Raw genomic sequence first — 55,031 nt, 5'->3', positions numbered from 1 at the left:
TTGCAGGTCGGGTGTCGCGCTCAGGCGACGTCGGAGCTCGAAGCGACCGCATCGGTCGCACCGGTGAATGCCGATTCGTCGATCGCGCCGACGGCAACGAGCGAGAACGGGCGGGCGATGAGGTCTGCGGCGAGACGTTGCACGTCGTCAACGGTGACGAGTGCGATGCGCCGCAGTGCCTCATCGAGGTCGGCGAACTCGCCGAGGGTCAATTCGGCCCGGCCGAGCCGGGACATCCGCGTGTCCGAGTCTTCGAGTGCGAGCGCCGAGGCACCCGCGAGCTGACCGGATGCGCGGCGGAGTTCATCGGCGGTCACCCCGTGCTCGGCGAGGCGTTCGAGCTCGGCGCGCATGAGCTCGGCGACGACGCCCGCCTTCGCGGGTGCGCAGCCGGCGTACATGCCGAAGAGCCCTGCGTCGGAGTAGCCGGGAGCGAAGGAGTAGACGGAGTACGCGAGGCCGCGGCGTTCGCGCACCTGCTGGAAGAGCCGGGACGACATGCCGGATCCGAAGATCGCGTTCAGCACGCTCATCGTGGGGCGTCGATCGTCGGTTGCGACGAGACCGGGCACCCCGAGCAGGAGGTTCACCTGCTCGGTGGGGCGTGCCACGACCGTCAGTGCCGAGCCGGCCTCGAGTACGACGGGCTCGACCGGCCGACGGTCGACCGGTGATGCCGTCACCGACAGGTCCCATCCGGCCGTGGCGAGTGCCCGGTCGAGCTCGGCGAGGAGCAAGTCGTGGTCAACAGCGCCGGCGACGGTGACGACGAGGTCTTGCGGCCTGTAGTTCGCCCGGTAGTGCTCCCACACTCCGTCGCGGGTGGCTCCGCGGATGGTCTCGGGGTGGCCGCCAATGGGTCGGCCGAGGGGATGGCGGCCGAGCACCGATTCGAAGAAGCGCTCGTTCGCGACATCGCCGGGGTCGTCGCCTGCCATCGACAACTCTTCGAGGATGACGCCGCGCTCGCTCTCAAACTCGACCGGGTCGAGGAGTGAGGAGGTGAACATGTCGGCGAGCACGGCGACGGCCATCGGCAAGTCGCGGTCTTGCACCTTCGCGTAGTAGCACGTGTACTCCTTCGCGGTGAGCGCATTGTGCTCGCCGCCGACGGCGTCGAAGGAGATGGCGATGTCGAGAGCCGACCGCGTCGTCGTGCCCTTGAAGAGGAGGTGTTCGAGGAAGTGCGTGGATCCGTACGTCCCGGGGTGCGCGGCATCCGATCGCTGCTCGTCTCGAGAGCCGACCGCGACCCAGAACCCGATCGTGACGCTGCGGCTGCCCGGCACCTGTTCGCTGAGCACCCGAACCCCCGAGGGGAGCACACTGCGCCGAATTCGCGCGTCTCCTGCTGCCGTGAAAGAGAGTTCGGCCTGGCCGAGTGGGAGGTCAACGGCGCCGTTCATCCCGCTCAGCCTATGCCACGCTCGGCGGAAGTGCTCGGGCGACATCCACTCGGTCGTCGGGCGACGTCGCACTTCGCCCCGATCGACGTCATCGACGTCATCGACGTCGTCAGGCCGAGGCGCGGTCGAGCTCGACGATCTCCGAACGCGCCAGTTCGACGGATGCCGCGGCCACGAGCGCATCTACCTGCTCTGGCCTGCTCGCACTGACGACCGGGGCGGCCACGGTGGGCTTGGCGAGCAGCCAGGCGAGGGCGATCGCCGCGGGCTGCACTCCGTGTGCGAACGCGACCTCGTCGACGGCGGCGAGCACCCGGTGCCCGCGTCGCCCGAGGTGGCGCGCCTGGCGTTCGCCGCGGGCGTCGTGGCGAACATCGGCACGACGGCGCAACTGGCCGCCGAGGAATCCGTTGGCAAGACCGAAGTAGGGCATCACCGCGAGCCCTTGCGCGTGCGCAACGAGCTCGGGAGCGCCCTCGAAGGGGCGGCGATCCATCAGGTTGTACTTCGTCGTGTACGCCTGGAACCGGGGCAGGCCGTTGGCGGCGAGCACTCTCGCCTCGATGAGGCGTTCCGGTGTGAAGTCGGCCGCGCCGATCGCGCCGACCTTGCCGGCCGAGATGAGGGCGTCGACGGCGCCGAGGCTCTCTTCGAGCGGCACGTCGCGGTCATCGCCGTGGAAGTAGAGCAGGTCGATGCGGTCGATGCCGAGGCGCAGGAGCGAGTCGTCGACGGCCGCGACGAGTTCGGCCGGCGCGAGCCCGCGGTGGTCGGGGTGATGGCCGACCTTCGTCATGACTGCCATGCGGTCGCGCGTGCCGCGGGCGGCCATCCACTTGCCGATGATCGACTCGCTGCGGCCCGCGGCGTAACTGTCGGCCGTGTCGAGGAGCGCGCCACCGACCCCTGCGAAGCGATCGAGCACCTCGAAGGCCTGCTCGGTGCTGAGGGTCCAGCCGAAGGTGCTGCCGCCGAGCGCCAGCGGGTGAACATTCAGCCCGGTATCGCCGATCGTGGCGCGCCGCGCCACCATGATGGGACCGGAGAGCGAGTTCGTCGCGACCGCCTCGACGTGGAGCCCCTCGAACGTCGTCGTGAACTCGTCGTGCGGCATCGTCTCAGCCGGCATCGTCTCGGCCAACGCGAGCGTTGCCTCTCCGGCGCTCGTCGCGTGCGCCCGGTATAGGTGTCGTCGTGCCACGCTCCCCTCCTCCCCAGGATTGACTCCGAGAATACGGGTGGATACGTGCTCGGGGTTTGCGATCCGTGGAACGGCGGGTGAACTGTTACCGAATTGTTCTTCACGCTCCTGCGCGGCGCACGAGCGCCTCGGCCTGCCGCAGCAGCGGCGCATCGACCATTCCGCCCCTGAAAGCGAACACCCCGGGCTCGTTCTCGGCTGCGGCGAGCACCGCGCGCGCCCACTCGAGTCGATCGGCGTCTGGCCGGTACGCCTCGCGCACGACGTCGACCTGCGAGGGGTGGATGCACGCCGTGGCGGCGAAGCCGACGGCAGCGGCATCCTCGGCCTCGGCCCGCAGGCCATCGAGGTCGGCGATCTCGAGGTGCACCGTATCGATCGCGGCGATGCCGTGCGCGGCCGCGGCGAGGCACACCTGGGACCTGGCATGCCTCGCCACGTCGCGGTAGCGGCCGTCGGCGAACCGGCTCGACGATCCGCCGAGCGAGGCGACGAGGTCTTCGGCGCCCCACATGAGCGCCGAGACGTTCGGGATCGCCGCGATGTCGTTCGCCGCGAGTACGCCTTTCGCCGTCTCGCACAGGGCGATGACCTCGAAGTCGGCGAGGTCGACGAGATCGGCAGTACCCTCGCACTTCGCGAGCATCACGGTGCGGTATCCGGTCTCGGCGAGGGCCGCGAGATCGTCGGCGAAGTGCGGGCCGGATGCGGGGTTCAGGCGCAGGATCACCCGCTCGGGATCGAGTGGTGTGCCCAGAAGCGCGAGCCGCGCGCTGTGCTTCGCCTCATCGGCGACGGCATCTTCGAGGTCGAGGATCACGGCGTCGGCGCGTCCGAGCGCCTTCACGTAGCGGTCGGGGCGGTCGGCCGGGCAGAAGAGCAGGGCCGGGCCGAAGCGGAACGGCGGATGCGTCATCCGCTCGTCTCCTCGTCGGCGGCATCGGCCACGCCGGCCGCCAGCCGCCCGCCGGCGATCGCCGCCTGACGCTCCCCCGAATCTCGGAACCACACGAGCGTCGAACGGGTCGCGTGTGCGACCTCGACGCCGTGCTGGTTGCGTCCGATGTGGCGCAGCGTCACGATGCCCTGCCCCGGCCGCGACGTCGACGGCCGCGTCGCGACGATGACGGTCTCGCTGTAGAGCGTGTCGCCGTGGAACAGCGGCGCAGGGAACGCGACCTCGGCGAAGCCCAGGTTCGCGACGATCGTGCCCTGCGTGAGCTGGGCGACGGATGCCCCGACGATCGTCGCGAGCGTGAACATCGAGTTGACGAGCCGCTGACCGAACGGCTGGGTCTCGGCCCACGCCGCATCGAGGTGGAGCGCCTGCGTGTTCATGGTGAGCGTCGTGAACAGCACGTTGTCGGCCTCGGTGACCGTGCGGCCCGGGCGGTGCAGGTAGCGGGTGCCCGGTTCGAACTCCTCGAACCAGAGCCCGCGCTCCACGACCTCACGCATCGGAACATCCGTCATGGTGACCTCCTAGTCGAGGCCCAGCTCACGCGCGATGACCATGAGCTGCACCTCGTTCGTGCCCTCGCCAATCTCGAGGATCTTCGAGTCACGGTAGTGCCTTGCCACGAGGCTCTCGTTCATGAAACCCATGCCGCCGAAGATCTGGGTGGCATCGCGTGAGTTGAGCATGGCGGCGTCGCTCGAGACGAGCTTCGCCATCGCGGCCTCCTTCTTGAACGGGAGACCCGCGTCGACACGCCGAGCGGCGTCGTGCCAGGCGAGGCGGGACGTGTACACGCGCGCCTGCATCTGAGCGATCATGAAGGCGATGTACTGATGCGAGGCGATGGGCACGCCGAAGACGTTGCGCGTCTTCGCGTACGCGAGCGCCTCGTCGAGGCAGCCCTGTGCGACGCCCGTCGAAAGGGCGGCGATCGCGACGCGGCCCTCGTCGAGCGTGCGCAGGAAGTTGGCGAAGCCGCGGCCCCGATCGCCGAGCAGGTTGGCGGAGGGCACCCTCACGTCGTCGAACGTCAGCGGGTGGGTGTCGGAGGCGCGCCAACCCGACTTGTCGTATCCCGGCCCTACGGTGAATCCGGGCGTGCCGTTCGGGACGATGATCGTCGACAGCTCTTTCGAGATCGAGCCGTCGGGCCGCGACCGCTCACCCGTCACGGCGGTGACGGTGACGAACTTGGTGATCGGCGTGCCCGAGTTGGTGATGAACTGCTTCGAGCCGTTGATGACCCATTCGTCTCCGTCGAGCACCGCCGTCGTGCGCGTGGCGCCGGCATCGGAACCGGCCTCGGATTCCGTGAGGCCGAACCCGGCGAGCGAGCGTCCGGCCACGAGGTCGGGCAGGTATTCGGCCTTCTGCTCATCGGTTCCGTGACGGAAGATCGGCATGGCCCCTAGCCCGACGGCGGCCTCGAGGGTGATCGCAATGGACTGGTCGACACGGGCGAGGGCCTCGATCGCGAGCCCCAGCGCCATGTAGTCGCCGCCCTGGCCACCATGCTCCTCGGGGAACGGCAGGCCGAAGAGGCCGAGTTCGCCCATCTGTGCGACAACGTCCATCGACAGCGTGTGGGTGCGGTCGGCCTCGTACGACTGGGGTGCGACCACAGTGTCGGCGAACTCGCAGACCATGTCGTACAGCTGCTGTTCCTCGGGGCTCAGGTCGTGCATGGTGCTCCTCATTCCTGGTGGGATGTGTGTGCGACGGCGCCCTCGTGAGGGCCGTCGGTCGACTCGGCGGATGCCATCGGGTGCGGCTCGATGCGTGCGACCGCTTGGTCACGACCCACGAGGTCGCCCACGGCGACGTTGAGTCGCACGGTGCCGCCGAGTGCGGCGACGACGCGGTGCTCCATCTTCATCGCCTCGATGGCGACGATGGCGTCGCCGGCCTCGACGGTGTCGCCATCCATGGCGAGCACCGCGGTGACCGTTCCCGGCATCGGTGCGCGCAGCTCGGGGTCGGCGGCGAGACTGCCTCCGCGTTCGATCCCGGCGCGGCGTTGTTCGGCGTGGGCACGACGATCGATGCGCACGAAGGCGGCCGACTCTCCATCGCGGTGCACCCAGACGGCACCATCGTCGTCGACCCGGACCACCGTTTCGCTGGGGCGGGCGGGGTCGGCGCCGTCGGGCTGCACCACGACCGGGCGCACGTCGTGCGGATGATCCCGCGGGGCGAGCAGCACCTCGGTTGGGTGCACGGATCCCGGACGCCAGCCCGTGGCTGACTGCCAGGCCCTCGGCCCTGCGGCGGTCGACGCGAGCCGGTCGGCGCCCTCGTCACGCGCGAACGCACGCGCAGCCGCGTCGACGAGTGCGGGCGACAGGTCGGCGTGGTCGAGCTCGGGCAGCCGGTCGATGAGTCCGGTGTCGAGGTCGCCCGAGCGCACCGCGGTGTCTGCGAGCAGGCGCCGGAGGAAGGCGATGTTCGTGTCGACGCCGAGCACGACGGTGTCGGCGAGTGCGCAGTCGAGTCGGTCGAGGGCCTGTGCGCGATCGGCGCCGTATGCGATCACCTTGGCGATCATCGGGTCGTAGTGGGCGGTGATCTCGACGCCTTCGTCGATGCCCGCGTCGACTCGCACGCCCTCGCCCGCCGGGGCTCGCCATGCGAGCACCGTGCCTGTGGACGGGAGAAAGCCGCGGTGCGGGGTCTCCGCATAGACGCGCGCCTCGATTGCGTGCCCGTGCAGCTGGATCTCCTCCTGCGTGAAGGCGAGCGGCTCGCCCGAGGCGATGCGAAGCTGCTGCTCCACGAGGTCGATACCGGTCACGAGCTCCGTGACGGGATGCTCGACTTGGAGCCGGGTGTTCATCTCGATGAAGAAGAACTCGTCGGGCGCGACATCCGACACCAGGAACTCGACCGTGCCCGCACCCAGGTAGTCGACGCTGCGGGCCGCATCGCACGCGGCCCGTCCGATACGTGACCGCGCCGCGGTGTCGAGCAGCGGCGAGGGCGACTCCTCGATGACCTTCTGGTGCCGGCGCTGCAGGGAGCATTCGCGCTCGCCGAGGTGCACCACGGTGCCGTGCGCGTCGGCGAGCACCTGAACCTCGATATGCCGGGGTCGCTCGATGAGCCGCTCGATGAGCAGCGTGTCGTCTCCGAAGGCGGCGAGCGCGATGCGGCGAGCCGCGGGCAGTGCGGCGGCGAGTTCCTCGGCATCGCGGGCGACCTGCATGCCCTTGCCGCCGCCGCCAGCCGACGGCTTCACGAGCACCGGGAATCCGACGGGCCCGGCAGCAGTGAGCAGCGCAGCGTCGTCGAGGGTCGGGTCGGCGACGCCCGGCACCGTCGGTACCCCCGACTCCTCGACGTGCTGCTTCGCACGGATCTTGTCGCCCATGACGTCGAGCGCCTCGATGCCCGGCCCCACGAATACCAACCCGGCGTCACGGCATGCCCGGGCGAAGCCGGCATGCTCTGAGAGGAACCCGTAACCCGGGTGCACCGCCTCGGCGCCGGTCTCGAGGGCGGCGGCGATGATGCGCTCGGGGTCGAGATAACTCTCGGTCGCAGGCGCCGGACCGATGCGCACGGCCTCGTCGGCGAGCCGCACGTGCGGCGCGTCGGCATCGGCATCGGAGTAGACGGCGATCGAGCGGATGCCGAGGCGGCGCAGCGTGCTGATGACGCGAACGGCGATCTCGCCGCGGTTTGCGACGAGCACTCGGGCGAAGGGGCGCGGCGCCGAGGAGTGCAGCTTCGGCTCCGATGCAGGATCGGGCGAGCTCATGAGCGTGACCATCCGCGCCTCTCTGCGACGTTGCCTGCGCGCTCATCCAGTTAGCGCGCACTAACTGGAATTGATGTTAGCGGTCGCTAACTGAAATGACAAGCGCCCAGCGCCGACTCAGCCCCGACCGACCTTGCCGAACATCCCCGCGATCGGGGCGAGCACGGTCGGGCGAGCCGCGACCCACGCCGCTGCGATCACCACGAGAGAGGCGACGAAGATCCAGAAGCCCAGCCAGTTGTCGGCATCCTGAGCCGCGTACATGTGGTTCAGGTTGCGCAGGGCCCCGGTCGTGAAGACCAAGACGACGTGCACCGCGATGAAGGCGACGAAGTACAGCATCACCGGGAAGTGCACGGCGCGCGCCCACTCGACGGGGTAGACGCGGCCCAGCGTTGTCGCGTTCTTCGGCCACAGCCCCGACATGCGCACGCCGGTCAGCGCGGCGAGCGGTGCCGCGATGAAGATCGTCGCGAAGTAGGCGAGCACCTGGAGGCTGTTGTAGTTGACCCACCCGTGCTCGAGCGGCCAGTTCAGCGACAGATACTGCAGGCCGGCCGAGATCGCATTCGGAATGACCTCCCAACTCGTCGGCACGACGCGCATCCACTGACCGGTCGCGAACAGGAGCACGACGAAGACGATGCCGTTGACCAGCCACAGGACGTCGAGCGCCTGGTGGAACCACAGGTTCAGGCTGATCTTGCCCTGCCCGGCCTTCGACCATCGCGGCGTCCAATAGGCGGCCGGTCGCTTCTCGGTGCGCACCTGGAGACCCGAGCGAATGATGAGCACGATGAGGAAGACGTTGAAGAAGTGCTGCCAGCCGAGCCACGCCGGCAGACCCACCGGCGCCCCGTCGGGCAGGTGCGTCTCGCCGGGGTAGGTCGCGAGGAAGTCCTGCATGAAGTCCAGCCCGATGAACCACCGCGTGAGCTGCACGACGACGGTCGCGGCGCCGATGATCGCGAGAATGCCGACAACGGATGCCCCGACCCACTGCTTTCGCGTGAGTGGGCCGTATCGATTCGGACCGGATGCCGCGGGGGTGCTCTCCTGCGTCGCGGGCTCGGTCGTGCGCGGCACGGCGGATCCCGGGGGCGCCGAAGCCGCTTCGGCAGCAGCAATTTCGGGAACGGTCGCGGCAACGGCAACGTCGGGCGCGGGTGCTGCTGCGGGAAGTGTTGGTTCTGGGGCGAGGGCAGCCGCGGGAAGCGGAGCGGCTGGTACCGAAGCCGCGACTGGCGCCGGGGCGGCAGCGGCTGCTGCGGCCGGCGCGAACGTCGACGACGGCCACGGGTCTCCCCCGGCGACCCGCGGCAGCCCGCGCCGGACTGCACGGGCGGACGCCGCCTCGGGCGCGGCGGCCGGGGCCGCCTCTCGTGTGGCTGGCTTCGGAACGGCGGGCGAATCCGTCGACTCGCCGACACCCGTGGGCGGTGCGACGGCTGCGGCCCCAGCATCGGTCACTTCGGAGGTCGCTGCGTTGGGAGCCTGGCGGGCCTCCGGCCACGGCCGGCCACCCGCCACGCGCGGAAGCCCGCTTCGAAGGCGAAGATCCTGTCCCGATCCCTGTCCCTGTCCCGGTGCCGGTGCCGGTCCCGGTGCGACGGCTGCAGGAGCTCCCGGCATCGACGCAACAGTTGCCGCCGCAACCGGCACCGCAGCAGCCGCGTGGGTGTCAGTCGGCGCAGGGACGAGGTCGCCGGGCGCGTCGCCGGGCGGAGGCCAGGCGTCACCGCCGCGCTGGCGGGGCAGTCCGCGGCGCAGATTCCGCGCGTGGGAGGCCACTGGTCACCGCTTCCGCTCGGCAAGTGCGCTCATGAGCTGCGGCACGATGGTGAAGACATCGCCGACGACGCCGAAATCGGCGACCTCGAAGATCGGCGCGTCGGGGTCTTTGTTCACGGCGACGATGTGCTTGGCGGTCTGCATGCCGGCGCGGTGCTGGATCGCACCCGAGATGCCGAGCGCGATGTATAGCTGCGGTGACACCGAGACTCCGGTCTGCCCCACCTGGTGGCTCACCGGGATGTAGCCGGCGTCGACAGCGGCGCGGGATGCGCCGATGGCGGCGCCGAGCGCGTCGGCGAGATCTTCGACGAGCGCGAACTTCTCGGCCGAGCCGAGGCCGCGACCGCCCGAGACGACCCTCGTCGCTCCCCGCAGTTCGGGCCGGCTCGACGCCTCGGTCACGGCCTCGACCGACTCGACGACCGCGAACGCTGCGCCCGAGGCCGGCACGTCGAGCGGCTCGAGCGCAACGGGCCGTGCCTCGGCACGCACGTCGATGGCGCCCTGGCGCACGGTGACGACGAGCGGTCCGAACGTCACCGCCGAGCCGACGCTGTACGCACCGCCGTAGACGGAGTGGCGAGCGACGATGCCCTCGTCGTCGCGCGAGACACCGATCGCGTCGACGGCGATCGGGGCTCTCGTGCGGGCGGCGAAGCGGCCCGCGATATCCCGGCCGTCGATCGAGTTCGAGATCAACACTGCGTCGGGCGCGACGGCCGCCGTGGCGGCCTCGAGCGCATCGACATGCGGGATCGTGAGCTGAGACTGCGTCGAGGTCTGCTCGACGACGAGCACCCGCTCGGCCCCGGCAGCAGCAGCCTGCTCGGCGAGCGCCTGCGCCTGACCGGGCGCGATGACCGCGAGCGCAACGGGCGTGCCGACGAGCGAGGCGGCGCCGAGAAGGCCGGCCGCACTGGTCGCGAGCTCACCGTTCGGCGAGGTCTCGAGGAGGACGAGGATCGAGTCTGCGGGGTAGTCGGGCATGGATTCCTCTCTCAGACGAGCCGGTTCTCGGTCAGGTACTCGGCGATCTTCGTGCCGCCATCGCCCTCATCGATGACCTTGACCCCCGCCGTACGCGGTGGCTTCTCGGCGATGGCGGTCATGATCGATACTGCGACCGAGAGATCGTGCGGCTCGATGCCGAGATCCGCCGCGCTCAGTGTCTCGAACGGCTTCTTCTTGGCCGCCATGATGCCCTTGAAGTTCGGGAAACGGGCGTTGGGGAGCGCCTCCGTGATCGAGACGACAGCGGGCAGTGTGGCGCTGACGCGCATGGCGGCATCATCGGTGGTGCGCGTACCCGACACCGAGTCGGCCGCGATCTCGATCGATGAGAGAGCGGTCGCGTTCGGCACGTCGAGCAGTTCGGCGAGCATCGCGGGAAGTACGCCGCCACTGCCGTCGGTCGAGAGGTTGCCGGTGATGACGAGGTCGAACCCCGTTCGGCGGATCGCGGCGGCGAGTACGCGGGCGGTCAGTCCGAGATCCGCTCCGGCGAAGGCGGGGTCCGCGACGTGCACTGCGGATGCCGCTCCCATCGCGAGACCCTTGCGGATCGTCGCGGCGGCACTCTCGGGAGCCATCGATATGACGACGACATCGGCGTCGTCGTGAGAGTCGGCGAACGACAGCGCCACCTCGAGGGCCCGCTCGCTGATCTCGTCGAGCACGGCTTCGCTCGCGGCACGGTCGGCGAGCCCCGTCTCGAGGTCGAGCTTGCGTTCCCCGTACGTGTCGGGGACCTCCTTGACGAGGACGATGATCTTCATCGGGCGCGGGTCCTTTCCTCTGCCGGTGGGCAGCGTCGCACACCGGAGCCAGTCGAGCCGACCGCGATGTTCATGATCCCGTTCGACGCAACGCCTCGCTGGAATGGAGACACGGCCGCTCTCCCGCCCGATCGGGCGTGCTCAAGAGCCTGGCCATCGGGGCCTCCCTGTGACGTTGCCTCGCGCGCTCACGGTTAGCGGGCATTAACTGGATCCGATGTTAGTGCCCGCTAACTGAAATGGCAAGAGTCGCGCATGACGTGGCTCACGCGCGCAAGGCCAGAGCGTCCGTGAGGCTCGCGATGCCGAACTCGAACGCGCGATCGACCTCGCCGCCGAGGCGGAACGCGCCCGAGAGCTCCATCGCGACGAACCCGTTCAGCCAGGCGGTCACCGTTCGCGCCGCATCGAGCGCGCGATCCTCGCCCGAGAGCTCCGCCGCGACGCGGATCACGGTGGCGCTCGCCCGCACGAGCGACTCGGGATCGAGGTCGAGATCGGCGCCCGGGCTGAACACGAGCCCGAATGCGACCGGCCGCTCGCGTGCGAAAGACCTCACCGCGCGCGCCAGTGCCGCCAACGCCCGTCGCGAGTCGGTCTCGACCGCGGCGACGGCATCGAGCCGGTCTCCGAGCTCGCGGATGGTCGCCTCGGCGACGCGTGAGACGAGTTCGCTTCGATTGCGGACCCGCTTGTAGAGCGAAGGCGCGCGCACCCCGACGCGAGCGGCGACGGCTTGCATCGTGAGACCCGAGAGACCGCCCGATTCGAGCAGGGAGCGTCCGGCGGCGACGATCTCGTCGAGCGAGGTGCGGTCGGGTGTCGGCATCGGAACTCCATCCGTCGTTCATCACGGCTATTGACCGTAGCCATCATAGCTATGTAACATAGCCATCGTCCCCCAGGCACACCCTGACTGCAAGGAATCACGATGAAGCTCGGCCCCTCCCTCCACCGCATCGGCTCCGATATCGTTGCCGTCTACCTCGTCGACACGCCCGAAGGCATCACCGTCATCGACGCCGGCCTCGCCGGGCAGTGGCGAGAACTCATCGCCGAGCTCGAAACGATGGGCCGCTCCCTCGACGACATCCGAGGCGTCGTACTCACCCACGGCGACACCGACCACATCGGCTTCGCCGAGCGCCTGCGCCGCGATCATGGCGTGCCCGTCTACGTGCATGAGGCCGACGCGGCTCGCGCTCGCGGCGAGGTCTCGACCAAGCCCGAGTGGGGTCATCTGAAGGTCGGGGCGACCGCGCGATTCCTCTGGTACGCGATCACGCACAACGGGCTTCGCACCACCCCCCTCACCGAGGTCGTCGCCATGCATGACGGCGACGTGCTCGACCTGCCGGGCGCACCGAAAGTGATCGCGATGCCCGGGCACTCCCCCGGCAGCATCGCGATCCACGTGCCCGTCGCCGACGCGGTCTTCGTCGGCGACGCGCTCACGACCCGCCACGTGCTCACCGGCGCGGTCGGCCCGCAACCGGCCCCGTTCACCGACGACCCCGCCGAGGCGCTCGCCTCGCTCCGACGCCTCGAGGGCCTCGGCGCCACTTGGGTGCTGCCCGGCCACGGCACGCCGTGGAACCGCGGCGTCGATGAGGCCGTGCGCGAGGTCGAGCGGGCGGCCGCGGCATCCGCTTCGTGACCGAGTGCACCTGACGCGCCGAACGTGCAGGTAGCGCCCCTCAAGAGGCACCAACTGCACTCTCGGCAGGCACACTGCGACTCACGACCCACGACCCACGACGCGGGAGCGGACTCCAACGCGGCCGCCGACGCGGACGCGCCCTACATGCGGAAGAGTCCGAACGCGGGCTCGGGCAGCGGAGTGCGACTCGCCAGTTCGAGAGCGAGGGAGAGCACCGTGCGCGTGTCCTCGGGTGCGATGATGCCGTCGTCCCACAGCCGAGCGGTCGAGTGGTACGGACTGCCCTGGTCATCGTACTGGGCCCGGATCGGATCCTTGAACGCCTGCTCAGCGGCATCCGGCCAGTCTTCGCCCTTCACGGCGAGCTGGTCGCGCTTGACGGTCGAGAGTACGGATGCCGCCTGCTCGCCACCCATCACGGAGATGCGTGCATTCGGCCACATCCAGAGGAACCGCGGCGAGTAGGCGCGCCCGCACATCGAGTAGTTGCCTGCGCCGAACGAACCGCCGATCACAACCGTGAACTTCGGCACCCGCGTCGTCGCGACCGCGGTGACCATCTTCGCGCCGTGCTTGGCGATACCGCCCGACTCTGCATCGCGACCGACCATGAAACCCGAGATGTTCTGCAGGAAGACGAGCGGGATGCCGCGCTGGTCGCAGAGCTCGATGAAGTGCGCACCCTTCATGGCCGACTCGCTGAAGAGCACACCATTGTTCGCGACGATGCCGATGGGGTGTCCGTCGATGTGAGCGAAACCTGTGACGAGCGTGTCGCCGTACTCGCGCTTGAACTCGGTGAACTCGCTGCCGTCGACGAGGCGGGCGATGACCTCGCGCACGTCGTAGGGCTGTTGCACGTCGAGCGGCACGGCCGCCGTGAGCGTCGATGGGTCGACAGCGGGCGGGCGAGACTCGCGCACTACCCACGCGCGAGGCGATTGCGCTGGAAGGGTCGCCACCATGTCGCGCACGAGTTCGAGGGCGTGCTCGTCGTCTTCGGCGAGATGATCGGTCACCCCTGAGACCCGCGAGTGCAGTTCGCCGCCGCCGAGCTCTTCTGGCGTCACTATCTCGCCGATCGCCGCCTTCACGAGCGGCGGGCCGCCGAGGAAGATCGTGCCCTGGTTCCGCACGATCACGGTCTCGTCGCTCATGGCCGGCACGTAGGCGCCACCGGCGGTGCATGAGCCGAGCACTGCGGCGAGTTGCGGGATGCGCATCGACGAGAGTTGCGCCTGGTTGAAGAAGATGCGACCGAAGTGCTCACGATCGGGGAAGACTTCGTCTTGCAGGGGCAGGAACGCCCCGCCCGAGTCGACCAGGTAGATGCACGGCAGCCGGTGCTCCTTCGCGACCTCCTGGGCGCGCAAATGCTTCTTCACGGTCATCGGGTAGTAGGTGCCGCCCTTGACCGTGGCATCGTTGCAGACGACGAGCACTGGGCGCCCGTGCACGAGTCCGATGCCGGTGATGATGCCCGCACCGGGCGAGTCTCCCCCGTACAGCCCGTCGGCCGCGAGCGGCGAGAGCTCGAGGAACGGGCTGCCCTCATCGAGCAGGCGATCGACGCGGTCACGAGGCAGCAGCTTGCCACGCGCGACGTGACGTTCACGGGATGCCGCGGGGCCGCCGGCGGCAGCTGTCGCGACCTTCTCACGGAGTTCGCGTTCGAGCACCGTGTGCCCGGCGGCGTTCGCGCGGGCCGCCTCACTGACGGGGTCGATGCCGCTGTGGAGAGTGCCCATTCCGCTTCGCCTTCGAGCTCGGCGCGGCCCCTTGTGCGGGTGCGCAATTTCGGTTAGTGTGCACTAACTCGATTCCCGATGTTAGCGAGCATTAACCGAGATGGCAACCACTTCGAGCGCGGTCGATCAGGCCGACACCGGCTTCACCACCGACGACGAGGTCGATGCGGCCGCAGCCGTCGTCACGACCGAGCGCAGCCGGCAGAAGGCCGACCGCCGCCAGGCGATCCTCACCGCAGCAGCCACGCTCTTCGCCGAACGAGGTTACGCGGGCGTCACGATCGAAGACCTCGGCGCCGCCGTGGGCGTGCGTGGCCCTGCGGTGTACCGCCACTTCCCCGGTAAGGCCGCCGTGCTCGCCGCGATCCTCCAAGGTGCGAGCCGCACACTCCTCGACGGCGCCGAGCGAGTGATCGGCGAGACGCCCGACGCAACATCCGCCCTGCACCGGCTGATCGCCTTCCACGTCGATTTCGCGCTCGGCGACGCCGACGTCATCCTCGTGCAAGACCGGGAGCTCGAGCAGCTCGATGTCGGCGCCCGGCACGAAGTGCGACTCCTCCAGCGTCAGTACGTCGAACACTGGGTCGACACCCTCGAAAGACTCCGGCCCGATCGGGCCGAGACGGAGCTCAGGTTCCGGGCACACGCCGCCTTCGGTCTCCTGAACTCCACTCCGCACAGCGCCCGCATCCCTGGGCGCAGACCTGCCGACGGCACCGTCCGCGGCATCCTGGAGGAAATGGCATGGGCGAGCCTCATGTCGTGACCCTGCGCGCGACCCGCGTGGGCGATCTCGACGCACTGTTCGGCTTCGAACAAGATCCTGTGGCCGTGCGCATGGCCGCGTTCACCCCGACCGACCCGAGAGATCGCGCCCTGTTCGACGCCCACTGGCAGCGGTTGTTCGACGACCCCACGGTCGATGCGCGCACCGTTCGAGCCGACGGAGACATCGTGGGCAGCGTCGCCCGCTGGCTCGAAGACGGTACCGCCGAGGTCACCTGCTGGATCGACCCCGGGCACTGGAACGAAGGCATTGCGACGCGCGCGATGCGGCTCTTCCTCGACTCGTTCTCCGAGCGGCCGGTGCGGGCGCGGGTCGCAGCTGACAATGCCGCGTCCATCGCCCTGCTCGAGACGCTCGGCTTCCGCCGCACGGGCGGCGACGTCGCGTTCGCGAACGCCCGCGGCACCGAGATCGAGAAGTTCACCCACATCCTCGAATAGAGCGGGCGGATGCCGCGGCGCGCTCAGTTGGCGGTGCGCGCGCCCTGCTCGGCCGCGAGCACGCCGATGCGTTGCGCGAGTGACACGTCACGCGGGGTGACACCGCCAACATCGTGCGAGGTCAGTTCGAACTCGACACGGCCCCAGCCCAGCCGCACATCGGGGTGATGGTTCAGCTCGTCGGCGACGACCGCCACGGCATCGAGGAGCCGCACCGCGCTCGCGAAATCGTCTGTCGCATATTCGGCAACCAAATGATCCTTGACGTGGATGAAGGCCGTTCCGGCGAGCCCGTCGGCAGTGTCGGCGGGCGAGAGGATGGTGCGTTCGTCCATGTGTCCATCCTCCCGCCGCCGCGTCGATTGCGCCAGAGGGTGCCGACGCCCACTCTCAGGCCATGGTCAGCGCGCGGCCCGGCTCACGAAGGATCGTGCCGATATCGGCGAGGAACCGGGACCCCTGCGCTCCGTCGACGAGACGATGGTCGAACGAGAGACTCAGCGTCATCAACTCGCGCAACGCGATCTCGCCGCGGTGCTCCCACGGCTGGCGGCGCACCGCCCCCATCGCGAGGATGGCCGCCTCGCCCGGGTTGAGGATGGGCGTGCCCGCGTCGATTCCGAACACCCCGATGTTCGTGATCGAGATCGTGCCGCCGGTGAGCTCAGCGGGGGTCGTGCGGCCCGCACGCGCGGTCTCGGCAAGCGCGGCGATCGCGTCAGCGAGCTCGATGAGCGTCATGCGCCCCGCGCCCTTGACGTTCGGCACCACGAGTCCCCGCTCGGTCGCCGCGGCGATGCCGAGGTTGACACCGTCGAAGCGAACGATCTCCTGCGCGTCCTCGTCCCATCGCGAGTTGACTTCGGGCGTGCGGCGGGCGGCGAGGCACACGGCCTTCGCGACGACCGTGAGCGGGGTCACCTTGTGCCTGGCGAGGTCGCGATCTTCACGGATGCCGCGGAGGAGCTCCATCGTCGCCGTCACATCGACGGTAAGGAACTCGGTCACGTGCGGCGCCGTGAACGCGCTTCGAACCATCGCCGCCGCGGTGTGCTTGCGCACGCCCTTGATCGGGATGCGGGTCTCCGCTGGCGCGTCGACCGAGCCCGCTGGAGTGAGCGACGAGACGTCGTCGGGCACCGGCATCGCGAGACCGGACGCCGCGCGTTCGACGTCGTCGCGCGTGATCAGTCCGCGCTCCCCGGTGCCCGTGATCGTCTCGAGGTCGATGCCGAGGTCGCGGGCGAGCTTGCGCACTGGCGGCGTCGAGCGTGGACGCTCGGCCTGACGGGCCGCATCGGCCGGCGACGCGGATGCGTCGGGGGCGGCATCAGCGGGCACCCCGGCCATCTCGGGCAGCGGCGGAACGAGATCGTCGACGAGCGCCGTGCGACGTGCGCGCCGCTTCGGTCCCGACTCCGCTGCGGCGCCGTAGCCCACGAGGTTCGGGCCGGGCGCGGGATCGGACGCAGCGCTTTCGGAGCTGGCCTCGGGCGACTTCGGCATCGACGTCTGCGTGGCGGTCGAGGCATCCGTCACCGCGGCAGCGTCGGACTCCCCCGTGTCGCACGAGAACAACGGCGCGCCCACCTCGACGGTCTCACCCTCTGCCGCGTGCAACGCCGTGACGACGCCAGCGAACGGCGACGGCAGCTCGACCACGGCCTTGGCGGTCTCGACGTCGGCGATGATCTGGTTGAGTTCGACGCGGTCGCCGACGGCGACCCGCCAGGCGACGACCTCGGACTCGGTGAGGCCCTCGCCGAGGTCGGGCAGTGCGAAGGCTCTGATCATCGTGCTCACGCCGTCGCCCCGCTCATCGAGTTCGGTCGCCCGAGGACCCGGTCGACGCCGTCGAGGATGCGATCGAGGTCGGGCAGGTGGTGGCGCTCGAGCTTCGCCGGCGGATACGGGATGTCATGGCCGGTGACCCGCACTGGCGCGGCCTCGAGGAACTCGAAGCAGCGCTCGGTGATCGAGGCCGCGAGCTCGGCGCCGACGCCGCCCTGCTGCCCCGCTTCGTGGGTGATGACGAGGCGGCCGGTGCGGCGCACCGAAGCCTCGACGGTCGCGTAGTCGACCGGCGCGAGCGAACGCAGGTCGATGACCTCGATCGAAACGCCGTCCTCGGCGGCAGCGATCGCTGCGTCGCGCGCGGTCTGCACGAGCGCGCCGTACGTCACGAGCGTGACGTCGGCGCCCGTGGTGACGGTGGTCGCGACGCCCATGGGTCGGGCGTCGGCGAGGCTCGCCGCCTCGTCGACCTCTCCCTTCACGTGGTAGCGCCGCTTCGGTTCGAAGAAGAGCACGGGGTCGTCACTCGCGATGGCCTGACGGATCATCACGTAGGCGTCGGCGGGATTCGAGCACGCGACGACGCGCAGGCCCGCGGTATGCGCGAAGTACGCCTCGGGCGACTCGGAGTGGTGCTCGGCCGCGCCGATGCCGCCGCCGAACGGCACGCGGATCGTGATCGGCATGCGCACGTTGCCGCGAGAGCGGTAGTGCAGCTTCGCGACCTGGGCGACGATCTGGTCGAAGCCCGGGTAGATGAAGCCGTCGAACTGGATCTCGACGACCGGGCGGAAGCCGCGATACGCGAGCCCCACCGCCGTGCCGACGATGCCTGCCTCGGAGAGCGGCGTGTCAACGACCCGCTTCGCCCCGAACTCGGACTTCAGGCCGTCGGTGACGCGGAAGACCCCGCCGAGCGTGCCGATGTCCTCGCCCATGAGCACGACCTTGTCGTCGTCGGCGAGCGCGCGACGAAGACCTGAGTTGAGCGCCTTTGCAAGCGTGAGTGTGGTCATCGTGTGTCTCCTTCGGCGGTGACGGATGCCGCGGCATCCCCACTGCCCTCCGTCGACGCAGCGTCGAACATCGCGAGGTAGCGCGTGTAGTGCTCGCGCTGCCGCTCGAGGTGGCTGTTGGGCTCTGCGTACACGTGGTCGAAGACCGTCAACGGCTCGGGATCGGTGATCGTCGTGATGGCGGCGCGAAGCTCGGCGGCGGCGCGGTCGGCCTCGGCCGTGACGTCGCGTTCGAGGCTCGCGATGTCGACGCCGGATGCCTCGAGCAGCGCGAGCACGCGCGACAGCGGATCGCGCCCGCTCCACTCGGCGAGCTCGTCGTCGGTGCGGTACCGCTTGGGGTCGTCGGCCGTCGTGTGCGGGCCCATGCGATAGGTCACCGCCTCGATGAACGTGGGCCCTTCGCCCCGTCGCGCGCGGTCGAGGGCGATGCGGGTCGCCGCGAGCACGGCCAGCACGTCGTTGCCGTCGACGCGCACGCCCGGCATGCCGAAGCCATCGGCTCGACGCGCGAGATGCTGCTTCGACTGCAGGCCGACGGGCTCGGAGATGGCCCACTGGTTGTTCTGGCAGAAGAACACGACCGGCGCGTCGAAGCTGGCGGCGAACACAAGGGCCTCGTTGACGTCGCCCTCGCTCGTGGCGCCGTCGCCGAAGTAGGCGACGGCTGCGGTGTCGGTGCCCTCCCAAGCCGCGCCCATGGCATAGCCGGTGGCGTGCAGCGCCTGCGCGCCGATGATGATCTGAGGCACGGCCATGCCGTGCTCGTACGGGTTCCAGCCCGAGGCCGCGGTTCCTCGCCACACCGAGAGGAGCTCGGCCGGCTGCACTCCGCGGCACCAGGCGAGCGCGTGCTCGCGATAGCTGGAGAAGATGAAGTCATCGTCGCGGAGTGCACGCCCGGAGCCGATCTGCGCCGCCTCCTGGCCGGCGAGCGGCGGCCAGAGTCCGAGCTCGCCCTGCCGTTGCAGCGCGGTCGCCTCGGTGTCGATGCGCCGCACGATCGCCATGTCACGGTAGAGGCGGCCGAGGGCCTCGAGGTCGACATCGGCGACCCACGGGTCGAAGTCCGCGTTCGAACGGCGCTCGCCGGTCGGGCTGACGAGCTGCACGAAGTCGTCTGGCCGGGTGAACTCGCGCTGCGTGAGGAGCCCGGTGGCGTCTCGGTCGGATGGGGTCATCGTCGATCCTCGCTGTCGGCGGGCTCGCTTCGTGGGCTGCCCGCGCCCGGCGGCTCTGCCGGATACCCAGATCGTACGTGGATCTGGCACACAGCTCAACCAGCCTGTGACATGTTGAGCATGTTGCACGGTTCATGCGCGCATCTGAGTGCTATCGTGTGGCATTATGACCGGTTACGACGCCGTTGACAAGGCGCTGCTCATCGCCCTCGCCCCCGACCCTCGCGCGACGGTGGTCGCACTCGCCGACGGGCTCGGCCTCTCGCGCAACACGGTGCAGGCGCGCATGGCGCGGCTCGAGGCATCCGGTGCCTTTCTGTCGTTCGAGCGCAGCATGGATCCGGCGCCGCTCGGCTACCCGATCGAGGCGTTCATCGCCGTGCACGTGCGCCAGAAGCTCCTTGGCGACGTCGTCGACGAGATCGGCCGCATCCCCGAGGTGATCCAGGCGCATGGCCTCTCGGGGTCGATCGACCTGCTGGTGCGCGTCGTCTGTCGTGACGCGCACGACCTCTTCCGCATCGACGGCGAGATCCTCGCGATCGACGGCGTCGAGCGCACCGAGACCTCGCTCGCGATGGGCGAGCTCATCCCCTACCGACTTGGGCCACTGCTCGAGCGGTGATCGACATGTTGCAAAGAAACCCTTGCAAAGGTTTCTTTGCAACGCTATCTTTGCAACATGGATGACACGAACGGCGACGACCTCGAAAGACAGCCGAGCAGCACGCGGCACCCGGGCGTCGACCATATGCTCACGAGCTCGAGCCTGAAGAGCCTCGCCCACCCGCTCCGTGTGCGCATCTACGACGAGCTCTCGGCGTACGGGCCGTTCACCGCCAGTGGCCTCGCCGCGCGTCTCGACGAGTCCAGCGGCGCAACGAGCTACCACTTGCGCCAGCTCGAGCGCGCGGGTCTCGTACGCGAAGACGAGACCCGGGGCAAGGGTCGCGAGCGCTGGTGGGAGCGCCGACCGGGGGCGATCACGGTCCCGGATGCCCGGAGGCTGCCGCCAGGCAGCGCCGAACGGCTCGCGGTGCGTATGTTGGAAGACGAGTGGTACCGCACCCGCGAACGGAACTTCCACGAGTACCTCGCCGAGGGAGAACACGTCTTCGGAGCCGAGTGGCTCGACGTCGCCACCTCGGACACGATCAACGTGCGCCTGACGGCCGAGCAACTGCATGCGCTCGTCGTCGATCTCGACGTCGTTCTCAAGAGGTACCTCGACGCCTACAAGCGCACACCGACACCGGGCGCGCGCCCGGTGCAGCTCCACATCAACGCGTTCCCACTCGTGCGGGGCGAGCTCACTCCCGCACCGACCGAGAAGGAAACATCATGAACACCGCAACGTTGGGAGGCCCCACCTCCCGCCCCGTCTTCCCCGCCGGGGTGCCCGGCCTCGCCGTCCGTGCTGGCCGCGCGCTCGAGAGCTGGGGCGCACGTCGCGCGTCCGCCCGCCCGACACGCGACGAACTCACGCAACTCATCGCGCTTCGAGGCGAGGCGCGCCGCGCCGTCGCCGACAACGCGGAGTCGATGCGGCGCGCCGGGCTACCCCCGGTGAGCTGACACTGAGATCGACATCGACCGGACGTTCTCCCCCGCCCTGCTGCGGGTGCGCGCAATTCAGGTCGGCCTGCGGCGTATCGGGTCCGAGCGCGGCGTCTCGCGACCGCGACACCTCCGCACCCCGGATTGTGCACATGTCGACGACTGCTGAGACGACGGATGCCCCGTAAACCGACGGATGCCCCGCCCGAACGTGTCGGGCGGGGCATCCGCGTGTCGTCGCTCAGGCGACGAACCGGCGCGAACTACGCGTCGACGTCGGCACCCTCGGCCGGAGCCTCGGCGTGCGTGCCGTCGGTCTCGCGACCGCTGGTGTCGGCATCTTCGGCCATCACCGGGGCGAGTGAGAGCTTGCCGCGGTCGTCGATCTTCGTGATCTCGACGAGGATCTTCTGTCCGACGGCGAGCACGTCGTCGACGTTCTCGACGCGCTTGCCACCGGCGAGCTTGCGCACCTCGGAGATGTGCAGCAGGCCGTCTTTGCCCGGGAGCAGCGAGACGAACGCACCGAACGCGGCGATCTTGACGACGGTTCCGAGGAACTGCTCGCCGGCCTCGGGGTTCGTCGGGTTCGCGATCGCGTTGACCTGGGCGCGGGCTGCCTCGGCCGACGGACCGTCGGTCGCGCCGATGTAGACGGTGCCGTCCTCCTCGATGGAGATGTCGGCGCCGGTCTCATCCTGGATCGCGTTGATCGTCTTGCCCTTCGGGCCGATCAGCTCACCGATCTTGTCGACGGGGATCTGCACCGAGATCACGCGGGGCGCGGTCGGGGCCATCTCGTCGGGACCGTCGATCGCCGCGTTCAGCACGGCGAGGATCGTCGTGCGGGCGTCCTTCGCCTGCGTCAGCGCGCCGGCGAGCACCGAGGCGGGGATGCCGTCGAGCTTCGTGTCGAGCTGGATCGCGGTGACGAACTCCGACGTGCCGGCGACCTTGAAGTCCATGTCGCCGAGGGCGTCTTCGGCGCCGAGGATGTCGGTGAGCGCCGCGTAGCGGGTCTCGCCGTTCACGGTGTCGGAGATGAGCCCCATCGCGATGCCGGCGACGGGAGCGCGCAGCGGCACACCCGCGTTCAGCAGTGCGAGGGTCGAGGCGCAGACCGAGCCCATCGATGTCGAGCCGTTGGAGCCGAGAGCCTCGGACACCTGGCGGATCGCGTAGGGGAACTCTTCACGCGTGGGCAGCACGGGCACGAGCGCGCGCTCGGCGAGTGCGCCGTGCCCGATCTCGCGACGCTTCGGCGACCCGACACGACCGGTCTCACCGGTCGAGTAGGGCGGGAAGTTGTAGTTGTGCATGTAGCGCTTCTTGGTGACCGGGCTCAGCGAGTCGATCGACTGCTCGAGCTTCAGCATGTTCAGCGTCGTGACGCCGAGGATCTGGGTCTCACCACGCTGGAAGATGGCCGAGCCGTGCACGCGAGGCACGACCTGCACCTCTGCGTCGAGCGGGCGGATGTCGGCGAGCCCGCGGCCGTCGATGCGCACACCCTCTTCGAGCACGCGCGAACGCACGACGTGCTTCGTGACCGACTTGTACGCGGCGGAAACCTCGGCGTTGGCCGACTCGGGCAGCTCGCCCGCTCCGACCTTCGCTGCGACGTGCTCCTTGGCGCGAGCCTTGAGCGCGTCGTCGGCGTCTTGACGAGCGACCTTCTCGGCGATCTTGTAGATGCCCTTGAGCTCTTCGAGTGCGAACGCCTCGACGACGCTCTTCGTCTCCGCCTGGTAGGGCGGGAACGTCGGGTAGTCGGCGGTGGGCTTCGCAGCGGTCTTCGCGACGTGCTGCTGCGCCTCGACGAGCTGCTTGATGAAGGGCTTCGACGCTTCGATGCCCTGCGCGATGACGGCCTCGTCGGGCTTGATCCCGCCTGCCTGAATGAGGTTCCACGCGTTGTCGGTGGCCTCGGCCTCGATCATCATGATCGCGACATCCTGCGAGCCGTCGGCCTCGGTGATCACGCGACCGGCGACGACCATGCTGAACACGGCGTCTTCGATCTGCGAGTACTTCGGGAAGGCGACCCACTGGCCGTCGATGAGGGCGACGCGAACGCCGCCGACCGGACCGGAGAACGGCAGGCCGGAGAGCTGGGTCGAGAGCGACGCCGCGTTGATCGCGAGCACGTCGTAGTATTCGTCGGGCTCGATGGCGAGCACGGTGATGACGACCTGCACCTCGTTGCGGAGGCCCTCGACGAACGAGGGACGCAGGGGGCGGTCGATCAGGCGGCAGGTGAGGATCGCCTCGGTCGAGGGGCGACCCTCGCGACGGAAGAACGAGCCCGGGATGCGCCCTGCGGCATACATACGCTCTTCGACGTCGATCGTGAGCGGGAAGAAGTCGAAGTGCTCCTTCGGCTGCTTGGAGACCGAGGTCGCCGAGAGCAGCATGGTCTCTTCGTCGATGTAGGCGACGGCGGAGCCCTGCGACTGCTGGGCGAGACGGCCGGTCTCGAAGCGGATGGTGCGGGTGCCGAACTTGCCATTGTCGATGACGGCTTCGGCGAACGTGATTTCTGGACCTTCCAAGAGGTCGTCTCCTTTGTTTACCGTCGCACCCCGTGTGGGCGCGACTCATACAGAGGAGCAGGAACAGGCAATACGAATCGCATCGATCGATGCGTTCACGCTGGCCACCAGTAGAAGTCCACCAAACCGGCCGGCTTGGTAATCCACCACAGGGGACCAGCTTCCTGCCGGCCTGCTCCAAGTGCTCGAGTGAGCACAGGGCCCATCGCGAACACAGTGCTCGATATTCGATTGTGCGTCTGCGCCCGTACAGGCAAGCGCCGGTTCACGGCACATCAGACGACGGCAACCCATCGAGCCACCGTTTCAATGCTAGCAGAGCGCGCGATTTCGACCGGCGAACAGCGGATGTCGCCTGCAGCGCGCCGTCGGCGCCGCTTCGCGTGGTGCGCGAGACCGCGGCATCCGTGGCAAACTCGAATGCATGAGTTCCGACGAGCAGAGCACACAGGGCCCCTCCGAGGAGACGAAGCGCAAGTTCCGCGAGGCGCTCGATCGCAAGAACAACGCGTCCAAGAAGCGTGAGGGCGAAGCGCACCTCGACGGCGGCGGCGGCGCGAACCACACGCAGGGTCCCGCCGAGCACAAGCGCGAGTTCCGACGCAAGAGCGGCTGAACGGGCCTCACTCCACCTCGGCAGCGGCATCGACGGCAGCAGCACGGCGCGGGCGCCGTCGAGCGAGTGGTCGATGGGCTGGATCGAGGGGCGATCACGAGCGCGTCGTGGCCACGCCGTTCGAGGTACAGCCGCCGGAGGCTTGCGAGTGGGCGCGAGTTTCGCCCGGCCGGAATCGGTGCGAGCCCTGAGGTCGCGCGTACTGCCGCGTCGGTACGATGTGGCCAGCCCGCAAGACCTCCGTCGAGGAGTCGCCGATGTCCGCACCGAACCCGCTGCTTCACGAGTACGTCACCCTCCGCCTCGATTCCGAGAGCGAGGCCGAGCGCGGCTACGGTGTCTTCCCCGCGCCGGCGGGAATCGACCTCGCACCGCCCGAACCCGGATGCGCGGTCGCGCCGGGCGGCCCCAGCGACCTGAACCAGCGTGTCTTCCTCCCCGAGGGGGCACGGCCCTACCACGCACGAGGCTTGAGGGCCGCACTGGCGATGAAGGGCGGAGTGAGCCTTGCGGTGTGGATCGGCGGGGCGATCGCCGAACTCGACATCCTCCGTCGCATCCGCATCTACCGCGATGACGGAGACCCGCGTCCGAAAGCGCTGCTCATCCACCCGAACGGGCACGAGGCCGACGCCCACCTGCTCGCGCGGGCGGACGCCTACGCACGACTCCTGTGCTCGAGGGGATACGACCGGGTCGAGTACGACGTGCTCGCCGGTGCCAGCGCGGGCGGCCTGAACGGCGTCATGTACGCCGTCGCCCAGCGAGCCGGCGTCGGACTCGAGGGAATTCTCGGCACGTGGCTCAGCACCGGCTCGGCCTGGGGTCTGCTGCAGACGGGGCGTCGTGCCGCATACGATTCGGTGCTTCGCGGCGACGAGTACTTCTGGGTCGAGCTCGATCGTGCCCTCGCCGACATCGCATCGGGCACGGTGAGTCCGGGCGGAGCCGGCCAGGCACCGAAGGCGGTCAATCCGCCGCATCCCGCCCTCGCTGTGCCCCACGTCGTCGTCGACCTCTCAGCGACACTCATCGACGCGAGGGACACGAACGAACGGAGTGCAGCAGAGGGCCGGGCGCACTTCCGGTTCGTCGGGGCCGACGTCGATCCGGTACCCGATCGCGGCATTCCCGGCCAGAGCGCCACCGACATCCGGCGGAAGCGGGACTTCGCGCGCCTCGCCTACGCGGCTCGCGCAACGTCGTCGTTCCCTGGGGCGTTCGAACCGGCCCTCATCTATTCCGACGAGGAGCCGCTCACCGGCCCCGACGCCATCACGAGTCCGCCCGACATGCGCAACGTCTTCAGCGCGCACCGGGAGCGAGGTCGAGCGCATCCGTTCCGGGTCGTCGACGGCGGCGTGCTCGACAACATCCCGATCGACCGCGCGCTTCGGGCTGTGCGCAACATCCCAGCGAACGAGCACGTGAACCGGGCGCTGATCTACCTGGATCCCTCACCGAAGGAGACCTCGCACTGGCTCATCCGTGCGACCGCATACAACGGGCCGGCACCCGAGCTGACGCCGGACTCGGCGACTGCGCGGAACGACCCGCTCTCACGATTCCTGTCGCCGATACTCACCGCGGTGCGCAAGCGCGCCGGGTCGGAGTCGAGTGAAGACGAGATCGACGCGGTCGATGCCGCACGCACCGCCGCGCTCGTCGTCAAGGGCCGCGACGAGATGCTCGCGGTGCGACTGGACGCCGGGCCGGTCGCGGCAGACGGCCCGGCCGCGCTGACGCATGACGCGGCGTTCGCACGGCTGCGATCCACGACCGACGCGGCGTTCCTGCGCTCGGTCTTCACTCGCCCCGGCGAGTGGACGCTCGGCACGAATCTCGTCGACCGTCCGGCCCGGCGGGCACTCGATCGCATCAGCATCGGCCGATTCGAGAAGGCGCTTCGCGCCGTGCTCGACGATCTGAGTCGTGGCACGCTCCCCGACGGCGTGCCGATCGACGCGATCCCGGCCGGCTCCCAGACGCTCGTCGACGCCTCGTACTGCGCGCTCACCTGGATCCGCGCCATCGAAGACCAGAGCTTTCGGACAGTCTCGCTGCATGCCTTCGACGCCGCGGTCGGCGATGAACCCGCCACCCGGGCGCGCCCGCGAGCTGCGATCCGCGAGTGCCTCTATGCCGTGATGAGCGAGGCCCGCGATCTCAGGGACTCGGCTGTCGAACGCACGCTCGATGCCGTCAATGGCATCCCACAGGTCGAGGGCACGCTCTCCGACGTCCGTGCGCGCCGGCTCGTGCTGACGTGGCTCACGGCGAACGCCGCAGCCCCCGAGCGGCGACGCGAGCTCTGGGAAGAACTCGATCGCATCGTGCGCTGGCTGCAGGACGCGAGCGCCGTGCTCGAACGATTTCCCGAACAGTCGGGATGGCTGGAGTCGCCCTGGAACCGCCTGCCCGCTTCGTCGGTGGACCTGCCTGCGAGAGATCTTCCGCTCATCTTCGCGGGCAGCGGCATGCCGACGGCAATGTCGACCGTGCGATTCCATCGCATCGGCTCCGACACCCAGCCTGCCTCGCCCCGGCTCTATCGAACCCTGTTCGACGCCCAGTTGCTCGAGGGCTATCGGGCGACGCTGGCCAAACCGATCGATCAACTCGACCGCGACAGCGTCGTGAAGCTGCTCGACGACGAAGCCGAGCTACGGTCGTCGTCGAAGCTGGCCGGACTCCGCATCGCGAACTTCGCCGGCTTCCTGAGTGCGGCGTGGCGTCGCAACGACTGGTGGTGGGGGCGCCTCGACGCATCGGCCGGCATGCTCGAACTGCTCGGCAGCATGGAGCGGGCTCCGGATGTCCCGGGCAACGCGATGCCCACCGCGATCGAAGCCGATGTCGAGCTGCACACCGTCCACGATGCGCTCCTCCTCGAACTGAACGCAGACGATGCACGCCCGTACGAGCACGCCATCGAATCGGCCGATGCCGACGCCGTGCGCGCGGAGCTCGTGCGCGGCACGCAGGACCTCGAGTCGTTGCATTCCGGGTATCGCGTGGCGCTCGCCTCCCGGGTGGTGCGTTCCGCATCCGCCGCGCTCGTGCGCGGCACCGGCACGCTTTCGCCGATGCGGGTGCTGCAGTGGATCATCCGACCCCTGCTCGCGCTCGTTCCCGCGGTGCTCTCGCCGCCGCGACTCATCCTCGCGATCGTGATCATCGCCTGCGGCATCCTGCTCGCCTGGCCCGAGCTCGAGGATCCGGCGCCACTGGCCTGGCCGTCGACGTCGAGGTGGGTGATGTTCGTCATCGTCGCCGCGTTCGCGGCGTTCCGGTTGACAAGCGCCGCCGCGTCGTGGCGGCGTCACTGGCTCGTCGTGGCCAATCACACGGAGGAGTCGAGCCGGGCGCGCCGGGTCATCGCCGCGGCCGAGCGACGGGCGACCATCCTGCGTTCCACCCTCGTCGGGATCACGATCGTGCTCTTCATCGTGTTCGCCGCGGCGTGCCTCGTCTACGGCCTCTGGGGCGTGCCCTTCTGGTTGTCGCTCATCGCAGTGCTGGCGGCGACGGAGGTGACGAGCCGGGCGCTTCAGACTGTGCCGGCCGCCCGGCGATCCCGACCCGGGCGCTGGGTCGCCCTCGCCGTGCTGGCGGCAGCGGCGTTCGCGGTCACGGCAGTGCTGCCCGCGAGCCTCGATGCGCTCACAGCGGGAATGTCGGAGCCCTGGAACCACGTCGTCTGGCGGTCGATCGCCGCGGCGATCGTCGCGGCTGCCCTCACCCTCACACTGTTCGCTCAGGCGCTGCGAGTGCGCCAGTTGCTCGCGGTGACCGCGACCACCGTCGTGACGACTGCGGTCGCCGTCATCATCACGACGCTGGCCCTCAGCCGATCGACGATCGAGACGCAGACCTGGGTCGGGTTCGTCGTCTGCGCGTGGGTGGCCGGCACGACGATCTGGTGGGCTCCGTGGTTTCGCGGGTGGGACACCGGCCAAGCCGGCATGCCGAAGGACTCGGTGCACGATCTGGAGCCCGGCTCGCTCGTCTCAGCCGACGAGGAGGTCACTCCCCCGCCAGACCCCCGATGAGGTGGCCGAACGGACGGTCGAGTGCGAACGGGTCACGCACCGTCGTCGAGCGATCGCTCGCCGCGACGAGCGCCGCGAGCTCACCTGCAGCCCGCTCGATGCGCGCCGGCAGTGTCTTCACGCTGTCGGCGGACTCGCCCCAGTCGCCGGTCGCGGCGAAGACGCCCGTCGGCGTGACGATCGCGTGCAGGTAGGTGAACATCGGCCGGAGCGCGTAGTCGAGCGCGAGCGAATGGCGCGGCGTACCGGCGGTGGCGCCGATCACGACGGGGAGGCCGGCGAGCGCGGCGCTGTCGACCACGTCGAAGAACGACTTGAAGAGCCCCGAATAGCTCGTCGTGAAGATCGGCGTAACGGCGATGAGTCCGTCGGCACCGGTCACGGCCTCGATGACCGCCTCGAGCTTCGGGCTCGGGAAGCCAGTCAGCATGTGGTTCATGATGTCGGTCGCGACATCCCGGAGCTCGAAGGTCTCGACGGTCGTGTCGATGCCCTGCTCGGTGAGCTTGGCGACGGTGGCCTCGGTGAGCTTGTCGGCGAGCATGCGCGTCGAGGAGGGCTGGCTCAGCCCTGCCGAGACGACGGCCAGGGTGCGAGTGGTCATCAGGCTCCCTTCGCCGCTGCGGCGCCGAACGCGGCGCCTTTCGGGGTCTCGATATGCTCGCTGGCGCTCGCTACTCGACCAGCGGTGGAGTTGCGCGCGGTGACGAGCGACGCGTGCGTCGGGGCATCCGGAACAGTCTCCGGGCGGTTCTTCGCGAACTCGCGGCGCAGCACCGGCACGACCTCTGAGCCCAGCAGGTCGAGCTGCTCGAGCACGGTCTTCAGTGGAAGGCCCGCGTGGTCCATGAGGAAGAGCTGGCGCTGGTAGTCGCCGACGTAGTCGCGGAAGCCGAGGGTCTTGTCGATGACCTCCTGAGGGCTGCCGACGGTGAGCGGAGTCTGCGAGGTGAATTCCTCGAGGCTCGGGCCGTGTCCGTAGACGGGTGCGTTGTCGAAGTACGGGCGGAACTCGCGCACGGCGTCTTGCGAGTTCTTGCGCATGAAGACCTGCCCGCCGAGTCCGACGATCGCCTGGGCGGCGGTGCCGTGCTCGTAGTGCTCGAAGCGCTGGCGGTAGAGCGCCACCATGCGCTGCGTGTGCGACGCTGGCCAGAAGATGTGGTTCGCGAAGAATCCGTCGCCGTAGTAGGCGGCCTGCTCGGCGATCTCGGGACTGCGGATGGAACCGTGCCAGACGAACGGCGGCACGTCGTCGAGCGGCCTCGGGGTCGATTGGAAGCCCTGCAGCGGGGTGCGGAACTGGCCGTCCCAGTCGACGGAGTCTTCACGCCACAGGCGATGCAGGAGGGCGTAGTTCTCGAGGGCGAGGTTGATGCCCTGGCGGATGTCCTTGCCGAACCACGGGTAGACCGGCCCGGTGTTGCCGCGGCCCAGCATGAGGTCGACGCGGCCGTCGGCCAGGTGCTGGAGCATCGCGAAGTCTTCGGCGATCTTGACAGGGTCGTTCGTCGTGATGAGGGTCGTCGAGGTCGTCAGCTGCAACGTGGAGGTCTTCGCCGCGATGTAGGCGAGCGTCGTCGTGGGCGAGGAGGAGAAGAACGGCGGGTTGTGGTGCTCACCGAGCGCGAAGACATCGAGGCCCACCTCTTCGGCATGCTGGGCGATCTTCACGACGTCGGTGATGCGCTCGTGCTCGCTCGGCGTGCGTCCCGTCGTGGGGTCTTGCGTGATGTCGCTGACGGTGAAGATTCCGAACTGCATGTTGCCCTCCTGGGCTCGTCCTCGCGAGGTATCCGTAATGCATACTTTTGCATACACTTTGAATAACGGATGCCCCTCGCCCACTATTCCCGATCGATCGGCTCCGCGCACGTCGAGGGCGGGGTTGCCGACTCGGCACCCCCGCCCTCGATCGCCAGCCTCAGTCGATGGGGCTGTGTTCGTGGCCTCCGCCACCGCCGGCCGTGCCCTGCGGGCCGGCCGGGAAGGAACTAGAAGGGCAGCTTCTTGCCCTTCACCCCGTTGACGTCTTCGGTGGAGTACGCGTACGTGAGCACCGGCGTCGCGATCGCAAACTCGTCCGAGCACGCACGATTCGTGCGTCACGACGCGACGCGATGGCTAGACTCGCCGAGATGGGCACGATTTCGGTCATCATTCCGAGCCTGAACGACGCGGGCTACCTCGCAGCCTGCCTCGAAGCGCTCGAAGGGCAGACGCGGCCCGCCGACGAGATCATCGTGGTCGACAACGGGTCGACGGATGCCACGGCCGACGTCGCTCGCGCGGCCGGCGCGCGTGTCGTCACCGAGCCGCTGCGCGGCATCTGGCCGGCGACTGCCGCAGGCTTCGACGCGGCATCCGGCGAACTGCTCGCTCGCCTCGATGCCGATTCGGTGCCCGCACCGGACTGGCTGGCCGAGGTGGAATGGCGCATGACGCAGCCCGACCGACCGACCGTGGTGACGAACGGCGGCACGTTCTACGGCGGCAATGCCGTCGTGCGCTGGATCGCCCGCAACATCTATATCGGCGGCTACTTCACCGTGATCGGTCCACTGCTCGGTCATCCGCCGATCTTCGGTTCGAACTACGCGATGCGCGCCGACGCCTGGCACGAGCTCCGAAGCATCGTGCACCGCGACCGCGCCGACGTGCACGACGATCTCGACCTCGCCTGGTCGATGAGGCCCGGCATGACGGTCGTGCGCGACCGACGTCTCCTGGTCGGGGTCTCCGCACGGCCGTTCGACAGCTTCGACGGTCTTGCCCGTCGCGCGCGGATGGCGTTCCACACGATGTCGGTCGGTTCACGAGAGTGGCCGCCGCTGACGCGCCGCGCTGAACGACGGCGTGCGCCCGCCTGGGTGTGGGAGTCCGAGGGTGCTGAGCCGCCGAGCCTCGACGTGGTCGAGCACGACGGTGACGGTGAGAAGCCGCTCCCTGCGTGACTCGCATCGCGGGCCCGTCGAAAGACAGCGCTGCCGCCGCACGGCCCCGCCGCCGCACGGGCCCACCCCGCCGCCCTGGAGCTACGGTGTGGCGTCGGTCGCGGCGAAGAGGGTGAGCATGTCGCGCACGAGCTGGTGCGGCGCGGTCTCGCATGGGCTGTGCCCTGTGGGGTACACCGCGATACGGGCGCCGATCTCGCGAGCGAATCGTTCGTGCAATGCGCGTGGCCAGAGGTCATGCTCGCCGACGGCGACGAGCTTGGGTACGGGCGCCGCGGTGAGGCTCGCGCGCACGTCGGGCGTCTGCATCATAAGCGCGATGATGTCGTCGACGCTCGCTCGCCGGGTCAGCGCGAATCGTTCGCGCACGAACGCGAGCCGTCGTGGCGGCACCCGGTTGAGGTTGTTTCGGATGCCCCACAACATGAGCGTTGCACCCTGCCGCGGCGACGTGAAGCCGCTGATCTGTCCGATGCGCTTGACGCCGCGGAACGCCTGGCCCGACTCTGGCGGCGCGCTCAGCAACGTGAGACTCGCGAATCGGTCTGGTCGTTCGAGCAGGGCGAGCTCTGCGAGCGTTCCGGCGAAGCTGTAGCCGAGCACATGGGCGCTGCCCGCCCCGTCGTCGAGCACCGCGAGCAGGTCGTCGAGGAAGAGCCGTTGGTCGTAGCGGGCGCGCGGCGGATCGAGGTTCCATGGACCCGCTCGCCACGATTCGTACTGCCCGGCGAGGTCGAACGCCTCGACTCGGTAGCCCGCCGCCGCGAGGAGCGGCATCATCAGCACGAAGTCTTCCTTCGAGCCCGTCGCCCCGGGCACGAGCACGATCCGCGGTGCAGACGCCGGCCCGAGCGCGACCCGTGCCAATGCCCCGCTCGGCGCAGCGAAGCTCGAGTGCTCCGTGCCGGCGGGGAATGCGCGCCAGTCGATATCGGGGATCGCCTCATCGAGCAGGCGGGCTTCGTCGACCGCGACTCCCGGATCCGACGACCCGTTGGGAACCGGCTCGCGCCGACGGAACGAACCGAGCGCTCCTCCGAATGCGACCACGACCTCACGATACCGGCGACGTCCGATCCTGCGCACGCAACCCGCTCGAGAGGCCCGCTTCAGCTCATGCGGCGCCGACGGCGTCTCGCGGTCGGATGCAGATGTCGCGCACAGGCCGCGCAGAGCGAACATCGAGCGCGGGCACAGCGAGCGCGTTTAGGCTGGAGGCATGGCAACCGTTGCACTCACCCTCGACGACTTCGAGAAGACGATCCTCGAGGGCGGCACCGTCTTCGTCGATTTCTGGGCGGGGTGGTGCGGCCCGTGCCTGCAGTTCGCGCCGCACTACGACGCGGCATCCGAGTCGAACCCCGACCTCACCTTCGCGAAGGTCGACACCGAAGAACAGCAGCAGCTCGCCGCGGCGATGAACATCACATCGATTCCGACGATCATGGCGTTCAAAGACGGCATCGGCGTGTTCGCGCAGGCCGGTGCACTGCCCCGGCCGATGCTCGACGAGCTCGTCTCGCAGGTGCGAGCACTCGACATGGAGCAGGTGCGCGCCGACCTCGCCAAGCAGGAGGCCGAGGAAGCCTCGGCCTGAACAGCTTTGGCAGGCTCAGTCCGTCGGGGCATCCCCGAAGTGCTCGAGCCCGCTGAGGTCGAGTTCGACTTTGTAGGGGCGCGAGTCCCCGATCACGAGCGCGGGCACTCGCACATACCGGCCGCGCACCAGCAGGCCGTCGACCCGGTCGCGCCACCGCTCATCGGCGGCCCCATCGAGGAACCCTGCGTGGCGGGGTCGGTCGCCGCCGACGAGCTGCACTCCGATGCGGTAGCGCCGCGAGAGCCAGCGGTTCGCTCGAGGCACGAGCACTGCGTGCTGCTCCGGACCACCATGCAGGCGTGCCAACTCGATCGCCGGTTGATGGCGGTGCGTGTCGGCGACGGGTGTGACGGCTCGCACCTCGCGCTCGACCCGCGGCGCGTCGACGAGTTCGATGCCATCGAGCGTCGTGAGGTCTCCCCACTGGTCGGGGTTCGTCCGCCGGGACCCGCGCACGAGACCGGCGACCAGCCACGCGACCGCCGCCACGATCAGCAGCACGAACGGCCAGAACAGCCACGGCGCGGCATCCGGTCGCACGAAGCCCGTTGCGAGGAGCAGCACGAGGACGACGAGATACGGGAGCGGCTCCCAAGCGAGCAACGGCTTCGAACGGGGCGCAGGCATGAGAATCAGGCTATCGCGACGGATGCCGCGGCGACACGCTCAGCGCAGGCTCGGCATGAGCTGCGCCACCTCGTCGAGCACCGACTCGTCGCCGACGTAGAGGCCCTGCTCGCGCGGCCAGTGGGCCACGACGTCGGTGAATCCGAGTTCGGCCGCTCGTCTCACGGCGTCTTCGAAGGCGGCCACGCTCGACAGGCTGTACAGCGACTCCGAGTCGAGTGAGAGAGTGCGGTCGAGGCTCGACGCGTCGCGCCCGACATTCGCGCAGGCTTCATCGAGACGTGAACTCAGCTCGGCGAGGCGCCGCCACCAGGCTTCGGTGTCGTCGACACTCCCGCCGGTCGTCACCCAGCCGTCACCGAGTCGCGCCGCGAACTCGAGCCCCTTCGGGCCTTCGGCCGCCAGGTGCAGCGGCATGCGCGGATGCTGCGCCGGCTCGCCGACCATGCGGGCGCCCGAAGCCGTGAACCACTCGCCCTCGAACGAGATGCCCTCCGATCCCGGCCGCTCGAAGCGCAGCAGCACGTCGAGCGCCTCGGTGAACTCGACGAACCGCTCGAAGCGCTGCCGCGGAGAGTACTCGGGCTGGCCGAGCACGTACGCGTCGAACCCGGTGCCGCCCGAGCCGACGCCGAGCAGCAGTCGGCCGCCCGAGATCTGGTCGAGTGTCGCGACATCCTTCGCGAACGGCACCGGGTGCCGGAAGTTCGGGCTCGCCACGAAGGTACCGAGCCGGATGCGCTCGGTGACCATCGCCGCCGCGGTGAGCGTCGGCACGGTCGCATGCCAGCGCTCTCCGGCGAGGCCACGCCACGAGAGGTGGTCGTAGGTCCAGGCGTGATCGAAGCCGAGTTCCTCGGCGCCGCGCCAGTAGCGGGCGGCCTCGGGCCAGTCGTGCTGCGGAAGGATGACGATGCCGAAACGCATGATCCGAGTCTAGGCAACGCCGCGGCACCGGCCAGGCCTCAGCCCGCGATCGGGCCCACTGCGGCGTCGAGCGCCTGCCGCAGATCGTCGATCAGATCGTCGGCATCCTCGAGCCCGATCGAGAATCGCAGGTGCCCGTAGCGCTTGAACCCCTCGGGGTAGAACGCGACTCGCGGCCCCGTCGTGCCGACGTGCACGATGAGCGACTCGTCGTGCCCGAGCGAGACCGCCGACGTCACGATGCGCAGGGCCGCGACGAACGCATTCTGCACCTCAGGGCCGCCGTCGACGGCGAACGACATCACGCCGCCGAAGGCTCCGCCGAACTGCGCGGTCGCCAGTTCGTGCTGCGGATGCCCCGACAGACCGGGATACGCGACGAACGCGATGCGCGAGTCCGCGTCGAGTGCCTCCGCCACGAGCAGGGCGGTCGTGAACGTCTGGCGCAGGCGCAGCGGCAGCGTCACGGATCCGCGCATGATGAGCCACGCGTTGAACGGGCTGATGACCCCGCCGACGTCGACCATCGCATCGGCCTTCAGCTCGGCGACGAGCTCGCGACGGCCGATGACCGCCCCGCCCATGGCATCGCCATGCCCGTTGATGTACTTCGTGAGCGAGTGCACCGAGAGGTCGGCGCCGTGGTCGAGCGGCCGGAAGAACGGCGGCGGGGTGAACGTCGAGTCGACGCTGAGCAGCGCACCGGCCTCGTGCGCGATGGCCGCGACGCTCGCGACATCCGTCACCTTCGTCGTCGGGTTCGCGATCGCCTCGATGTGCACGAGCCGGGTGTTCGGTCGCACGGCAGCGCGCACCGCTGAGAGGTCGCTCGTATCGACGAAATCGGCGTGGATGCCGTACTTGTCGGGCAGCAGCTCGGTGAACAGCCGGAAGGTCGCCTCGTACGAGACATCCGACACGACGACGTGGTCGCCCGACTTCAGGAATGTGAAGAACACCGCGTGCAGCGCCGCGACGCCGCTCGCGAGCACCACCGCGTCTTCACCGTGCTCGAGGATCGCGAGTTTGCGCTGCAGGCCGATCTGGTTCGCACCCGAATTGCGCGTGTAGAGCGGCGCCTCGGTGCCCGACCAGCTCATCGTCGACGGATCGTCGGGCAAGGCGTAGGAGTTCGCCATCACGATCGGGGTGCGGATGGCCCCGGAGCCGCCGTCGACGGCATTGCCGGCGTGCACCGCCTGGGTCGAGTCGGCGAGATGGGTCCAGTCCGCACGTGTCATGGCTCGACGCTACGCCTGCCGAACCGAGTGTTACGGCGCGCGGCAACTGCGGGTTGAGGAGGCACGCCAGCGCCGTCTCGAAACCCCAACGATTCAGCAAGCAGGTTTCGCGACACTCGCTGCGCTCCCTCCTCAACCCACGAGTACCTGTCTCTACTCATGGCGGCCTTCTGCCGGAACCGGCACGAGGTCGATGTCGAGGGCGGTCGCCGCGGCATCGCGCGGCCGCTCGAACCGCACCAGCACGATGCCGCCGAGGATGAGCAGCCCGCCGAGCCCCTGCAGCGGGCCGACCGCTTCGCCGAGCACGAACCACGCGACGATCGCGGCGAAGATCACCTCGGAGAGACCGAGGAACGACGAAAGCCGGGTGCCGAGCAGCCGGATCGCGCTGATGCCTGCGACGTAGGCGAAGGCGGTCGAGACGACGCCGACCGTGAGTACCGGCGCCCACCACGGTGCGATCGCGCCGAGGTACGGCACGTCGACGAAGGTCGCCGTGTACGGCACGATGCCGATCGCCCCGACCGCGCCGAGCGCGATGGCACCGACCACGAAGCCGCTCGCTGCGAGGGCGATCGGCGGCACCGAGGCATCCGCTCGCTCGCCCAGCACGTAGTAGACGCAGACGCCGACCATCGCGAGGCCCGCGAGCAGCAGGCCGACGACGTCGAGCCCGCCACCTCCCGGCCCGACGACGAGCACGAGGCCGGCGATCGCGAGCACCGACCCTGCGATCACGACGAGCTGCGGCGCACGGCGCTGCCGCGCCCAGGCGAAGAGCACGAGCGCGACGGGCGCGAGGTACTCGATGAGCAGGGCCGTGCTCACGGGAATGAGCGCGATCGACGCGTAGAACGCCACCTGGGTGCCGACGACGGCGATGAGCGAGTATGCGAGCACCGTCCAGCGGGCGCGCCACAGTGGCCGGAGGTCGAAGCGCAGGGCGATGAGGCCCGGAACGATGAGCACGAGCGCGGCGACGCTGATGCGCGCGAAGACCGCCGCGCCGGGCGACCAACCCGACTCGAGGAGCGGTTTCACCACCGCGCCGCCCGCGCCGAATGCGAGCCCGGCGCCGAGGCCGAGAACGATGCCGAGGATGCCCCGCGAACCGCGCATCACCGTCTCCTTGGTTTGTCGGGGCGTCGGGCCTCGTCATGACCGAACGACGTTATGCTCGTGACAATACCGGAGACGAATATCAGGAGTCAAATGATTTTCACCGATGACACGACGGCTGCGCTCAACTTCGTCGCCGCGCTCGCCGACACCGTGCCCGAGGCATCCGATTCGGGTACCGACGAGCTCTCCACGCCCGGACAATTGGCAGCGATCCTCGATGCGTGGGGGTACTCGGGCCGCCGCGACGGCGACGCCCGCGAGGTCGCCGACATCGCGGCGGCGCGCGATCGCCTGCGCACGCTCTGGCGCATCGACCGAGACGAGGCCGTGACCGAGGTGAACGCGATCCTCGCCGAGGCGAACGCCCTGCCCCGATTGGTTCGGCACGACGACCTCGACTGGCACATCCATGCGACCTCGCAAGACGCGCCGCTGACCGAACGCATCCTCGTCGAGGCCGCGATGGCGTTCGTCGACGTCATCCGTGCCGGCGAGACGAACCGCCTGCGCGGCTGCGACGCCGACGACTGCGCCGGGATCTTCGTCGACCTGTCGAAGAACGCGTCGCGCCGATTCTGCAGCACCCGCTGCGGCAACCGCATGGCCGCGCGGGCGCACCGCGCGCGCGTCGGCGTGTAGCCGCGACACGCGAAACGGGCCGCCACCCTGAGGTGACGACCCGTTCGAAGAAGTTCGCGGTATCAGCGAGAGCCGCAGAGACTACTCTGCTTAGCGGCGCAGACCGAGACGCTCGATGAGCTTGCGGTAGCGGTTGATGTCCACATCGGCGAGGTAGCCGAGCAGACGACGACGCTGACCGACGAGGAGGAGCAGGCCACGACGCGAGTGGTGGTCGTGCTTGTGCTCCTTCAGGTGCTCGGTGAGGTCTTTGATTCGCTTCGTGAGGAGCGCGATCTGAACCTCGGGGGATCCAGTGTCACCGGGGTGCGTCGCGTACTCTTCGATGATCGCCTTCTTGACATCAGCTTCAAGTGCCATAGATGGGATCCCCTTTCTCCTTGTTGCGCGCTGCCCGTGGCCGAATGCCTGGGCTCTCTTTCTGCGCGGCCGTCATGACGGCAACCTCAATACTCTACCAGAGCGGATGCGGCGTGGCCGCCCGTGCGGCTCGACGTGCTGGTGCTCCACTCATCGTGTTGTTCGTAGCAATCGTGGTCGGCGTCCTGCTGCTCATCTGGTGGGCGGTGAAGTCTGGCACGACAGCGGTGATCGAGGTCGCGGCGCCGCAGCAGTCGGCCGCGAGCGCGCGGCTCGGCGAGCTCGGCCGGCTGCGCGCGGAGGGCTTGATTTCGGAGTCCGAATACTCGTCGAAGCGCGCAGAGGTCCTGCGCGAGCTCTGATCCCCGCGGTTGGCGCCACCACGACGCGGGTTCGCGCCGACATCAGCCGAGCGCGATGACCACCTTGCCGAGCACCTCGCCGGCGCGGAGCCGCTCGAGGTGACGCGGTACCTGTTCGAGCGGGTGCGGGCCGTCAAGGATCGCCCGCAGCTCGCCGGCGACGGCCAGCGCGGCGAGTTCGGACAAGTCGCGGTTCGGGACCGCAGCAAGCAACCCGACATGGCCGGCGGCGGCATTCCGGCGGCCGCGCGCGCTCGCGAGGAGCACCTGCATGATGCGGCTAGGACTCCCACCGATGGCGACGGCACGCCCGCCGTCGGCGAGCAGCTCGCGCGACCGCGAGGGCGGCAATGCGCCCACCACGTCGAGCACGAGATCGTAGGGCTCGGGTGACGTCGCCGCGCCCTCGATGCCCGCTCCGTCGATACCCGTACCGACGACGTCCGCACCGAGTTCGACGAGCGCGTCGAACTTCCACGCCGCGCGCTCGACCGCCGTCACATGCGCCCCAGCGCGCGCCGCGAGCTGGATCGCGAACGTGCCGACTCCCCCGCCGGCGCCGACGATGAGCACGCGTCGCCCGCCCAGCGCGCCGTTCTGAGCGATCGCGCCTGCGCCGCCGAGCGCCTGCCATGCCATGCTCGCGGCCTGCGGAAGTGCGGCGGCGGTGAGATCGTCGAGTCTGGGCGGCCTCGAAACGAGGGCCTCCTCAGGCGCAACCACGAACTCGGCGAAGCCGCCCCAGCCCGACGCCGAGAGTTCGCCGAAGACGGCATCGCCCACCCGATGCCGGCTCGTGCCGGGGCCAACGGCGACGACCGCGCCCGAGACATCCGAGCCGATCACTCGATGCTTCGGACGGAACGGCGCCGCGAGGCGCACGAGCGTTGCGCCGATGGCGAGGTCGACATCCCAAGAGTTGAGCGACACCGCGGCGACCCGCACCGCGACCTCGCCGGCCGCCGGCACTGGCTCCGGGACATCGGCGAGCCGCATGACGCGCTCGGGCGGGCCGTACCGGTCGAGCACGATCGCACGCATCGGCACGGCGTCCCTCCCCTCGCACAACGGGTGCTCCGAGGAGAGCGAGACCCGACTCTGCGCGGCGGATGCTTGCGGCCGGACGCGAGGTGCGCGAAGCTGCCCGCATGCGGATCCTCCCCGTCGTCATCGGCGCGATCGTCGCCGTCATGGGCGTGGTCTTCATGCTGCAGGGGTTCGGCGTGATCGGCGGCAGCCAGATGACGGGCTCCACCGTGTGGGCAGTTCTCGGGCCGATCATTGCGCTCCTCGGCATCGGGCTCATCGCCTACGGGGTGCGCGGCCGCCGCAAGGGCTGACAGCGCGCACACCGACGCACGCCGAACGCGGGTGCTTGGCAGAACGGACGCCCCGGGGCAGACTGGCCCCATGGGGTTCGTCATCAAACGGGTCTACGACGCGGCGGAGGCATCCGACGGCTATCGAGTATTGGTCGATCGGCTCTGGCCGCGCGGCGTGAGCAAAGAGCGCGCCGAGCTCGACCTGTGGGACCAGGAGGTCGCGCCCTCCCCCGAACTCCGCGCCGAGTGGCATCACAACCGCGAACGGTTCGACGAGTTCGCCGAGCGCTATCGGCGCGAACTCGACGAGAACGAGGCGGCGCGGGAGCTCATCGCCCTGGGCGGCGAGCACGAGCGGGTGACTCTGCTTTTCGGGGCGCGCGACGAGGAGGTCAACCACGCGACCGTGCTGCTGGAGTGGCTCGCCGAGCACGGGGCATCGGTCGACCGCAGCGCATGAGCCATACGGCGCCAGTTCAGGACGCAGATCGCACACTGATCGTGCGCGTCGTGCCGGCGCCAACCGTGGTCCGTTCGAGGCTGCCGGACTCGGACATCATCCTGGTTCGAGGTGGGTCGAGCTGGCTCGTCGAGAGTGACGCATCCTCAGAAATTGTAGAATGATCAGCGCTTTCATGTAGATCTCGATGTCGGTGGGTGCTGGTTGAATGAAGACATGCCAGCCACCGCGATCGCACCGTCAGAGACGGCGTTGGCCTTCGAGCTTGCGGCGATCTCGGCGTTCGACGGCATGATCCGGCAGATCCAGGCCGACCAGTTCCGGCGCATCGGGCGCGCTCGTGAACTCGCTGCAGAGGTCGAGGGCGTGACCGCGGCGAGCAGCGCGTCGCAGCGCGACCTCGCCGAACGCTCGTTCGTCGCCGAACTCGCGACGACGCTCGGTCAGCACGAGGCATCCGCAGCCCGACTGGTCGACGAGGCCGACCGGCTGACCGGCCCGCGCTGGGCGACCCTCACTGCGCTCGAGCGCGGCGACCTCGGCCTGACGCAGGTGCGATCAGTACTCGAGCTCACCCGGGCACTGCCGCCTGACGTCGCCGACGCGGTCGAACAGGTGGCCCTCGATGCTGCCACCGCTGCGGCGGCCGACGGCACGGTCTCGACGAACGCCGATGTGCGTCGACGCATGCGCAGGGCGGCCGAGCGCTTGCACCCCGAGGCGTTGGCCGCACGGCGGGTGCGTGCCGTCGACGAACGGCGGGTGTGCGTCGACCCGGCGCCAGATGGCATGGCGTGGCTGAGCGTGCTCCTCGAAGCCGAGCGTGCGCTCGCGATCAAGCACCGGCTCGACGCGCTCGCGGCGCGCGATGCATCCGGCGATGTTCGCACGACCCGCTCCTGCACCGCCGACCTGCGAACGACGGCTCAGCGCGCCGCCGATCTCGCGGCCGATCTCCTGCTCGGCGGCACGCTGGCCGACGACGAGCGCACCCGTTCCGGCGCAGCTGCGACCGGCAGTGTGCAGCCGCGCATCAACGTCACGGTGCCGGTGCTGACGCTGCTCGGGCTCTCCGACGAGCCGGCCGACCTCGAGGGCTACGGTCCCATCGACGCCGATACTGCTCGGCGGCTCGCAGCGCACGCGCCCTCGATGCGACGCATCCTCGTGCACCCCGAGACCGGCGCGGTGCTCAGCTACGGCCGCGAACACTACCGGGCGCCCGCCGACCTCGACGGCTTCGTGCGTTCGCGTGACGGCGGCTGCCGGTTCCCGGGCTGCTCACGCCGCGCCGACCTCACCGACCTCGACCACACTCGTGCGTGGGCGCACGGCGGCAAGACCGAGGCGTCGAACCTCGCGGCGCTGTGTCGCCACCATCACCGCTTGAAGCATGAGAGTGAATGGCGCGTCGTGCACGAACCCGGCGGGGTCCTGCGCTGGACCTCGCCGGCCGGGCACCTCTTGCGCACGCAGCCCGAACGGCCGTTCATGTCGGTCGGGGCGGGCGAGGGGGTCGCACCGCCCGATCCACCGCCAGACCATCCGAAACCACTGAACCCACTGAACACTGCGGCGCAGCAGAGCGCCGATCCGCACGGAGGTATCGATCCGCACGGAGGTATCGATCCGCAGCGGAGCGCCGATCCGCAGCAGAGCTGTGATGAGGAGTTCGCAGCACTTGTGCTTCGATACTCGAACGAAGCACCGTTCTGATCATTTGTCGCGCTGTGCCTCATTCGCGCACGGTTCGATCGCGCAGCGTTCACTCATCGCGCAGCATTCACTCATCGAGCGCCGTTCACTCGTCGCGCCGTTCGTCGCGCAAAGTTCGCGGGTCACACCGCCCGTCGTTCGCGCGCCGTGACAGTGCGAACAGCAAGATCGCCGGACTCGTTGCCCTACGGCGCCAGCAGGAAGATCGCCGGCCACCCCGTGTGCGCGTAGACGATGACGGCGAAGACAACTGCGTCGAAGAGCATGTGCACGACGAACACGTACGTGAGCGACTTCGTGAGCTTGAACGTATAGCCCTGGATCAACGCGAACGGGATGGTGAGCAGCGGCCCCCACGACTGGTAGCCGAGCTCCCACAGGAACGACACGAACACGATCGACTGCAGCAGGTTCGCCTGCCACGACGGGAAGTGCCGTCGCAGCAGCACGAAGACCGTGCAAACGAAGAAGAGCTCGTCCCACGTGCCGACGGCGGCGACGCCGACGAACAGGCGCGCGATCGTGTCGGGCTCGGTCACGGTCGGCCAGTTCTCGTAGACACCCGAGGTGATGAAGTAGAACGGCAGAATGAGCCAGCCCGCGAGCGTCACGAAGATCAGGTAGAGCCACTGCGTGCGGTTCCAGCGCCGCCCGGTGCGCCACGGGAAGCGGATCACGTGCTCGCGATAGACGAATCGCGAGATGACGTACGGCACGAGCACGGCGAGCCCGAGCACGACCGCGAACCGCACCATTCCCTCATTGCTGAGGTCGGCCTTGAGCGAGACGGTCGAGATGATGACCTGTCCGACGGCGATGAGCGCGAGATCGGCGAGCAGCCGCTCGGTGCGGCCCGAGCGGTCGCAGAGCCACGCGGCGAGGAGGCCCGCTGCGAGCATCGCGTAACCCGCGATCGGCACCATGAAGCCGAAGAGCAACACCGCGGCACCGCACACGAGGAGCGCCGGAACGAGGGCGATCGGATGCGTTCGCAGTTCGGGCAGCCCATCGGATGCCGCGGCGCGGGCGTCGGGCGCCTGGTCCTCGTTCATGCGCGACATCCGCTGTCCCCTACTCGTCGTCGCCGAGCTCGCCGCGACGCGATGCCCGGGCCCAGCGGGTGAGGAAGACGGCTCCGGCTTCGTCGTGGATGAGGTCGCCCGCGGTGAGCACCGGATACCCCGTGGCCGGGATGCCCTCGGCTGGGCGCACGTCGACGTGCCGCACGCGCTCGCCGCGCCCGTGCAGCCAATCGGCCATGCGATAGTCGCCGCGCGAGTCGCCCATCGTGCGCCAGTGCTGCGGTCGGATGCCTCGTGCTTCGAGCAGTTCGACAGCGCGTGCAGCCCCGAGGTCCTTGCCGAGACGCACCGATTCGACGTCGGTCGAGATGATCGTCGGGTCGATGCGCCAGTGCACGCGCCCCGCGGCATCCGGTCGCTCGTCGCCCTCACGGATCGTGCCGAAGCCGCGGTCGGCGAGTGCGGCGCCGGCGTGCGCATCGAAGCGCGGTCGGGCTGCGAGGTAGTCATCGGATGCCACGTGCACGTGCTGCTCGACCGACACCATCGCGCGCTTGGTGTCGTCGAAGAACGCGAACTCTACGAAGTGCGCCTCGACGTACGCGCGCATATCGGCGGCGAAGTCGGCAGGCATCGCGAGGTCGAGGTCGACGAAGATCTCGCCGAGTCCGTCGAGGTCGATCGCGGCCCAGACCGCGCCTTTCTCGCAGATCGCCCAGACGGGCGCGCCCGGCTCGAGCCCCGCGGCGAGGAGCGGCGGCACGACCTGCTCGGCGATGAACGTGTCGGAGCGCCCTGTGTTGAATATCACTGGGTTGCCGGCGTTGGCGAGCGCCGCGAGATCGCGAGCGATCGACGGGATCGCGATCGAGCGCGTCACGGGACTCGCGATGGGCCCGTCGACGTCGAGCAGGAGGCCGAGGAGCGGGGCGGAGGTCACGCGTCCAGCCTACGGGCGCGGCGCCCCGCGGATGTCGCCGGCAGGTGCGAGCATCGAGCCATGCAGCAGATCGTGCCCCCTTACCTGCTCGACCGCATCGCCCAGGCGGCCGGCCCACGGTTCCCGCTCGCGGCCGAGGCCGCGAGGCGTGCCCTGCTGCGCGAGCCCTCGGCACGACTCGGCCCTGAGGCCATGCCCGACCTCCCGAGCGTGCTGCCAGACGCCCCGTCGATGCCCGACCGTCGCATCTCCGACGCCGAGGGTCGCGAGGTGCTGCCCGGTCGGCTCGTGCGCCGCGAAGGCGAACGTGCAACGGGCGACGAAGCCGTCGATGACGCCTACGACGGCCTGGGCGATACGCATCGCATGTTCGACCGGGTCTTCGGTCGCGACTCGATCGACGGCGCCGGCATGCCCCTCGAGGCGACCGTGCACTTCGGCGACCGCTACGACAACGCCTTCTGGGACGGCGAGCGCATGGTGTTCGGCGACGGCGACGGCGAGATCTTCCGCGGATTCACCGATTCGCTGAGCGTGATCGGCCACGAGCTCGCCCACGGGGTCACCGAGCACACGGCGAAGCTGCGCTATCAGGGGCAGTCGGGGGCGCTCAACGAGCACGTCTCCGACGCCTTCGGCGCGCTCGTCGAGCAGTACGCGCTCGGTCAAGACGCCGAAGCCGCGAGCTGGTTGATCGGCGAGGGCATCTTCACCGACGAAGTGCAAGGGCGGGCGCTGCGGTCGATGCTCGAACCGGGCACCGCGTACGACGACGACGTGCTGGGCCGCGACCCGCAGCCCGATCACATGCGCGACTACATCGAGACTTCCGACGACAATGGCGGCGTGCACCTGAACTCCGGCATCCCGAACCGAGCGTTCGCGCTCGCTGCGCTCGAGCTCGGCGGCTTCGCCTGGGAGCACGTCGGGCGCATCTGGTACGACGCACTCACCTCGGGCCGGCTGCCCGTCGACGTCGACTTCGCCACGTTCGCGGCCGAGACGGTGCGGTCGGCACGTGATCGGTACGGACGCGACAGTGCCGAAGAGCGCGCCGTCGCGGGCGGCTGGTCGGCGGTCGGCATCGAGGTACCCACGGAGTAGGTAGCGCGACGGCGAGAGTACGATCGGCCCATGGACGTCATCGTGTCCCGCAGCGGTGGCCTCGCCGGATTGAGGCTCACCTGGGAGGTTCGCGTCGACGAGCAGCCCGACCCCGACGAGTGGTACATCCTCATCGACGAGATCCCATGGGGCGACCCGCCCCCGCTGCCGCCCGAGCCCGACCGGTTCGTGTACCGCATCCGCTGCCCACCGCACGAGGCGACGCTCGCCGAGCGTCAGCTCACGGGGCCGTGGCGTCAGCTCGTCGACCGCGTGCAGGAGACGACGGATCCGCAGCGGCGCGGTCCGCGCGAATCGCCGCCACCACGCCCCACGCGATGAGGCCCTGAGCCGCCAGGTAGGTCGACATGACGACGAGGTCGTGAGCGGCGAACCCGTACCCGGGCAGGAACCTCCCGAGGGCGAGCACCGAATCCGAGACGACGAAGAACGCGCCGCCGAGGGCGATCCACTTCCCATGCATCGACGCGCAGGTCGCCATCATGCCGATGGCCGCCGCGTACAGCACGATCGGCGCGGCGAGTATGCCGGCATGCGGCAGCAGCAGGCCGAGCATGACGATCATCCACACCCAGTACACGTACGACCAGACCGGCGGGTGGCGACGGGCGCGGGGCATCCGCAGGAAGAGCACGATGTAGACCACGTGTGCGAACAGGAACGAAGCAAGCCCGGCCACGAACCAGCCGTCGCCCGGGAAGGAGAGCAGCACATCGCCGCCCCAGGAGAACGCGATGCCGGCCAACAGCATCGGCACGGCGCCTCGAATCGGGCGCACGAGGAGCACCACCGCCAAGGCGAGCAACGGCATCAGCAGCGCCTTGGTCGCCGTCACACTCCACGCCGGGCCGAGGTACAGCAGCACGAGGTGAGCCGCCGAGAACACCAGATACGGCACGAACGCGATGAGGGGCGATCGGAATCGGTTCACAAGTCGTACTCTTTCGATACGGGCCACTGATCTTCGATGCGGGCCATTGATCTTCGATGCGGGCCACTGATCGGCCGCATGCCAGACTACCGAAGTGCAGCTTCCGGCGATCGACACCGTCTCCCTCACCCGTCCGATATCGAGCGCGGATCTCGCGGCGCAACGGAAGCGGGATCTCGCGGCGGGCCGCGCCAATCCGCGGCCGGCGATCGGACTCGGGGTGTTCCTCGGGGTGGTCGGCGTCGGCTGCCTCGCGATGGCGGTGTACGGAATCGTCGCAGCGTTCGGCTGGGCATGGTTCGCTGCGCTCGCGATCGTCGTGGCGTGCGCGATATTCGGCGCGATCACGGTCGGCGTCGTCGCGATCTGGCGCCTGGTCACCGGCATGCCGGCGAAGGCCGGTGCCAGGCTGCATCGCTTCGCCGAGCTGAACGATCTCGACTACGAGCCGGATGCCGCACCAAGGCTGCCGGGCCATCTCTTCGAGCAGCTCCGCGGGAAACCGCGCAATTCGCGGTTCTCGACGAGATCGGGCCGCATGGTCGAGATCGGCAACCTGCTCTACGTGCAGACGAGGGCCGGCACGTCGGTGAGGATCTCGATCGGACCCGGCGGTTCGACGAGCACCTCTGCCGACCCCGCGTCGTATTGGAGATACGTCGCCGTACGCCTCGACGCTCCGCTGCCGCACATGGTGCTCGAACCTCAGGGGCGAACGACGGAGGGACGTGCGTTCCCCGTCGACTTCGACGGAGATCAGCACCTCTCACTCGAGGGCGACTTCGACCGGCACTTCCACCTGTTCGTACCGAAGGAGTACGAGCGCGATGCGCTCTACATTTTCACCCCCGACCTCATGGCGGCGATGATCGACGAAGCGCCCGGAATGCACATCGAGATCGTCGACGACTGGGTGATCTTCAGCCGCAACGGCCGGGCCGACTTCGCGGCACCGTCGACGTGGGCGGCGATCGATCAGATCGCGAACCGCGCGGCATCCAGAATCGTCAAACGCGGTGGCCGCTATCGCGACGAGCGCGTGGTCAGCGGAACGTCGACGGCCGGGAGGGACGCGGTGCTGCGCACCGTGGCCCCTGCCGGCCGTCGACTTGAAAGCTGAGCGGTCAGCTGACGCCGAGCAGTCGATCACGAAGATGAGCGTCTTGCCGGACAGCTGGTGGCCGCCGCCTGCCGGGCCATAGGCCTGCTGCGGGGGCACGGTGAGCTTGCGCCGGCCGCCGACCTTCATGCCAGGGATGCCCGCTTGCCAGCCGCTGATGAGCGAGCTGAGCGGGAAGTTGATCGACTGGCCACGACCCCACGAGGAGTCGAACTCCTCGCCGCTGTCGTACTCGACGCCGAGGTAGTGCACGTCGACCGTCGAGCCGGGCTGCGCCTCGGCGCCGTCGCCCACGACGATGTCTTCGATCACCAGGTCGACGGGAGCCGGACCCTCGGGGGCGTCGATCTCAGGCTTGCTGTTCGTATCGGTCATGCATCAACCCAAACAGGTTCGCGGCTTCGTCGCAATCGCGGACAACCGTCCACTCCCCTCTTGCGCTGACTGCGAACACGTTGCATTCTGGAATTCAAGGACTCGTCGCCTGGTAGAGATGTCGGCAATGCCACACCACAGGGAGGCGAGTTTCTTTGTGCGGGCGAGGTGGAGCAGTTGGGCACACCGGCTGGCGATCACTCCGAAGAGCCGGCTCCGCCCGGACCCCGGAGCCCGGACCTGAGACCTGAGACCTGAGACCCGTGAGCAGAGAGCAGAGAGCAGAGAGCAGAGAGCCTCAGCTCACGAGTATGCGGCGCTCCTCGACGACTGCCGCGAGGAGCGCCCGTTCGTCGACCAGCGTGCGCTCGCTCGCGAGCCCCGTCGCGATGCGCTGCCGAGTGAAGGCCAGGTGCGTGGCATCCGTGATCAGCTGCTTCATCACGCCGATGCGCGGCGGCGTCTGCGACTTCGCCCAAGCTTTCGCCTGGCGCCTGCCCGCGGGCGTTGCGAGCATCTCCACTTCGGCCGGGCTGAACCAGCCGGCAGCGCCGTACTCGGCGAGTCGATGTCTGGTGACCCGCACCTCTTGCCTGCGAAGGAAGAACGTGAGCAGCACGGCGGCGATGAAGATCGGCACCTGCACTGTGAAGTAGAGCCCGATGGCATCGTCGGCGAAGGCGAGCGAACCGTTCCAGAGGGCGTGCAGAAGTACCGCGCCGAGGAGGCCGAGCAGGAACCAGCCGATCACGCCCGCTCCCCCGCCCCGACGCGCGCCGATGCCGATCGCAAGGCCGGTGCACACCGTGAAGAGCACGTGCGCGAACGGCGAGAAGAGACCGCGCACGACGAACGTCGCACCGAGGGTCTGCGCGCCTCCCTCCGCGAGTGCGGTGCCGAAGTACAGCACGTTCTCGGTGAACGCGAAACCCGCCGCGACCGTGGCCGCATAGACGAGCCCGTCGACCGGTCCGTCGAAGTGCGAGCGCGAGAACGCGAAGATGAGGAGCACCCCGATGCCCTTGGCGAGCTCTTCGACGATGGGCGCCTGCACGACCGCCTGCAGGGCCTCGTCGCGCGCACCACCCGGTTCGGCGAACGCGAGCGCGAGCTGCACCCCGAGATCGACGAGCAGTGCGATTGCGACCGACACCGCGGCGCCCCACAGGAACGCGAACCAGAGCGCCCAGCGCGGCTCGGGCTCCCAGCGGTCGACCCAGCGCACGGCGAGCAGCACGAGCGCGAGCGGCACGAGTGCAAGGAGCGAGCCGATGGCGAGCGTGGACAGGCCGAATCCGATCGCGATGTAGGCGAGGACGAGCAGCCCGACGATGCCGCCGATGATGATGCCGACGATCGCGAAGACCAGGCCGCCGCTTCTCGCCTTCGGCGGTGCCGTCCAGATCGGCGGTGCGGGCGACGGATTCTGGGCGGGGTCGGGGGCCACGGTGGTCACCCGGGCAGCCTATCGAGCGGGCGGCGCGGATGCCTCGAACATGACCCCCGGGTTCAGGATGCTTGTGGGGTCGAAGAGCGCTTTGATGCCGCGCTGCAGCTCGAACGAGTCGTCGCCGAGCTCGTCGGCCAGCCACCGCCGCTTCAGGATGCCGACGCCGTGCTCTCCGGTGAGCGTGCCGCCGAGCGCGACCGCCGTGCGGAACATGGCGTCGGCCGCGGCCCACACGTCTTCGGGCACCTCATCGCCCGTGAATACGAAATTGGGATGCAGGTTGCCGTCGCCGGCGTGCGCGATCGTCGGAATCTCGATGCCGTAGCGCTCGCCGATCTCCTCGATGGCGCGGAACATCTCGGGCAGACGCGAGCGCGGCACTGCCACGTCTTCGATGAGCACGTTGCCCGATGCGGCGAGCGCGGGGTGCATGGCGCGGCGAATGCCGAGCAGACGCTCGCCCGTCGCGGCATCCGTCGACAGGGTCGCCCGTCCGCCCGACGCGACGAACAGGCGGGCGATCTCAGCGGCCTCGTCGGCTGAGCCGGCACCGTCGGTCTGCGCCAATAGGAAGGTCTCGGCGGGTGCCATCGATTCGAGCGGCGTGCCCGCGAGCCCGGCCGGGCCGATGTAGGCGGCAACGCGGGCGAGGCCGGCGGCGTCGATGAGTTCGAGCACGGCCGGCCGCAGGCGGGCTGCGGTGACGGCAGCGGATGCCGCGGCCGCCGCCTCGATGTCGGGGAACACTGCGGCGACGGTGACGGTGACGCCACGTGTGACCGGTTGGAGGCGCACCGTCGCTTCGACGATGACGCCCAGCGTGCCCTCGGAGCCCGTGAAGAGTGCAGTGAGGTCGTAGCCGGTGACGCCCTTCACCGTGCGGTGGCCGGTGCGGAGGAGCCTCCCGTCGGCGAGCACGACGGCGAGGCCCAGCACGGCCTCGCGGGTGACGCCGTACTTCGCGCAGAGGAGACCGCCGGCATTGGTCGCGATGTTGCCGCCGATCGAGGAGATCGCCCGGCTCGCCGGGTCGGGCGCGAACCAGAGCCCGCGCGGGGCGATGGCGTCGTTGAGGTCGCCGTTGAGCACGCCGGGCTCGACCACTGCGAGCTCGTCGGCCTCGGAGATCTCGAGCACGCGGTTCATGCGTGAGAGGTCGAGCATGATCGCACCGGGACTCGCGATGCCGCCACCCGCGAGGCCCGTGCCGGCGCCGCGGGGTACCACGGGCGTGCCGGTCTCGTGCGCGATGCGCATCACGGTCTGCACCTCGGCGACGGATGCCGCGTGAACGACGGCGATCGGCGGCGTGGCGCTTCTCCACCCGGATCGGTCTTCCCGACTGGACTCGAGGTCGGCCGATTCCGTCGACACGGATGCCCCGAGGGCGTCTTGCAGGAGGGTCACGGCGACGTGCGGCATCCCTCCACCATACGTTGGACCGCTCGTGTCCGATTTCCGCCGGTCGATGTCGGCTGGGCATGCGATGCTGGGGGCATGACCACCGCAACGGGCACGCGCCGGCTCGCCACCGATCCGCTCGACGACCCCGAGTTCGCCGAGCGTTACCGTGCGATGCAGGCGCGCGACTCGCGCTTCGACGGGCAGTTCATCACGGGCGTGCACTCCACCGGCATCTACTGCCGGCCGAGCTGCCCGGCCGTGGCTCCGAAGGCGTCGAACGTGAGCTTCTACCTCACTGCCGCTGCCGCACACGAGGCGGGGCTGCGCGCGTGCAAGCGGTGCCTGCCCGATGCCGTGCCGGGTTCACCCCAATGGGACCTGCGCGACGACCTCGCGGCGCGCGCCATGCGACTCATCGCAGACGGTGTCGTCGAGCGCGATGGCGTGCCGGGCCTCGCGGCCCGACTGGGCTACACACCCCGTCACCTCACGCGCGTGCTCACCGCCGAGCTGGGCGCCGGGCCGCTGGCGCTCGCCCGTGCCCATCGCGCCCAGACGGCGAGAGTTCTGCTCACCTCGACGATGCTGCCCGCGGCCGACGTCGCCTTCGCCTCGGGGTTCGGCAGCATCCGCCAGTTCAACGACACGATCCGCGAGGTCTACGAGCGCAGCCCGCTCGAGCTTCGTGCGGCCGCCAGAGTGCGCGAGCGCGAGCGACGATCAGCACCCCGTCGATCAACGACCCGAGGCGCCGGCGAACCCGCCGTGGCGGGCGAACGTTCTCAGTTCTCCGTGCCCGCCTCGTTCTCTGCTCCCGCATCGTCCTCCGTGCCTGCGGCGCCCGTCGAGGGCGGCGTGGTGCGCCTGCGCCTGCCGGCGAGGCCGCCGTTCGACTCCGCCGGAGTGTTCGACTGGCTCGCGGCGCGCGCTCTCGACGGGGTCGAGCGGGTTCACGCCGGCCGGTACGAACGCACACTCTTGCTGCCGAGCGGTGCGGCGAGCATCTCACTGGCACCGGCGGGCGACACGAGCGCCCCCGCCATCGACGTCGAGGCGCGGCTCACGACCCTCGCCGATCTCCCGCCGCTCGTCGCCCGCGTGCGGCGGCTCTTCGATCTCGACGCCGACGCGCTCGCCATCGACGCGGCACTTTCGAGCGACGATGCGCTCGCGGCATCCGTTGCAGAGACGCCGGGAATTCGGGTACCCGGATGCCTCGATCCGCACGAACTCGTCTTCCGCGCGCTCATCGGGCAACAGGTGTCGGTGAAGTCGGCACGCACGTCGCTCGCGCGTCTCGCGTCCGAACTCGGCGAGCACATCGCGCCGCGCGATGACGGAGCGCCGACGGTGCTCTTCCCCTCGGCAGCGGCGATCGCCGAGCATGGTCACACAGTGCTCAGAGGCCCTGCCGCGCGGGTACGCACGATCATCGACGTTGCGGTCCGTCTCGACTCGGGCGCTCTCGTCGTCGCCGCCGAGTGCGAACGCCACGAGCTTGCGGCCGAATTGCTCTCGGTGCCGGGCATCGGCCCATGGACGGCCGGGTACGTCTCCATGCGGGTGACCCGCGCACCCGATGTGCTGCTCACGGGCGACCTGGCACTCCGCAACGGAGCCGAGCGACTGGGGCTGCCCGCCGGTGCCGCCGAGCTCGGGCGTGTAGGGCTTCGCTGGGCACCTTGGCGCAGCTACGCATCGATGCATCTCTGGCGCGCCGCCGGCACAAAGATCTGATGTCTGTACTCGTGCGTGCGCCCCGACGCGGTACGATCTCGGCATGGCGGTCACCGATGAAGCAATTCTGCGCATCAAAGAGATGATCATCGCGGGTGAGCTCTCGCCCGGGGATCGGCTGCCCCCCGAGAAGGAGCTGAGCGAACGGCTCGGCCTCTCGCGCTCCTCACTGCGAGAAGCCGTCAAGGCACTCGAAGTGATCCGAGTGCTCGATGTGCGCCGCGGCGACGGCACCTACGTCACGAGCCTCGAACCGCGACTGCTGCTCGAGGCGATGTCGTTCGTCGTCGACCTGCACGACGATCATTCGGTGCTCGAGATCTTCGCGGTTCGCCGCATCCTCGAACCTGCGGCCACGGCCCTCGCGGCCCGCAACGCCGATGCCGCCGACATGCAACGCCTCCGTGAGATCGTCGCGAGCGTCGACCATGCCGCCGATGTCGAGGGGCTCGTCGAACACGACCTCGAGTTCCACCGTGGCATCGCCGACGCCGCTGGCAACACCTACCTCGCAAGCCTCATCGACTCGCTGTCGAGTCACACGGTGCGGGCCCGCATCTGGCGCGGAATCACGCAGGAGAACGCCGTCGAGCGCACCCTCTCCGAGCACCATGCGATCCTCGACGCGATCGTCGCGGGCGATGCCGATCTCGCTTCGGCGCTCACCGTGGTGCACGTGAGCGGTGTCGAGCAGTGGCTCCGCGCCGCACTCTGAGCACGGTGTTCTGAGCGCGTTCCGGGAAGGGCGCTCTGCGCACGCGAAAGGGCGCCGGCCGAAGCCGACGCCCCGAGACTTCCGGAACCTACTCGTAGAGCACGGCCTGGATCTCGTCGTCGTCGATGTTCGACGCGTCGTACCAGTAGTAGCCCGTATCGATCGTCTTCGGCAGTTCCTTGCCGTCGAGCGCCTCGACCGCGGCTTTGACCGTCTCGTAGCCGATGCCGACCGGGTTCTGCGTGATCGCGCCGGTCATCAGGCCGTCGCGGATCGCATCCATCTGCGCCTTGCCGGAGTCGAACCCGACCACGACGAGCTGGCTCGGGTCGATACCGAGTTCCTTCACGGCCTGCACGACGCCGATCGCAGAACCCTCATTCGAGCCGTAGATGCCCTTGAGGTCGGGGTTGGCCGCGAGTATCGCCTTTGCGAGGTCAGCGGACTTCGCCTGGTCGCCGCCGCCGTACTGCACGTCGACGATCTCGATGTTCGGCTCGTTCTCCTCCATGTAGTCGACGAAGCCGTCGCGACGCTCCTGGCCGGTGACCGAGGTCTGGTCGTGCACGACGAGGGCGACCTTGCCCTCGTGGTCGACGGCCTCGGCCATGTGTTTGGCAGCCTCAGCGGCAGCGGCGAGGTTGTCGGTCGCTGCGGTTGTGAGCGGGACGTCGCTGTCGACGCCCGAGTCGAACGCGATGACCGGGATGTTCGAGTCCTTCGCCTGCTGCAGCAGTGGACCGGCCGCCTGGCTGTCGAGGGCCGCGAACCCGATCGCCGCGGGGTTCTTGTCGAGCGCGGTCTGCAGCTGCTGGATCTGCTGGTCGACGTCGGCCTCGGTGTCGGGACCCTCGAAGGTGATCTCGACGTCGAATTCCTCCGCCGCCTGCTCGGCGCCCGACTTCACGGCCTGCCAGAACTGGTGCTGGAAGCCCTTCGAGACGAGCGCGATGTACGGCTTGTCACCGTCGCCTCCTCCCGAGCCCGAACCTCCGCCGTCGCTCGCGCAACCGGCGAGCACGAGGGCTGCGGCAACGGCGCCGACGATCACGCCCATCCTTCGCTTCTTGAACATGTCACTCCTTGGTGTTGTGGGTATTCGTGGTGGTGCGGGTTGTGCCGGGCGCGCCGGCGGGTCAGGACCGCCGGCGTCGCAGCATGTCGAGGTAGACGGCGACGAGGATGACGATGCCGACGGCGACCGACTGCCACTCCTGCGGCACGGAGATGATGCGAAGCCCGTTCGTGAGCACCGCCATGATGAGCGCGCCGATCACGGTGCCGATGATGGAGCCCTTGCCACCCTGCAACGAGGTGCCGCCGATGACGACGGCGGCGATCGCCTCGAGCTCGAGCCCCATGCCGCCGGTGGGCTGTGCCGACGAGAGACGTGAGGCACTCAGCACGCCGGCGAGGCCCACGAACAGGCCCGCGAGCGTGTAGATGACGATCTTCCACCGGCGCACGTTGACGCCGGAAAGCGCCGTGGCCGCCTCGTTCGATCCGATCGAGAAGGTATAGCGGCCGACGATCGTCTTCGACAGCAGCACTGCGGCCACGATGATCATGACGATGAAGATCGCGACACCGAGCGGGAACCGGATTCCGGGGACGATCGACAGGTTCATGATCGACTGGAACTCGGGGGTGTCGTTGAAGTAGATCGGCTTGGTGCCCGAGATCACGAGCGACAGGCCCGCCGCGATCAGCATCATGCCGAGGGTCGCGATGAACGGCGGGATGCCGAGCACTGAGACGTTCACGCCGTTGATGAGGCCGATCAGTCCACCGAACAGGATGGTGGCCCCGACGCCGGCCCAGAGCGGCCAGCCGAGGTAGGTGAGGAAGACGCCGGCCATCACGCCGCAGAGCACCATTCCGGTGCCGATCGAGAGGTCGATGCCGCCGGTGATGATCACGAAGGTCGTGCCGAGCGCCAGGATGCCCGTGACGGTCGCGGCGGTCAGGATCGAGACGAGATTGTTCGTCGTGAAGAAGTGCGGGCTCGCGAACGAGAACACCGCGACGATCACGATGAGGCTCGCGAATGCGAGCAATTGCTGCAGTGAACCGCGCAGCCACGCGAATCTGGGGGTACCGGCCTCGACCGCGGCGAATGCCGTCGTCGACGGGGTCGGTGCTGGCGGTTGCGTCGTCGTCGGGCTCATCGTGCGATCGTTCCTTCGCTCGTGAATCGGGTGGCGTAGTCCATGAGGTTCTCTTGCGTCGCCTCGACGTTGTCGAGCACCGCTGTGAGGCGTCCCTCGGCCATGACGGCGATCCGGTCGGAGAGCCGGAGCACCTCTGGCAGCTCGGAGGAGATCATGATGATCGCCTTGCCCTGGTCGGCGAGCTGGCGCAGCAGGGCATAGATCTCCTCCTTGGCACCGACGTCGATGCCGCGGGTGGGTTCGTCGAAGATGAGCACTTCGCAGTCCTTCGCGAGCCACTTCGCGATGACGACCTTCTGCTGGTTGCCGCCCGAGAGGTTCTTCACGAGCTGCGCTGTCGACGGCGTCTTGATGCGGAGCTTCTCGACGTACTCGCGTCCGGTGGCCTCGATGCGGGAGCCGTTCACGAAT

At 69.1% G+C, this 55,031-nt stretch carries 53 protein-coding genes and 1 pseudogene (1 of these 54 only partly in view); 20 read left to right on the top strand and 34 right to left on the bottom strand.

Annotated elements, in window-relative coordinates; all coding sequences use genetic code 11:
• Window positions 1-20: 20 nt before the first annotated feature.
• The 10 genes from AC1C2T_RS11420 to AC1C2T_RS11375 all read right to left on the bottom strand — a co-directional run bounded on the left by AC1C2T_RS11420 (window position 21) and on the right by AC1C2T_RS11375 (window position 11,720).
• Window positions 21-1,406 (bottom strand): M16 family metallopeptidase, encoded by a 1,386-nt coding sequence (locus AC1C2T_RS11420; RefSeq protein WP_495362676.1) that lies wholly within the window; start codon window positions 1,404-1,406, stop codon window positions 21-23.
• Window positions 1,407-1,515: 109 nt separating this feature from the next.
• Window positions 1,516-2,607 carry an aldo/keto reductase gene (locus AC1C2T_RS11415; protein WP_495385326.1) on the bottom strand — a complete coding sequence of 364 codons (1,092 nt, stop codon included), beginning with the start codon at window positions 2,605-2,607 and terminating at the stop codon, window positions 1,516-1,518.
• A 100-nt stretch (window positions 2,608-2,707) separates the two neighbouring features.
• Window positions 2,708-3,523 (bottom strand): HpcH/HpaI aldolase/citrate lyase family protein, encoded by an 816-nt coding sequence (locus AC1C2T_RS11410; protein WP_495385325.1) that lies wholly within the window; start codon window positions 3,521-3,523, stop codon window positions 2,708-2,710.
• Entirely contained in the window at window positions 3,520-4,080 is a 561-nt protein-coding gene (locus AC1C2T_RS11405) for a MaoC family dehydratase (RefSeq protein ID WP_495385324.1), read from the bottom strand. The genes AC1C2T_RS11410 and AC1C2T_RS11405 overlap by 4 nt, the downstream gene beginning before the upstream one ends.
• Window positions 4,081-4,089: 9 nt before the next feature.
• Window positions 4,090-5,250, bottom strand: coding sequence for an acyl-CoA dehydrogenase family protein (locus AC1C2T_RS11400; protein ID WP_495362672.1), 1,161 nt, complete (start codon window positions 5,248-5,250; stop codon window positions 4,090-4,092).
• 8 nt (window positions 5,251-5,258) lie between these two features.
• The gene (locus AC1C2T_RS11395) at window positions 5,259-7,322 is read right to left on the bottom strand and encodes an acetyl/propionyl/methylcrotonyl-CoA carboxylase subunit alpha (RefSeq protein ID WP_495385419.1); all 2,064 of its coding nucleotides are present in this window, start codon (window positions 7,320-7,322) and stop codon (window positions 5,259-5,261) included.
• Window positions 7,323-7,439: 117 nt separating this feature from the next.
• The gene (locus AC1C2T_RS11390) at window positions 7,440-8,792 is read right to left on the bottom strand and encodes a cytochrome b/b6 domain-containing protein (RefSeq protein WP_495385323.1); all 1,353 of its coding nucleotides are present in this window, start codon (window positions 8,790-8,792) and stop codon (window positions 7,440-7,442) included.
• 324 nt (window positions 8,793-9,116) lie between these two features.
• The gene (locus AC1C2T_RS11385) at window positions 9,117-10,103 is read right to left on the bottom strand and encodes an electron transfer flavoprotein subunit alpha/FixB family protein (RefSeq protein WP_495385322.1); all 987 of its coding nucleotides are present in this window, start codon (window positions 10,101-10,103) and stop codon (window positions 9,117-9,119) included.
• Window positions 10,104-10,114: 11 nt separating this feature from the next.
• Window positions 10,115-10,891 carry an electron transfer flavoprotein subunit beta/FixA family protein gene (locus AC1C2T_RS11380; protein WP_495385321.1) on the bottom strand — a complete coding sequence of 259 codons (777 nt, stop codon included), beginning with the start codon at window positions 10,889-10,891 and terminating at the stop codon, window positions 10,115-10,117.
• A 265-nt stretch (window positions 10,892-11,156) separates the two neighbouring features.
• Window positions 11,157-11,720 carry a TetR/AcrR family transcriptional regulator gene (locus AC1C2T_RS11375; protein WP_495385320.1) on the bottom strand — a complete coding sequence of 188 codons (564 nt, stop codon included), beginning with the start codon at window positions 11,718-11,720 and terminating at the stop codon, window positions 11,157-11,159.
• A gap of 102 nt (window positions 11,721-11,822) precedes the next feature.
• On the opposite strand from AC1C2T_RS11375, the gene AC1C2T_RS11370 reads away from it, so the two are divergent.
• On the top strand, window positions 11,823-12,548 hold the full coding sequence (locus AC1C2T_RS11370; RefSeq protein ID WP_495385319.1) for an MBL fold metallo-hydrolase: 726 nt from the start codon (window positions 11,823-11,825) through the stop codon (window positions 12,546-12,548).
• 143 nt (window positions 12,549-12,691) lie between these two features.
• Here AC1C2T_RS11370 and AC1C2T_RS11365 read toward each other — a convergent pair whose 3' ends face one another.
• A complete protein-coding gene (locus tag AC1C2T_RS11365) occupies window positions 12,692-14,299 on the bottom strand; it encodes a carboxyl transferase domain-containing protein (protein WP_495385318.1) in 1,608 nt (535 codons plus the stop codon).
• A 100-nt stretch (window positions 14,300-14,399) separates the two neighbouring features.
• On the opposite strand from AC1C2T_RS11365, the gene AC1C2T_RS11360 reads away from it, so the two are divergent.
• Both AC1C2T_RS11360 and AC1C2T_RS11355 read left to right on the top strand, forming a co-directional pair.
• Window positions 14,400-15,068 carry a TetR/AcrR family transcriptional regulator gene (locus AC1C2T_RS11360; RefSeq protein ID WP_495385317.1) on the top strand — a complete coding sequence of 223 codons (669 nt, stop codon included), beginning with the start codon at window positions 14,400-14,402 and terminating at the stop codon, window positions 15,066-15,068.
• On the top strand, window positions 15,047-15,529 hold the full coding sequence (locus AC1C2T_RS11355; protein ID WP_495385316.1) for a GNAT family N-acetyltransferase: 483 nt from the start codon (window positions 15,047-15,049) through the stop codon (window positions 15,527-15,529). Before AC1C2T_RS11360 ends, AC1C2T_RS11355 begins: the two co-directional genes overlap by 22 nt.
• 23 nt (window positions 15,530-15,552) lie before the next feature.
• Here AC1C2T_RS11355 and AC1C2T_RS11350 read toward each other — a convergent pair whose 3' ends face one another.
• Genes AC1C2T_RS11350 through pdhA form a run of 4 tightly spaced genes read right to left on the bottom strand, consistent with a single transcriptional unit; the run spans window position 15,553 to window position 19,520 of the window.
• Window positions 15,553-15,864: a 4a-hydroxytetrahydrobiopterin dehydratase gene (locus AC1C2T_RS11350; RefSeq protein ID WP_495362662.1), complete on the bottom strand. Its 312-nt coding sequence runs from the start codon at window positions 15,862-15,864 to the stop codon at window positions 15,553-15,555.
• A 55-nt stretch (window positions 15,865-15,919) separates the two neighbouring features.
• Entirely contained in the window at window positions 15,920-17,323 is a 1,404-nt protein-coding gene (locus tag AC1C2T_RS11345) for a dihydrolipoamide acetyltransferase family protein (protein WP_495385418.1), read from the bottom strand.
• Window positions 17,324-17,328: 5 nt separating this feature from the next.
• Window positions 17,329-18,339, bottom strand: a complete 1,011-nt coding sequence (locus tag AC1C2T_RS11340; RefSeq protein WP_495362661.1) for an alpha-ketoacid dehydrogenase subunit beta — start codon at window positions 18,337-18,339, stop codon at window positions 17,329-17,331.
• The gene (gene pdhA, locus AC1C2T_RS11335) at window positions 18,336-19,520 is read right to left on the bottom strand and encodes a pyruvate dehydrogenase (acetyl-transferring) E1 component subunit alpha (RefSeq protein ID WP_495385315.1); all 1,185 of its coding nucleotides are present in this window, start codon (window positions 19,518-19,520) and stop codon (window positions 18,336-18,338) included. The genes AC1C2T_RS11340 and pdhA overlap by 4 nt, the downstream gene beginning before the upstream one ends.
• A 166-nt stretch (window positions 19,521-19,686) precedes the next feature.
• On the opposite strand from pdhA, the gene AC1C2T_RS11330 reads away from it, so the two are divergent.
• The 3 genes from AC1C2T_RS11330 to AC1C2T_RS11320 are packed head-to-tail and all read left to right on the top strand — an operon-like array spanning window position 19,687 to window position 21,095.
• Window positions 19,687-20,145, top strand: a complete 459-nt coding sequence (locus AC1C2T_RS11330) for an Lrp/AsnC family transcriptional regulator (RefSeq protein WP_495362659.1) — start codon at window positions 19,687-19,689, stop codon at window positions 20,143-20,145.
• Between the two features lie 57 nt (window positions 20,146-20,202).
• Complete coding sequence (locus AC1C2T_RS11325) at window positions 20,203-20,865, top strand: ArsR/SmtB family transcription factor (RefSeq protein ID WP_495385314.1); 663 nt, start codon at window positions 20,203-20,205, stop codon at window positions 20,863-20,865.
• Entirely contained in the window at window positions 20,862-21,095 is a 234-nt protein-coding gene (locus tag AC1C2T_RS11320) for a hypothetical protein (protein WP_495385313.1), read from the top strand. Before AC1C2T_RS11325 ends, AC1C2T_RS11320 begins: the two co-directional genes overlap by 4 nt.
• Window positions 21,096-21,340: 245 nt before the next feature.
• Here AC1C2T_RS11320 and AC1C2T_RS11315 read toward each other — a convergent pair whose 3' ends face one another.
• Window positions 21,341-23,629, bottom strand: a complete 2,289-nt coding sequence (locus tag AC1C2T_RS11315; protein ID WP_495362656.1) for a polyribonucleotide nucleotidyltransferase — start codon at window positions 23,627-23,629, stop codon at window positions 21,341-21,343.
• A 424-nt stretch (window positions 23,630-24,053) separates the two neighbouring features.
• Here AC1C2T_RS11315 and AC1C2T_RS11310 point away from each other — a divergent pair, with 424 nt between their 5' ends.
• Both AC1C2T_RS11310 and AC1C2T_RS11305 read left to right on the top strand, forming a co-directional pair.
• Window positions 24,054-24,245, top strand: a complete 192-nt coding sequence (locus AC1C2T_RS11310; RefSeq protein ID WP_495362655.1) for a DUF5302 domain-containing protein — start codon at window positions 24,054-24,056, stop codon at window positions 24,243-24,245.
• Window positions 24,246-24,502: 257 nt separating this feature from the next.
• Window positions 24,503-28,297, top strand: a complete 3,795-nt coding sequence (locus AC1C2T_RS11305) for a DUF3376 domain-containing protein (protein ID WP_495385312.1) — start codon at window positions 24,503-24,505, stop codon at window positions 28,295-28,297.
• Here the strand turns inward: AC1C2T_RS11305 and AC1C2T_RS11300 are convergent.
• Both AC1C2T_RS11300 and AC1C2T_RS11295 read right to left on the bottom strand, forming a co-directional pair.
• Window positions 28,272-28,901 (bottom strand): FMN reductase, encoded by a 630-nt coding sequence (locus tag AC1C2T_RS11300; RefSeq protein ID WP_495385311.1) that lies wholly within the window; start codon window positions 28,899-28,901, stop codon window positions 28,272-28,274. The genes AC1C2T_RS11305 and AC1C2T_RS11300 overlap by 26 nt on opposite strands.
• On the bottom strand, window positions 28,901-30,061 hold the full coding sequence (locus AC1C2T_RS11295) for an LLM class flavin-dependent oxidoreductase (protein WP_495385310.1): 1,161 nt from the start codon (window positions 30,059-30,061) through the stop codon (window positions 28,901-28,903). Before AC1C2T_RS11295 ends, AC1C2T_RS11300 begins: the two co-directional genes overlap by 1 nt.
• A gap of 374 nt (window positions 30,062-30,435) precedes the next feature.
• Between AC1C2T_RS11295 and AC1C2T_RS11290 the strand changes: the two genes are divergently transcribed.
• The gene (locus AC1C2T_RS11290) at window positions 30,436-31,251 is read left to right on the top strand and encodes a glycosyltransferase family 2 protein (RefSeq protein ID WP_495385309.1); all 816 of its coding nucleotides are present in this window, start codon (window positions 30,436-30,438) and stop codon (window positions 31,249-31,251) included.
• Between the two features lie 81 nt (window positions 31,252-31,332).
• Here AC1C2T_RS11290 and AC1C2T_RS11285 read toward each other — a convergent pair whose 3' ends face one another.
• Window positions 31,333-32,301, bottom strand: coding sequence for an alpha/beta fold hydrolase (locus AC1C2T_RS11285; RefSeq protein WP_495362650.1), 969 nt, complete (start codon window positions 32,299-32,301; stop codon window positions 31,333-31,335).
• 169 nt (window positions 32,302-32,470) lie between these two features.
• Here AC1C2T_RS11285 and AC1C2T_RS11280 point away from each other — a divergent pair, with 169 nt between their 5' ends.
• Window positions 32,471-32,848, top strand: coding sequence for a thioredoxin family protein (locus AC1C2T_RS11280; RefSeq protein ID WP_495362649.1), 378 nt, complete (start codon window positions 32,471-32,473; stop codon window positions 32,846-32,848).
• Window positions 32,849-32,863: 15 nt separating this feature from the next.
• On the opposite strand, the gene AC1C2T_RS11275 is transcribed toward AC1C2T_RS11280, so the two are convergent.
• The 4 genes from AC1C2T_RS11275 to AC1C2T_RS11260 form a co-directional block, all read right to left on the bottom strand.
• A complete protein-coding gene (locus tag AC1C2T_RS11275; protein ID WP_495385308.1) occupies window positions 32,864-33,478 on the bottom strand; it encodes a hypothetical protein in 615 nt (204 codons plus the stop codon).
• 39 nt (window positions 33,479-33,517) lie between these two features.
• Window positions 33,518-34,405 (bottom strand): LLM class flavin-dependent oxidoreductase, encoded by an 888-nt coding sequence (locus AC1C2T_RS11270; RefSeq protein WP_495385307.1) that lies wholly within the window; start codon window positions 34,403-34,405, stop codon window positions 33,518-33,520.
• A 38-nt stretch (window positions 34,406-34,443) separates the two neighbouring features.
• A complete protein-coding gene (locus tag AC1C2T_RS11265) occupies window positions 34,444-35,646 on the bottom strand; it encodes a trans-sulfuration enzyme family protein (RefSeq protein ID WP_495385306.1) in 1,203 nt (400 codons plus the stop codon).
• Between the two features lie 153 nt (window positions 35,647-35,799).
• Window positions 35,800-36,768, bottom strand: a complete 969-nt coding sequence (locus AC1C2T_RS11260) for an EamA family transporter (RefSeq protein ID WP_495362645.1) — start codon at window positions 36,766-36,768, stop codon at window positions 35,800-35,802.
• A gap of 93 nt (window positions 36,769-36,861) precedes the next feature.
• Between AC1C2T_RS11260 and AC1C2T_RS11255 the strand changes: the two genes are divergently transcribed.
• The gene (locus AC1C2T_RS11255; RefSeq protein WP_495385305.1) at window positions 36,862-37,410 is read left to right on the top strand and encodes a CGNR zinc finger domain-containing protein; all 549 of its coding nucleotides are present in this window, start codon (window positions 36,862-36,864) and stop codon (window positions 37,408-37,410) included.
• A 90-nt stretch (window positions 37,411-37,500) separates the two neighbouring features.
• On the opposite strand, the gene rpsO is transcribed toward AC1C2T_RS11255, so the two are convergent.
• Window positions 37,501-37,770, bottom strand: a complete 270-nt coding sequence (gene rpsO, locus AC1C2T_RS11250) for a 30S ribosomal protein S15 (protein ID WP_056658110.1) — start codon at window positions 37,768-37,770, stop codon at window positions 37,501-37,503.
• A gap of 158 nt (window positions 37,771-37,928) precedes the next feature.
• On the opposite strand from rpsO, the gene AC1C2T_RS11245 reads away from it, so the two are divergent.
• Window positions 37,929-38,132, top strand: a complete 204-nt coding sequence (locus AC1C2T_RS11245; RefSeq protein WP_495385304.1) for an SHOCT domain-containing protein — start codon at window positions 37,929-37,931, stop codon at window positions 38,130-38,132.
• Window positions 38,133-38,174: 42 nt separating this feature from the next.
• Here AC1C2T_RS11245 and AC1C2T_RS11240 read toward each other — a convergent pair whose 3' ends face one another.
• Window positions 38,175-39,173, bottom strand: coding sequence for an NAD(P)-dependent alcohol dehydrogenase (locus AC1C2T_RS11240; RefSeq protein WP_495385417.1), 999 nt, complete (start codon window positions 39,171-39,173; stop codon window positions 38,175-38,177).
• A 107-nt stretch (window positions 39,174-39,280) separates the two neighbouring features.
• Here AC1C2T_RS11240 and AC1C2T_RS11235 point away from each other — a divergent pair, with 107 nt between their 5' ends.
• The 3 genes from AC1C2T_RS11235 to AC1C2T_RS11225 all read left to right on the top strand — a co-directional run bounded on the left by AC1C2T_RS11235 (window position 39,281) and on the right by AC1C2T_RS11225 (window position 41,630).
• The gene (locus AC1C2T_RS11235; RefSeq protein WP_495362642.1) at window positions 39,281-39,472 is read left to right on the top strand and encodes a hypothetical protein; all 192 of its coding nucleotides are present in this window, start codon (window positions 39,281-39,283) and stop codon (window positions 39,470-39,472) included.
• 70 nt (window positions 39,473-39,542) lie between these two features.
• Entirely contained in the window at window positions 39,543-39,914 is a 372-nt protein-coding gene (locus AC1C2T_RS11230) for a DUF488 domain-containing protein (RefSeq protein WP_495385303.1), read from the top strand.
• A 216-nt stretch (window positions 39,915-40,130) separates the two neighbouring features.
• Complete coding sequence (locus AC1C2T_RS11225; protein WP_495385302.1) at window positions 40,131-41,630, top strand: HNH endonuclease signature motif containing protein; 1,500 nt, start codon at window positions 40,131-40,133, stop codon at window positions 41,628-41,630.
• A 185-nt stretch (window positions 41,631-41,815) separates the two neighbouring features.
• Here the strand turns inward: AC1C2T_RS11225 and AC1C2T_RS11220 are convergent, their stop codons facing one another.
• A complete protein-coding gene (locus AC1C2T_RS11220) occupies window positions 41,816-42,682 on the bottom strand; it encodes a CPBP family intramembrane glutamic endopeptidase (RefSeq protein ID WP_495385301.1) in 867 nt (288 codons plus the stop codon).
• A gap of 19 nt (window positions 42,683-42,701) precedes the next feature.
• Entirely contained in the window at window positions 42,702-43,592 is an 891-nt protein-coding gene (locus AC1C2T_RS11215; protein ID WP_495385300.1) for a hypothetical protein, read from the bottom strand.
• A 60-nt stretch (window positions 43,593-43,652) separates the two neighbouring features.
• Here AC1C2T_RS11215 and AC1C2T_RS11210 point away from each other — a divergent pair, with 60 nt between their 5' ends.
• On the top strand, window positions 43,653-44,696 hold the full coding sequence (locus AC1C2T_RS11210; RefSeq protein ID WP_495362636.1) for a M4 family metallopeptidase: 1,044 nt from the start codon (window positions 43,653-43,655) through the stop codon (window positions 44,694-44,696).
• A gap of 30 nt (window positions 44,697-44,726) precedes the next feature.
• Window positions 44,727-45,038: a protealysin inhibitor emfourin gene (locus AC1C2T_RS11205; protein ID WP_495350591.1), complete on the top strand. Its 312-nt coding sequence runs from the start codon at window positions 44,727-44,729 to the stop codon at window positions 45,036-45,038.
• Here AC1C2T_RS11205 and AC1C2T_RS11200 read toward each other — a convergent pair.
• Window positions 44,938-45,648 (bottom strand): lysoplasmalogenase, encoded by a 711-nt coding sequence (locus AC1C2T_RS11200; protein WP_495385299.1) that lies wholly within the window; start codon window positions 45,646-45,648, stop codon window positions 44,938-44,940. The two genes, AC1C2T_RS11205 and AC1C2T_RS11200, sit on opposite strands and share 101 nt — an antisense overlap.
• A gap of 94 nt (window positions 45,649-45,742) precedes the next feature.
• On the opposite strand from AC1C2T_RS11200, the gene AC1C2T_RS11195 reads away from it, so the two are divergent.
• On the top strand, window positions 45,743-46,768 hold the full coding sequence (locus tag AC1C2T_RS11195; protein WP_495385425.1) for a hypothetical protein: 1,026 nt from the start codon (window positions 45,743-45,745) through the stop codon (window positions 46,766-46,768).
• A 21-nt stretch (window positions 46,769-46,789) separates the two neighbouring features.
• Here AC1C2T_RS11195 and AC1C2T_RS11190 read toward each other — a convergent pair.
• From AC1C2T_RS11190 to AC1C2T_RS11180, 3 genes and pseudogenes are all read right to left on the bottom strand, one after another.
• Window positions 46,790-47,143 (bottom strand): annotated as a pseudogene (locus AC1C2T_RS11190) (FKBP-type peptidyl-prolyl cis-trans isomerase); the annotation flags it as partial.
• 298 nt (window positions 47,144-47,441) lie between these two features.
• Complete coding sequence (locus tag AC1C2T_RS11185) at window positions 47,442-48,599, bottom strand: PrsW family intramembrane metalloprotease (protein ID WP_495362633.1); 1,158 nt, start codon at window positions 48,597-48,599, stop codon at window positions 47,442-47,444.
• 9 nt (window positions 48,600-48,608) lie between these two features.
• Complete coding sequence (locus tag AC1C2T_RS11180) at window positions 48,609-50,015, bottom strand: FAD-binding oxidoreductase (protein ID WP_495362632.1); 1,407 nt, start codon at window positions 50,013-50,015, stop codon at window positions 48,609-48,611.
• Between the two features lie 75 nt (window positions 50,016-50,090).
• On the opposite strand from AC1C2T_RS11180, the gene AC1C2T_RS11175 reads away from it, so the two are divergent.
• Window positions 50,091-51,734: a DNA-3-methyladenine glycosylase 2 family protein gene (locus AC1C2T_RS11175; RefSeq protein WP_495385298.1), complete on the top strand. Its 1,644-nt coding sequence runs from the start codon at window positions 50,091-50,093 to the stop codon at window positions 51,732-51,734.
• 43 nt (window positions 51,735-51,777) lie between these two features.
• Entirely contained in the window at window positions 51,778-52,449 is a 672-nt protein-coding gene (locus AC1C2T_RS11170; protein WP_495362630.1) for a FadR/GntR family transcriptional regulator, read from the top strand.
• An 88-nt stretch (window positions 52,450-52,537) separates the two neighbouring features.
• Here the strand turns inward: AC1C2T_RS11170 and AC1C2T_RS11165 are convergent, their stop codons facing one another.
• The 3 genes from AC1C2T_RS11165 to AC1C2T_RS11155 form a co-directional block, all read right to left on the bottom strand.
• Entirely contained in the window at window positions 52,538-53,524 is a 987-nt protein-coding gene (locus AC1C2T_RS11165; RefSeq protein ID WP_495385297.1) for an ABC transporter substrate-binding protein, read from the bottom strand.
• Window positions 53,525-53,585: 61 nt separating this feature from the next.
• Complete coding sequence (locus AC1C2T_RS11160) at window positions 53,586-54,617, bottom strand: ABC transporter permease (RefSeq protein WP_495362628.1); 1,032 nt, start codon at window positions 54,615-54,617, stop codon at window positions 53,586-53,588.
• Window positions 54,614-55,031 carry the 3' end of a sugar ABC transporter ATP-binding protein gene (locus AC1C2T_RS11155; protein WP_495362627.1) on the bottom strand. It continues 1,118 nt past the right edge of the window, so 418 of the gene's 1,536 nt are visible here — the last part of the coding sequence; its start codon lies off the right edge, out of view; its stop codon occupies window positions 54,614-54,616. Before AC1C2T_RS11155 ends, AC1C2T_RS11160 begins: the two co-directional genes overlap by 4 nt.

Source organism: Agromyces sp. Y558, from assembly GCF_059445415.1.
This window is presented reverse-complemented; position numbering and strand designations above follow the sequence as displayed.

Coding starts and splice junctions, on each gene's coding strand:
- AC1C2T_RS11420 (WP_495362676.1), bottom strand. CDS start 1,406: ATGAACGGCGCCGTTGACCTCCCACTCGGCCAGGCCGAACTCTCTTTC.
- AC1C2T_RS11410 (WP_495385325.1), bottom strand. CDS start 3,523: ATGACGCATCCGCCGTTCCGCTTCGGCCCGGCCCTGCTCTTCTGCCCG.
- AC1C2T_RS11405 (WP_495385324.1), bottom strand. CDS start 4,080: ATGACGGATGTTCCGATGCGTGAGGTCGTGGAGCGCGGGCTCTGGTTC.
- AC1C2T_RS11400 (WP_495362672.1), bottom strand. CDS start 5,250: ATGCACGACCTGAGCCCCGAGGAACAGCAGCTGTACGACATGGTCTGC.
- AC1C2T_RS11395 (WP_495385419.1), bottom strand. CDS start 7,322: ATGAGCTCGCCCGATCCTGCATCGGAGCCGAAGCTGCACTCCTCGGCG.
- AC1C2T_RS11385 (WP_495385322.1), bottom strand. CDS start 10,103: ATGCCCGACTACCCCGCAGACTCGATCCTCGTCCTCCTCGAGACCTCG.
- AC1C2T_RS11380 (WP_495385321.1), bottom strand. CDS start 10,891: ATGAAGATCATCGTCCTCGTCAAGGAGGTCCCCGACACGTACGGGGAA.
- AC1C2T_RS11375 (WP_495385320.1), bottom strand. CDS start 11,720: ATGCCGACACCCGACCGCACCTCGCTCGACGAGATCGTCGCCGCCGGA.
- AC1C2T_RS11370 (WP_495385319.1), top strand. CDS start 11,823: ATGAAGCTCGGCCCCTCCCTCCACCGCATCGGCTCCGATATCGTTGCC.
- AC1C2T_RS11365 (WP_495385318.1), bottom strand. CDS start 14,299: ATGGGCACTCTCCACAGCGGCATCGACCCCGTCAGTGAGGCGGCCCGC.
- AC1C2T_RS11360 (WP_495385317.1), top strand. CDS start 14,400: ATGGCAACCACTTCGAGCGCGGTCGATCAGGCCGACACCGGCTTCACC.
- AC1C2T_RS11355 (WP_495385316.1), top strand. CDS start 15,047: ATGGGCGAGCCTCATGTCGTGACCCTGCGCGCGACCCGCGTGGGCGAT.
- AC1C2T_RS11350 (WP_495362662.1), bottom strand. CDS start 15,864: ATGGACGAACGCACCATCCTCTCGCCCGCCGACACTGCCGACGGGCTC.
- AC1C2T_RS11345 (WP_495385418.1), bottom strand. CDS start 17,323: ATGATCAGAGCCTTCGCACTGCCCGACCTCGGCGAGGGCCTCACCGAG.
- AC1C2T_RS11340 (WP_495362661.1), bottom strand. CDS start 18,339: ATGACCACACTCACGCTTGCAAAGGCGCTCAACTCAGGTCTTCGTCGC.
- pdhA (WP_495385315.1), bottom strand. CDS start 19,520: ATGACCCCATCCGACCGAGACGCCACCGGGCTCCTCACGCAGCGCGAG.
- AC1C2T_RS11330 (WP_495362659.1), top strand. CDS start 19,687: ATGACCGGTTACGACGCCGTTGACAAGGCGCTGCTCATCGCCCTCGCC.
- AC1C2T_RS11325 (WP_495385314.1), top strand. CDS start 20,203: ATGGATGACACGAACGGCGACGACCTCGAAAGACAGCCGAGCAGCACG.
- AC1C2T_RS11320 (WP_495385313.1), top strand. CDS start 20,862: ATGAACACCGCAACGTTGGGAGGCCCCACCTCCCGCCCCGTCTTCCCC.
- AC1C2T_RS11310 (WP_495362655.1), top strand. CDS start 24,054: ATGAGTTCCGACGAGCAGAGCACACAGGGCCCCTCCGAGGAGACGAAG.
- AC1C2T_RS11305 (WP_495385312.1), top strand. CDS start 24,503: ATGTCCGCACCGAACCCGCTGCTTCACGAGTACGTCACCCTCCGCCTC.
- AC1C2T_RS11300 (WP_495385311.1), bottom strand. CDS start 28,901: ATGACCACTCGCACCCTGGCCGTCGTCTCGGCAGGGCTGAGCCAGCCC.
- AC1C2T_RS11295 (WP_495385310.1), bottom strand. CDS start 30,061: ATGCAGTTCGGAATCTTCACCGTCAGCGACATCACGCAAGACCCCACG.
- AC1C2T_RS11290 (WP_495385309.1), top strand. CDS start 30,436: ATGGGCACGATTTCGGTCATCATTCCGAGCCTGAACGACGCGGGCTAC.
- AC1C2T_RS11280 (WP_495362649.1), top strand. CDS start 32,471: ATGGCAACCGTTGCACTCACCCTCGACGACTTCGAGAAGACGATCCTC.
- AC1C2T_RS11275 (WP_495385308.1), bottom strand. CDS start 33,478: ATGCCTGCGCCCCGTTCGAAGCCGTTGCTCGCTTGGGAGCCGCTCCCG.
- AC1C2T_RS11270 (WP_495385307.1), bottom strand. CDS start 34,405: ATGCGTTTCGGCATCGTCATCCTTCCGCAGCACGACTGGCCCGAGGCC.
- AC1C2T_RS11265 (WP_495385306.1), bottom strand. CDS start 35,646: ATGACACGTGCGGACTGGACCCATCTCGCCGACTCGACCCAGGCGGTG.
- AC1C2T_RS11260 (WP_495362645.1), bottom strand. CDS start 36,768: ATGCGCGGTTCGCGGGGCATCCTCGGCATCGTTCTCGGCCTCGGCGCC.
- AC1C2T_RS11255 (WP_495385305.1), top strand. CDS start 36,862: ATGATTTTCACCGATGACACGACGGCTGCGCTCAACTTCGTCGCCGCG.
- rpsO (WP_056658110.1), bottom strand. CDS start 37,770: ATGGCACTTGAAGCTGATGTCAAGAAGGCGATCATCGAAGAGTACGCG.
- AC1C2T_RS11240 (WP_495385417.1), bottom strand. CDS start 39,173: ATGCGTGCGATCGTGCTCGACCGGTACGGCCCGCCCGAGCGCGTCATG.
- AC1C2T_RS11235 (WP_495362642.1), top strand. CDS start 39,281: ATGCGGATCCTCCCCGTCGTCATCGGCGCGATCGTCGCCGTCATGGGC.
- AC1C2T_RS11230 (WP_495385303.1), top strand. CDS start 39,543: ATGGGGTTCGTCATCAAACGGGTCTACGACGCGGCGGAGGCATCCGAC.
- AC1C2T_RS11225 (WP_495385302.1), top strand. CDS start 40,131: ATGCCAGCCACCGCGATCGCACCGTCAGAGACGGCGTTGGCCTTCGAG.
- AC1C2T_RS11220 (WP_495385301.1), bottom strand. CDS start 42,682: ATGAACGAGGACCAGGCGCCCGACGCCCGCGCCGCGGCATCCGATGGG.
- AC1C2T_RS11210 (WP_495362636.1), top strand. CDS start 43,653: ATGCAGCAGATCGTGCCCCCTTACCTGCTCGACCGCATCGCCCAGGCG.
- AC1C2T_RS11205 (WP_495350591.1), top strand. CDS start 44,727: ATGGACGTCATCGTGTCCCGCAGCGGTGGCCTCGCCGGATTGAGGCTC.
- AC1C2T_RS11180 (WP_495362632.1), bottom strand. CDS start 50,015: ATGCCGCACGTCGCCGTGACCCTCCTGCAAGACGCCCTCGGGGCATCC.
- AC1C2T_RS11175 (WP_495385298.1), top strand. CDS start 50,091: ATGACCACCGCAACGGGCACGCGCCGGCTCGCCACCGATCCGCTCGAC.
- AC1C2T_RS11170 (WP_495362630.1), top strand. CDS start 51,778: ATGGCGGTCACCGATGAAGCAATTCTGCGCATCAAAGAGATGATCATC.
- AC1C2T_RS11165 (WP_495385297.1), bottom strand. CDS start 53,524: ATGTTCAAGAAGCGAAGGATGGGCGTGATCGTCGGCGCCGTTGCCGCA.
- AC1C2T_RS11160 (WP_495362628.1), bottom strand. CDS start 54,617: ATGAGCCCGACGACGACGCAACCGCCAGCACCGACCCCGTCGACGACG.